The 57671-nt window shown below is 44.4% G+C and carries 57 protein-coding genes and 2 pseudogenes (2 of these 59 running past the window's edge); 35 read left to right on the top strand and 24 right to left on the bottom strand.

Annotated features, from left to right (window positions below):
* Both FTU55_RS00860 and FTU55_RS00855 read left to right on the top strand, forming a co-directional pair.
* On the top strand, positions 1-70 hold the 3' portion of the coding sequence (locus FTU55_RS00860) for an insulinase family protein (protein WP_180045868.1). Its footprint begins 2870 nt before the window's first position; only the last 70 of its 2940 coding nucleotides appear in the window; its start codon lies off the left edge, out of view; the stop codon is at positions 68-70.
* A 21-nt stretch (positions 71-91) separates the two neighbouring features.
* Positions 92-1237 carry a phospholipase A gene (locus tag FTU55_RS00855; protein ID WP_005177679.1) on the top strand — a complete coding sequence of 382 codons (1146 nt, stop codon included), beginning with the start codon at positions 92-94 and terminating at the stop codon, positions 1235-1237.
* A gap of 71 nt (positions 1238-1308) precedes the next feature.
* Here FTU55_RS00855 and FTU55_RS00850 read toward each other — a convergent pair whose 3' ends face one another.
* From FTU55_RS00850 to ilvA, 3 genes are all read right to left on the bottom strand, one after another.
* A complete protein-coding gene (locus FTU55_RS00850; protein ID WP_104489433.1) occupies positions 1309-2673 on the bottom strand; it encodes a TrkH family potassium uptake protein in 1365 nt (454 codons plus the stop codon).
* 11 nt (positions 2674-2684) lie between these two features.
* On the bottom strand, positions 2685-3335 hold the full coding sequence (locus tag FTU55_RS00845) for a TrkA family potassium uptake protein (RefSeq protein ID WP_005177682.1): 651 nt from the start codon (positions 3333-3335) through the stop codon (positions 2685-2687).
* A gap of 144 nt (positions 3336-3479) precedes the next feature.
* A complete protein-coding gene (ilvA, locus tag FTU55_RS00840) occupies positions 3480-5018 on the bottom strand; it encodes a threonine ammonia-lyase, biosynthetic (protein ID WP_005177685.1) in 1539 nt (512 codons plus the stop codon).
* A gap of 107 nt (positions 5019-5125) precedes the next feature.
* Here ilvA and rpiA point away from each other — a divergent pair, with 107 nt between their 5' ends.
* From rpiA to FTU55_RS00805, 7 genes are all read left to right on the top strand, one after another.
* The gene (gene rpiA, locus FTU55_RS00835; protein WP_168405381.1) at positions 5126-5797 is read left to right on the top strand and encodes a ribose-5-phosphate isomerase RpiA; all 672 of its coding nucleotides are present in this window, start codon (positions 5126-5128) and stop codon (positions 5795-5797) included.
* A 110-nt stretch (positions 5798-5907) separates the two neighbouring features.
* Positions 5908-6588 (top strand): M48 family metallopeptidase, encoded by a 681-nt coding sequence (locus FTU55_RS00830; RefSeq protein ID WP_104513283.1) that lies wholly within the window; start codon positions 5908-5910, stop codon positions 6586-6588.
* A 183-nt stretch (positions 6589-6771) separates the two neighbouring features.
* Positions 6772-7827, top strand: coding sequence for an N-acetyl-gamma-glutamyl-phosphate reductase (gene argC / locus FTU55_RS00825; protein WP_180045866.1), 1056 nt, complete (start codon positions 6772-6774; stop codon positions 7825-7827).
* A gap of 79 nt (positions 7828-7906) precedes the next feature.
* Positions 7907-8653 carry a DUF6776 family protein gene (locus tag FTU55_RS00820; RefSeq protein ID WP_005177701.1) on the top strand — a complete coding sequence of 249 codons (747 nt, stop codon included), beginning with the start codon at positions 7907-7909 and terminating at the stop codon, positions 8651-8653.
* Between the two features lie 18 nt (positions 8654-8671).
* Positions 8672-9088, top strand: coding sequence for an ATP-dependent Clp protease adapter ClpS (gene clpS, locus FTU55_RS00815; protein WP_035363010.1), 417 nt, complete (start codon positions 8672-8674; stop codon positions 9086-9088).
* A 9-nt stretch (positions 9089-9097) separates the two neighbouring features.
* Entirely contained in the window at positions 9098-11374 is a 2277-nt protein-coding gene (gene clpA, locus FTU55_RS00810) for an ATP-dependent Clp protease ATP-binding subunit ClpA (protein ID WP_005177712.1), read from the top strand.
* Positions 11375-11484: 110 nt separating this feature from the next.
* A complete protein-coding gene (locus tag FTU55_RS00805; protein ID WP_005177718.1) occupies positions 11485-11838 on the top strand; it encodes a YnfA family protein in 354 nt (117 codons plus the stop codon).
* An 83-nt stretch (positions 11839-11921) separates the two neighbouring features.
* Here the strand turns inward: FTU55_RS00805 and FTU55_RS00800 are convergent, their stop codons facing one another.
* Positions 11922-12395, bottom strand: a complete 474-nt coding sequence (locus tag FTU55_RS00800) for a hypothetical protein (protein WP_016658171.1) — start codon at positions 12393-12395, stop codon at positions 11922-11924.
* A gap of 358 nt (positions 12396-12753) precedes the next feature.
* On the opposite strand from FTU55_RS00800, the pseudogene FTU55_RS00795 reads away from it, so the two are divergent.
* Positions 12754-14007, top strand: a pseudogene (locus FTU55_RS00795) (MFS transporter).
* 78 nt (positions 14008-14085) lie between these two features.
* On the opposite strand, the gene argF reads toward FTU55_RS00795, so the two are convergent.
* A complete protein-coding gene (argF, locus tag FTU55_RS00790) occupies positions 14086-15000 on the bottom strand; it encodes an ornithine carbamoyltransferase (RefSeq protein WP_045795694.1) in 915 nt (304 codons plus the stop codon).
* 114 nt (positions 15001-15114) lie between these two features.
* Positions 15115-15765 (bottom strand): TetR/AcrR family transcriptional regulator, encoded by a 651-nt coding sequence (locus FTU55_RS00785; RefSeq protein ID WP_075167741.1) that lies wholly within the window; start codon positions 15763-15765, stop codon positions 15115-15117.
* A gap of 226 nt (positions 15766-15991) precedes the next feature.
* Between FTU55_RS00785 and prpB the strand changes: the two genes are divergently transcribed.
* On the top strand, positions 15992-16876 hold the full coding sequence (prpB, locus tag FTU55_RS00780) for a methylisocitrate lyase (RefSeq protein WP_180045864.1): 885 nt from the start codon (positions 15992-15994) through the stop codon (positions 16874-16876).
* 4 nt (positions 16877-16880) lie between these two features.
* The gene (prpC, locus tag FTU55_RS00775; RefSeq protein WP_045795691.1) at positions 16881-18020 is read left to right on the top strand and encodes a 2-methylcitrate synthase; all 1140 of its coding nucleotides are present in this window, start codon (positions 16881-16883) and stop codon (positions 18018-18020) included.
* Between the two features lie 77 nt (positions 18021-18097).
* On the opposite strand, the gene FTU55_RS00770 is transcribed toward prpC, so the two are convergent.
* Positions 18098-18718, bottom strand: a complete 621-nt coding sequence (locus tag FTU55_RS00770) for an aminotransferase (protein ID WP_127799537.1) — start codon at positions 18716-18718, stop codon at positions 18098-18100.
* Positions 18719-18792: 74 nt separating this feature from the next.
* Positions 18793-19275, bottom strand: a complete 483-nt coding sequence (locus FTU55_RS00765; RefSeq protein ID WP_180045862.1) for a CinA family protein — start codon at positions 19273-19275, stop codon at positions 18793-18795.
* Between the two features lie 209 nt (positions 19276-19484).
* Here FTU55_RS00765 and FTU55_RS00760 point away from each other — a divergent pair, with 209 nt between their 5' ends.
* The 4 genes from FTU55_RS00760 to FTU55_RS00745 all read left to right on the top strand — a co-directional run bounded on the left by FTU55_RS00760 (position 19485) and on the right by FTU55_RS00745 (position 21125).
* Positions 19485-19718 carry a hypothetical protein gene (locus tag FTU55_RS00760; protein WP_127799541.1) on the top strand — a complete coding sequence of 78 codons (234 nt, stop codon included), beginning with the start codon at positions 19485-19487 and terminating at the stop codon, positions 19716-19718.
* 176 nt (positions 19719-19894) lie between these two features.
* A complete protein-coding gene (locus FTU55_RS00755; protein WP_005177747.1) occupies positions 19895-20038 on the top strand; it encodes a hypothetical protein in 144 nt (47 codons plus the stop codon).
* 118 nt (positions 20039-20156) lie between these two features.
* Positions 20157-20489 carry a hypothetical protein gene (locus tag FTU55_RS00750; protein WP_160241333.1) on the top strand — a complete coding sequence of 111 codons (333 nt, stop codon included), beginning with the start codon at positions 20157-20159 and terminating at the stop codon, positions 20487-20489.
* A 402-nt stretch (positions 20490-20891) separates the two neighbouring features.
* Positions 20892-21125, top strand: a complete 234-nt coding sequence (locus FTU55_RS00745; protein WP_180045861.1) for a hypothetical protein — start codon at positions 20892-20894, stop codon at positions 21123-21125.
* 379 nt (positions 21126-21504) lie between these two features.
* On the opposite strand, the gene FTU55_RS00740 is transcribed toward FTU55_RS00745, so the two are convergent.
* The 3 genes and pseudogenes from FTU55_RS00740 to FTU55_RS00730 form a co-directional block, all read right to left on the bottom strand.
* Entirely contained in the window at positions 21505-21852 is a 348-nt protein-coding gene (locus FTU55_RS00740) for a four-helix bundle copper-binding protein (protein WP_104471465.1), read from the bottom strand.
* 38 nt (positions 21853-21890) lie between these two features.
* Positions 21891-22127, bottom strand: a complete 237-nt coding sequence (locus tag FTU55_RS00735) for a DUF2171 domain-containing protein (RefSeq protein WP_180045859.1) — start codon at positions 22125-22127, stop codon at positions 21891-21893.
* Between the two features lie 255 nt (positions 22128-22382).
* Positions 22383-22937, bottom strand: a pseudogene (locus FTU55_RS00730) (cytochrome b).
* A 491-nt stretch (positions 22938-23428) separates the two neighbouring features.
* Between FTU55_RS00730 and FTU55_RS00725 the strand changes: the two are divergent.
* Complete coding sequence (locus FTU55_RS00725; RefSeq protein WP_005177761.1) at positions 23429-24589, top strand: MFS transporter; 1161 nt, start codon at positions 23429-23431, stop codon at positions 24587-24589.
* A 48-nt stretch (positions 24590-24637) separates the two neighbouring features.
* Here the strand turns inward: FTU55_RS00725 and FTU55_RS00720 are convergent, their stop codons facing one another.
* Positions 24638-26125: an amidase gene (locus FTU55_RS00720; protein WP_168398099.1), complete on the bottom strand. Its 1488-nt coding sequence runs from the start codon at positions 26123-26125 to the stop codon at positions 24638-24640.
* Positions 26126-26323: 198 nt separating this feature from the next.
* On the opposite strand from FTU55_RS00720, the gene FTU55_RS00715 reads away from it, so the two are divergent.
* Positions 26324-26815 carry a hypothetical protein gene (locus FTU55_RS00715; protein WP_034597534.1) on the top strand — a complete coding sequence of 164 codons (492 nt, stop codon included), beginning with the start codon at positions 26324-26326 and terminating at the stop codon, positions 26813-26815.
* Between the two features lie 65 nt (positions 26816-26880).
* Here FTU55_RS00715 and accC read toward each other — a convergent pair whose 3' ends face one another.
* The 3 genes from accC to aroQ are packed head-to-tail and all read right to left on the bottom strand — an operon-like array spanning position 26881 to position 29157.
* Positions 26881-28245: an acetyl-CoA carboxylase biotin carboxylase subunit gene (accC, locus tag FTU55_RS00710; protein ID WP_005177767.1), complete on the bottom strand. Its 1365-nt coding sequence runs from the start codon at positions 28243-28245 to the stop codon at positions 26881-26883.
* 17 nt (positions 28246-28262) lie between these two features.
* Positions 28263-28685, bottom strand: a complete 423-nt coding sequence (gene accB, locus FTU55_RS00705; protein WP_005177770.1) for an acetyl-CoA carboxylase biotin carboxyl carrier protein — start codon at positions 28683-28685, stop codon at positions 28263-28265.
* A gap of 16 nt (positions 28686-28701) precedes the next feature.
* Entirely contained in the window at positions 28702-29157 is a 456-nt protein-coding gene (gene aroQ, locus FTU55_RS00700; protein ID WP_180045857.1) for a type II 3-dehydroquinate dehydratase, read from the bottom strand.
* 1061 nt (positions 29158-30218) lie between these two features.
* Between aroQ and FTU55_RS00695 the strand changes: the two genes are divergently transcribed.
* The 6 genes from FTU55_RS00695 (at position 30219) to FTU55_RS00670 (ending at position 34343) form a co-directional block, all read left to right on the top strand.
* On the top strand, positions 30219-30476 hold the full coding sequence (locus tag FTU55_RS00695) for a hypothetical protein (protein ID WP_005177774.1): 258 nt from the start codon (positions 30219-30221) through the stop codon (positions 30474-30476).
* A gap of 3 nt (positions 30477-30479) precedes the next feature.
* Positions 30480-31226 carry a zeta toxin gene (locus FTU55_RS00690; RefSeq protein ID WP_180045855.1) on the top strand — a complete coding sequence of 249 codons (747 nt, stop codon included), beginning with the start codon at positions 30480-30482 and terminating at the stop codon, positions 31224-31226.
* A 498-nt stretch (positions 31227-31724) separates the two neighbouring features.
* Positions 31725-32141, top strand: coding sequence for a YeeE/YedE family protein (locus tag FTU55_RS00685; RefSeq protein ID WP_016658158.1), 417 nt, complete (start codon positions 31725-31727; stop codon positions 32139-32141).
* 1 nt (position 32142) lies between these two features.
* Positions 32143-32565 (top strand): DUF6691 family protein, encoded by a 423-nt coding sequence (locus FTU55_RS00680; RefSeq protein ID WP_005177782.1) that lies wholly within the window; start codon positions 32143-32145, stop codon positions 32563-32565.
* Positions 32562-33437, top strand: coding sequence for an MBL fold metallo-hydrolase (locus FTU55_RS00675; protein ID WP_180045853.1), 876 nt, complete (start codon positions 32562-32564; stop codon positions 33435-33437). Before FTU55_RS00680 ends, FTU55_RS00675 begins: the two co-directional genes overlap by 4 nt.
* Before the next feature lie 141 nt (positions 33438-33578).
* Positions 33579-34343, top strand: coding sequence for an alpha/beta fold hydrolase (locus FTU55_RS00670; protein WP_180045851.1), 765 nt, complete (start codon positions 33579-33581; stop codon positions 34341-34343).
* A 13-nt stretch (positions 34344-34356) separates the two neighbouring features.
* Here the strand turns inward: FTU55_RS00670 and FTU55_RS00665 are convergent, their stop codons facing one another.
* The 6 genes from FTU55_RS00665 to tssH are packed head-to-tail and all read right to left on the bottom strand — an operon-like array spanning position 34357 to position 41977.
* Positions 34357-35319 carry a M15 family metallopeptidase gene (locus FTU55_RS00665; protein WP_168384110.1) on the bottom strand — a complete coding sequence of 321 codons (963 nt, stop codon included), beginning with the start codon at positions 35317-35319 and terminating at the stop codon, positions 34357-34359.
* On the bottom strand, positions 35316-35960 hold the full coding sequence (locus tag FTU55_RS00660) for a hypothetical protein (protein WP_180045849.1): 645 nt from the start codon (positions 35958-35960) through the stop codon (positions 35316-35318). The genes FTU55_RS00665 and FTU55_RS00660 overlap by 4 nt, the downstream gene beginning before the upstream one ends.
* 14 nt (positions 35961-35974) lie before the next feature.
* Positions 35975-36781 carry a type IVB secretion system protein IcmH/DotU gene (gene icmH / locus FTU55_RS00655; protein ID WP_180045847.1) on the bottom strand — a complete coding sequence of 269 codons (807 nt, stop codon included), beginning with the start codon at positions 36779-36781 and terminating at the stop codon, positions 35975-35977.
* Positions 36782-36793: 12 nt separating this feature from the next.
* A complete protein-coding gene (gene tssK, locus FTU55_RS00650) occupies positions 36794-38158 on the bottom strand; it encodes a type VI secretion system baseplate subunit TssK (protein ID WP_180045845.1) in 1365 nt (454 codons plus the stop codon).
* Positions 38159-38163: 5 nt separating this feature from the next.
* Complete coding sequence (gene tssA / locus FTU55_RS00645; protein WP_104484624.1) at positions 38164-39279, bottom strand: type VI secretion system protein TssA; 1116 nt, start codon at positions 39277-39279, stop codon at positions 38164-38166.
* Between the two features lie 19 nt (positions 39280-39298).
* Complete coding sequence (tssH, locus tag FTU55_RS00640; RefSeq protein ID WP_180045843.1) at positions 39299-41977, bottom strand: type VI secretion system ATPase TssH; 2679 nt, start codon at positions 41975-41977, stop codon at positions 39299-39301.
* A 389-nt stretch (positions 41978-42366) separates the two neighbouring features.
* On the opposite strand from tssH, the gene FTU55_RS00635 reads away from it, so the two are divergent.
* The 11 genes from FTU55_RS00635 to FTU55_RS00585 all read left to right on the top strand — a co-directional run bounded on the left by FTU55_RS00635 (position 42367) and on the right by FTU55_RS00585 (position 55902).
* Positions 42367-43005 (top strand): hypothetical protein, encoded by a 639-nt coding sequence (locus tag FTU55_RS00635; RefSeq protein WP_104483770.1) that lies wholly within the window; start codon positions 42367-42369, stop codon positions 43003-43005.
* 20 nt (positions 43006-43025) lie between these two features.
* Positions 43026-43529: a type VI secretion system contractile sheath small subunit gene (gene tssB / locus FTU55_RS00630; RefSeq protein WP_045795670.1), complete on the top strand. Its 504-nt coding sequence runs from the start codon at positions 43026-43028 to the stop codon at positions 43527-43529.
* On the top strand, positions 43522-45003 hold the full coding sequence (gene tssC, locus FTU55_RS00625; RefSeq protein ID WP_005177804.1) for a type VI secretion system contractile sheath large subunit: 1482 nt from the start codon (positions 43522-43524) through the stop codon (positions 45001-45003). Before tssB ends, tssC begins: the two co-directional genes overlap by 8 nt.
* 44 nt (positions 45004-45047) lie before the next feature.
* Positions 45048-45551, top strand: a complete 504-nt coding sequence (locus tag FTU55_RS00620) for a type VI secretion system tube protein Hcp (RefSeq protein ID WP_005177807.1) — start codon at positions 45048-45050, stop codon at positions 45549-45551.
* Positions 45552-45618: 67 nt separating this feature from the next.
* Entirely contained in the window at positions 45619-46095 is a 477-nt protein-coding gene (tssE, locus tag FTU55_RS00615) for a type VI secretion system baseplate subunit TssE (protein WP_045795669.1), read from the top strand.
* Between the two features lie 11 nt (positions 46096-46106).
* Positions 46107-47912, top strand: coding sequence for a type VI secretion system baseplate subunit TssF (tssF, locus tag FTU55_RS00610; RefSeq protein WP_075175233.1), 1806 nt, complete (start codon positions 46107-46109; stop codon positions 47910-47912).
* Positions 47876-48871, top strand: coding sequence for a type VI secretion system baseplate subunit TssG (gene tssG / locus FTU55_RS00605; protein ID WP_168383077.1), 996 nt, complete (start codon positions 47876-47878; stop codon positions 48869-48871). Before tssF ends, tssG begins: the two co-directional genes overlap by 37 nt.
* Positions 48868-50286: a hypothetical protein gene (locus FTU55_RS00600; RefSeq protein ID WP_180045841.1), complete on the top strand. Its 1419-nt coding sequence runs from the start codon at positions 48868-48870 to the stop codon at positions 50284-50286. Before tssG ends, FTU55_RS00600 begins: the two co-directional genes overlap by 4 nt.
* A 40-nt stretch (positions 50287-50326) precedes the next feature.
* A complete protein-coding gene (gene tssM, locus FTU55_RS00595) occupies positions 50327-54142 on the top strand; it encodes a type VI secretion system membrane subunit TssM (protein ID WP_180045839.1) in 3816 nt (1271 codons plus the stop codon).
* Between the two features lie 31 nt (positions 54143-54173).
* Positions 54174-55133: a type VI secretion system-associated protein TagF gene (gene tagF, locus FTU55_RS00590; protein ID WP_168381391.1), complete on the top strand. Its 960-nt coding sequence runs from the start codon at positions 54174-54176 to the stop codon at positions 55131-55133.
* A 1-nt stretch (position 55134) separates the two neighbouring features.
* Positions 55135-55902: an OmpA family protein gene (locus FTU55_RS00585; RefSeq protein WP_180045837.1), complete on the top strand. Its 768-nt coding sequence runs from the start codon at positions 55135-55137 to the stop codon at positions 55900-55902.
* Positions 55903-56194: 292 nt separating this feature from the next.
* Here FTU55_RS00585 and FTU55_RS00580 read toward each other — a convergent pair whose 3' ends face one another.
* From FTU55_RS00580 to FTU55_RS00570, 3 genes are all read right to left on the bottom strand, one after another.
* Positions 56195-56470 (bottom strand): hypothetical protein, encoded by a 276-nt coding sequence (locus FTU55_RS00580; protein WP_180045835.1) that lies wholly within the window; start codon positions 56468-56470, stop codon positions 56195-56197.
* Positions 56471-56640: 170 nt separating this feature from the next.
* Positions 56641-57051, bottom strand: a complete 411-nt coding sequence (locus FTU55_RS00575; protein ID WP_180045833.1) for a hypothetical protein — start codon at positions 57049-57051, stop codon at positions 56641-56643.
* A 15-nt stretch (positions 57052-57066) separates the two neighbouring features.
* Positions 57067-57671 carry the 3' portion of a zonular occludens toxin domain-containing protein gene (locus FTU55_RS00570; protein ID WP_180045831.1) on the bottom strand. The gene runs 409 nt beyond the window's last position, so only the last 605 of its 1014 coding nucleotides appear in the window; its start codon lies beyond the right edge, outside the window; its stop codon occupies positions 57067-57069.

Below are 57671 nucleotides of genomic sequence, written 5' to 3'. Positions count from 1 at the left end.
GGTGGTGGCACCGGTGGCGAAACGTGAAGCGCTGCAGGAGCTGGGTTTCCAGATCAAACAAGTCAATTAAAAAAACAATAGAGGAAGTTCTATGGCGTTCAATCCTGTTGAGCGCACAAGCTGGTCGCTGAGTGTTACTGCACTCAGCGCTTTGTTTGTGACACATGTACAGGCGCTGGAAGCAACGGTGGTCACCATTCCGCCGACACCGGAGGCCTGTGTGGCGCTGGAGTCCAATGCCGAGCGTTTAGCCTGTTATGATGCTTTATTCAAGTTGCCGGAAGCGGAAAAGGCAGATCTGGTTTCCGAGCGTCAGGCAGCGCAGCAATTGGCCCCTCCACCAGAAACCGTTAAAGAAAAAATTGTAGCCGGGGTGAACAACCTGTTTTCACTGGAAGGCTCACATATTGATCCGAACGTGTCGTTGCTGGATAAGCGCTGGGAACTGGCACCTGAAAGCAAGCTGGGCACCTGGAATATTCGGGCCTATCAACCGGTGTATCTGATGCCGGGCTTCTGGACCTCCGATAAAAACGAACGTCCATCCAGTCCCAATGAAAACAATACCGTTACTGAAGCGCAGCAGCAGAACCTGACATCAACCGAGGCCAAATTCCAGTTGTCACTAAAAACCAAAGCGGTTGAAAACCTGCTGGGCGATAATGGCGATCTCTGGCTCGGTTATACCCAGTCCTCACGCTGGCAGGTTTATAATGGTGAAGAATCACGCCCATTTCGTGAAACCAATTATGAACCTGAAGCCAGTTTAATGTTCAGAACCAATTATGAGATTCTGGGCTTGAATGGGCGCTTGTTAGGCCTGACCTTGAACCATCAGTCCAATGGCCGTTCCGATCCGCTGTCACGTAGCTGGAACCGGGTCATTTTGAATCTGGGCTTTGAAAAGAACAATTTCGCGCTGATGTTGCGTCCGTGGTATCGCATTGAAGAAGACCGCAGTGATGACAACAACCCGGACATTAAAAACTATATTGGCCGTGGCGATATGCTGGCATTCTACCGCTGGAAAGATCATGATTTCTCGCTGATGTTACGGCATAGCCTAAAAGGCGGTGATGATGCGCATGGCGCCGCCCAGTTTGACTGGGTATTCCCGATTAGCGGCAAATTAAGAGGGCATTTCCAGCTGTTTGATGGCTATGGAGAAAGCCTGATTGATTATAACCACCGCGCGACCTATGTCGGGCTAGGTGTATCGTTAATGAACTGGTTCTAAATTCATGCACCAGCAAAAAGCCACTGTGAACAGTGGCTTTTTTATTTTCAGTTGATAACGGAACTCGCGCATCAACCAATCTGAATATCGGTGGTGGGATGTTGCAGGCGGCTGCGTTTTGGGGTAGCAATTAAATAGGCCAGGGTCAGTGGGCCTAAACGGCCGGCAAACATCAGCAGCATTAAGGCCACCAGACTTAATGGTTGTAATTCCCCGGTAATCCCGCGAGATAAACCTACGGTACAGGCCGCAGAAACCGCCTCAAACAGCAAGTCCATAAACTCATGTTCAGGTTCCAGCAGCAACAGGCTGAAAATCCCGGCAAAGACTAAAAATGCAGTAATTGACACCACAGCCAAGGCTTTAAAGGTGGTTTTTTCTGGCACTGAATAATGAAACACCCGCACTTCATCGGCGCGTCTTAAAAAGCTGATCACGCTTAATACCACAATAATAAAGGTGCCGACTTTAATGCCACCGGCGGTACTTAAAGAGCCTCCGCCAATAAACATTAGGAACATGGTCAGTAAATTGGAAGCATCACTCATGCTGGCAATATCCAGACTGTTAAAGCCGGAAGAACGGGGTACGGTAGCATGGAACCAGGCATTCCAGGCCTGATCGGTCAGGCTCATGGCGGCCAGCGTCGCAGGGTTACTGGCTTCGAGTAACCAGATGGTGATAAAGGCAAACAGGTTTAAACCCAGAATGGTGGAGAGGATCAGCTTGCTGTTGGCGCTGAGTTTATGCCAGCGCCGGGTTTTTTTAATGTCCATCAGCACCACAAAGCCCACACCGCCAATAATGTAAAGCATGCTGATGGTAAAGGTAATCAGGTACTGGTCGGCAAAGCTCATTAAACTGTTGGGAAATAATGAAAATCCGCCATTATTGAAAGCCGAGACACTGTAAAAGGCGGCATAGAAAAAGGCTTCCAGAAAATCATAATCCTGCAGCCAGGCCAAGGTCAGAATAAAGGTGCCGATGCCTTCAAAAAACAGCGAATAGAGTAATACGCCTTTGATGGTAAAGCCTACCGTCGCCAGACTGGTCTGACCGATGGTTTCCTGGGCCATCATCTGCTGTTTTAAGCCAATTTTCGGTGACAGGCTCATGGCGGCCAGAATTGCGAAAGTCATAAAGCCCAGCCCGCCACATTGCAGCAACAGCATAATCACAATCTGGCCAAATACGGTATAGGCCTCGCCGACATTGACCACCGACAAGCCGGTAATGGTCACCGCAGAGGTGGCAGTAAATAAAGCCTGTAACCAGCTCAGGTCCCCCTCATGGGCAAAGGGCAGTTTAAGCAATAGAGTGCCGATCACAATAAAGCTTAAAAATCCCAGTGCGAGCAGACTCGGCGGGCTTAAATTGACCGTGGTTGCTGTGCTGGGCTTCGCCGTATTTTTATAGGCAGTCTTATTCTTCGTCATGTGGTTCATGGCTATTTAAAATGCTTGGATAAGCGTTTCAGCTGTTCAACCTGGCCTTCAAGCACCAGAATATCGCCTTGCTGCATAATTAACTGCGGATCGAGGCTGAACTGAATCTCGCTGCCGCGTTTATGCAGCAGGGTTTTCACTTCTGGCGCATGACCGATAAACTCATGATAGCGCGTACCGTTTAAGGCTTCAGTGACTTCCACTTTGACAATAAAGTGGTCATCTTCCAGCGCCATATAGCGGCTGACCATCGGATAACTCAGTGACTGGGCAATGCGGACACCCATATCTTCTTCCGGATGAATAATTTTGCTGACCTGCAGATGGGTCAGAATCATGTGGTGGGCTTTGGACTTGGCTTTGACATAAATTTTTTCCAGCCCCATATTTTTCAGATGCAGCACACATAAAATACTGGCTTCAATATCTTCACCAATGGCCACCACCACCGCATCACAGTTCTGGATATTCAGCTCTTGTAGCACGTGTTCGTCGGTGGCATCGGCAATCACGGCATGGGTAATTTCCTCGGCAATATTTTCCACATACTTTTTATTAATATCGATGCCAATCACATCATGTTTCAGGCTGACCAGTTGCGTGGCAACGGTGGCACCAAAACTGCCTAAGCCAATGACTGCAAATTGCGCCATAGTGTGTTCCTAATTACATTTTTATGGTTAGCGTGAATATAAATTTATTTTAAAGATCAGGTGGATATTTACATCATTTTTCTTAGGGTGTTTGTGTAAACCAATAAAAAACCGCCAGCAAATGGCGGTTTTTTAAACTGGATTTTATTTCAGGAAGCGCTGATAACCTAAGTTATTGCTAATTTCCGCATATGGATAGCTAATGCTTTCCAGGGTTTCAATCAGCCCGTCCGGGTTCTGTTTGGCATCGCTGGCTTCCAGACCAACCAGCACACGGCCTTCGGCGGCGCCGTGGTTACGGTAATGGAACAGGGTGATGTTATGGGTCGGGCCTAAACGCTCCAGGAAGGTCAGCAGGGCGCCTGGACGCTCCGGAAATTCCACCCGGAACAGACGTTCATTTTCAATATCGGCATGACCGCCAATTAAATAGCGGATGTGCAGCTTAGCCACTTCATCATCAGACAGATCATCAACATCATATTGCACTTTCAAGGCCTCAAAGATGTCATGACGTTCTTTTTCACCGCCTTTTAAGCTAATGCCGACAAAGACCTGTGCGGCCGATGCATCACTGGCACGATAGTTAAACTCGGTAATATTACGGCCTTGCAGGGCGCGGCAGAAGTTCAGGAAGGAACCTTTCTGCTCTGGAATGGTGACTGCAAAAATCGCTTCTTTGCGTTCGCCCAGTTCAGTACGCTCGGCGATATAACGCAGGCGGTCAAAGTTCATGTTCGCGCCGCAAACAATCGACACGATATTTTTACCAATCAGCTCATGCTGCTCGACATATTTTTTGATGCCGGCCAGCGCCATAGCACCTGATGGTTCTACAATGCTGCGGTTTTCATCAAAAGTATCTTTAATTGCAGCGCAGATTTCATCGGTATTCACCAGCACCACATCCGGTTCGACAATCGGGCCAGAGTTATCTGATTTTTGCAGACGAATCACATCAAAGGGTTTTTCACCAATCTGTGCCACGGCGGTCCCATCGGCAAATAGACCGACCGAAGGCAGAACAATACGTTCACCAGCTTCTAAGGCTGCTTTCAGACAGGCCGATTCATCATATTCCACTGGAATGACTTTGACGTGCGGAGCGACATCACCCAAGTACGCTGCTACACCGGCAATCAGGCCACCGCCACCTACGGCAACAAAGACATAATCGACATCGCGCCATTGGCGTAAAATTTCATTGGCGATGGTGCCTTGGCCGGCCATGACCAGTTCATCATCATAAGGTGGAATGAAGGTCATGCCATCATCCTGGGCACGCTGAATGGCATATTTGTTGGCTACATCAAACGAATCGCCGTGTAGTACTACTTCGCCACCTAAACGTTTTACCGCCTGTACTTTAATATCTGGCGTGGTTTTAGGCATCACGATAATGGCACGAATCCCCAGTTTTTTTCCTGAAAGAGCCACGCCTTGAGCATGGTTGCCGGCTGAAGCTGTGATCACGCCACGTTCTAACTGCGCTTTAGGTAGTTGGCTAATACGGTTATAGGCACCGCGTAGTTTGAAAGAAAAGACCGGTTGTAAATCTTCCCGCTTGAAGCGGATGTTGTTATTCAGTCGTTCACTAATTCGTGGCGCTGCTTCGAGTGGGGTTTCGATTGCAACATCGTAGACTGTTGCTTGTAAAATTTGTCGAACCAAACGAGACAGCATGTTAATCTTCCATCTAACAGTTTAAAATAGGGGTTTATTGTAACAAACCCCTGTACATTTGGGCTGTAAAATCAGCATCAAATGTCAAAAAATAGTTGAGCGAAGTCATGAGTCTGTATGCAACCCAAGATGAGAAGAAACAAGCTGCGGCAAAAGCAGCCTTAAAACATTTGCCTAAAGGCGGGATTCTGGGTGTAGGCACAGGCAGTACCGTCAATTTCCTCATCGATTTATTGCCAGAATTGCAACTGGAAGCGGCTGTGGCCAGTTCTGAAGCAACGGCAGAGCGCCTGAAAAAGCTGGGCATTGAGGTCGTGGATATGAACAGCGTGAGCGGTTTAGATGCCTATGTCGATGGTGCAGATGAAATTGACCGTCATATGCACATGATTAAAGGTGGCGGTGCGGCGTTAACCCGTGAAAAAATTGTCGCGTCGATTGCGAAAAAATTTGTTTGTATCGTTGATGATTCAAAATGGGTTGAACAGTTGGGCCGTGAATTCCCGCTACCGGTTGAAGTAATTCCAATGGCGCGTTCTGCTGTGGCACGCAAGCTGGTCGCACTTGGGGGTGATCCGGCGTACCGTGAAGGTGTGGTAACCGATAACGGCAATGTGATTTTAGATGTTTATAACCTGAATATCTTAAATGCACTGGAACTGGAAAAAACCATCAATGATATTCCAGGTGTGGTGTGTAATGGTATTTTTGCTTTAAACAAAGCTGATATTGCCATTGTTGCAACCAATAACGGTATTGAAGAGCGTACTGCAATTTAAACTTAACACCTTTAAGAGTTAATCTCCCCAAACCCCTCTTTAAAAAAGAGGGGGCTTTTCTCCTCTTTTATTAAGGGAGGCTCGGGGAGGACTCTCTAAAAAGAACAATAATGACATTATCTGACCTTCCTGAAATTCAAATCACCCGCAACGTCCGTGCGACACGACTGCGTTTACGTGTCGCTGGTCAGCAGATTAAAGTTACGGCGCCTGTTTTTTGTAGCAATCGCCAAATCCAGAAATTTATTGCCGATGCCGAAGGCTGGCTGTTAAAAACCTGGCAAGCGCAACAGGCCCAGTTGCAACAGATTGATCAGAGCCTGCCTGCTGAATTACAACTGTTTAATCTCAATACGCCTATTCAGATTGGTTATCAGAGCCAGAAACAGAATTTTATCTGGGATGAATCTGCTTTACAGCTGTGGATTAGTGATCGGCATCCTGAAGCTTATTTAAAAACTTTTATGATTGCTTATGCTAAGCAGCATTTGCCGCTGTATTTAAAACAGTTGAGTCTGGATACTGGGCTGAACTTTAACGGCTGTAATATCCGCCAGCCGAAAACCCGTTGGGGCAGTTGCTCGGCCCGCCACGATATTATGCTGAATAGTGCGCTGGTATTAATGCCAGAAGCGATTTGTCGTTATGTCTGTGTGCATGAGTTGGCGCATACCCGCCATTTTGATCATAGCCCGCGCTTTTGGGCAGAGGTGGCGCGGCATGATCCTGAGTTTCAGCAGCATCGACAATTTTTAAAACGCTTTCAGTTGCCGTATTGGTGGTTGGGGTGAGGGTGCCGGGTCATCCTTGTTGAACTCACCCATTCCTCGTTCATTTTTCTGAAAAATCAGTACTCTGATCGATCCAATAGGCACATAAGACAAAAAACCATCAATACCGAGTAAAAAGGTTTAGAAAGCACAAACTTCCTGTCATACTACTGCTTTATTGAACATAGCACACTTGATTGAGGTATGAACGTGATTTCAGTAGGTATTGTCGGCGGTACAGGTTATACAGGCGTTGAACTTTTACGTCTTTTACTACGACATCCAGAGGTACAGGTCACTGTATTAACCTCACGTACTGAAGCTGGTCGCCGTGTCGATGATATGTTCCCAAGTCTGCGTGGTCATACCGATTTATGCTATTCAGATTTAAATATTGAAGATTTAAAACAGTGTGATGTGGTGTTCTTTGCCACGCCGCACGGTGTTGCCATGAAACACGCGGCCGATCTGGTTGCGGCCAATACCAAAGTCATTGATCTGGCGGCAGATTTCCGTTTACAGGATTTGGCCCAATTCGAAAAATGGTACGGCATGGAACATGCCTGCCCAGAGATTCTTAAAGATTCAGTCTATGGTTTATCTGAACTGAACCGTGAGCAGATCAAAACTGCACAGGTGATTGGCAACCCGGGCTGTTATCCAACTACCGTGCAATTAGGTTTGGCACCATTATTAAAATCTGCTGAAACCTTGATTAAACCTGAAAGTATTATTATTGATGCCAAATCGGGCGTATCCGGCGCCGGCCGTAAAGCCAGCCTGGGCATGATTTACTCTGAAAATGCCGATAACTTCAAGGCTTATGGGGTGGCAGGTCACCGTCATCATCCGGAAATTGTGGAAGCATTGGAAAACATTTCTGGTCAAAAAGATGTGTTTAACCACATTGTGTTTGTGCCGCATTTAGTACCGATGATTCGTGGCATGCTCAGCACCATGTATATTGACCTGACCGATGCAGGGGATGCGGCAGATGTACAGGCGCTGTATGAACAGTTTTATGCGCAAGAGCAGTTTGTAGATGTAATGCCAGTAGGTAGCTCACCGGAAACGCGTTCAGTACGCGGCGCGAACCAGCTGCGTATTGCCCTGTACAAGCCGCAACCGAAGAAACTGGTGATGCTGGTGGCGCAGGACAATTTGGTGAAAGGTGCAGCCGGTCAGGCGGTACAAAACATGAACCTGATGTTTGGCTTTGCAGAGCAGGCTGGCCTAGAGGTGATTGGTCTATTACCATAAGAAACGCTTTTCGACTTCACACACATTTAGATTTCGATTTAAATGTGTGGTTTGAATGCAATCAAAACAAGAGATGACGATGCAGAATACGGATACCAATACCACGTCACAACCGACGCCACCGAAAAAACCTTTTATGCAAAGCAATTTACCTCTCGTACTCGGTGCAGCTGTATTAATGTTAGGCAGCGGCTTTTTGGGCTATTCGGTGGGGCATCGTCAGGGTTTGACTGTGGTCGGTTATGATGCCGATGCAGAGCAGCTGGTTGAAGTCGTACAGGAACAGAAAGTTCGTCTGGAAAGCCTGAATAAAACCCTGAATGCAGCGGTTCAGGAGCGTGATGTAGCGGTCAGCAATGCCAATGACCTGTATGCGGCCCTGAATCAGGCACGTAATGATAAAATCCAGGCCGATGGCATGGGCAATTTATACCGTGAAGTGCTGCGTAATCGGGGTGGTTTAAGTCTGACCATCCAGAATATTGGGATTAAACCTTTACCCGATAATGCCTATGAATATCAGCTCGATCTGGTGCAAATCAGCCCGAATAAGCGCCGTGCTTCAGGCAATGTTGAACTGCGTCTGATTCAGGGCACCGAGGTGCTGGTGGTGCCCATGGAAGACAATAATTTCAATTTTGATAATTATGAGCGCCTGACCGGCCGCTGGACCATGCCAAAAGGCTTTAGTCCGCAATTTATTGAAGTGCGTTTAACTGGTAGTACCCCTGTGACCAAACGATTCAGCTGGGCACGTGGAAAAGCCACGGAAGCGCCTTCTGCCTTTATCTCTGAAATACCGCAAGCAGAAGCCACTGCGCAATAACTGTGAAATAAATCTCTTATGCGAAGTAACAAACGACCAATTTGTTTAAACGAAATCAAACAGTCTTTTCAGCAGTCTGGCATGGTGGACTGGCATTTTAATCCGCGTTTAAGTACGGATGAGCCGAATGAGCATGAGGACGGAGACATTGCCGTACAGACGGCGCCGCCTGAATTAAAGCGTCCACCACTATACGCTGTCGTTTTATTGAACGATGACTATACCCCAATGGACTTTGTAATTGAAATTTTACAACAATACTTTGCAATGAATCTTGACCAAGCGACTCAAGTAATGCTAACTGTACATTACGAAGGAAAAGGTATTGCAGGGGTTTATCCGCGAGACATCGCAGAGACCAAAGCAAACCAAGTCAATAATTACGCTCGATCTCAAGGTCATCCATTACTTTGTCAGATTGAGCCTAAAAACTAAGGGGGTTACATGCTCAGTCGTCAATTAGAAGTATCATTACGTTTGGCTGTTAGCATGGCTCGTCAAAAGAGACATGAGTTTCTGACGGTAGAACATTTATTATTGGCTTTGCTCGACAATGATTCTGCAGTAAATGCGCTAAAAGCATGCGGGGCAGATATTATTGTGCTGCGCAAAGAACTTGAAGAATATGTAGAACAACATACCCCTAAACTCGGTGAAAACAGCGATCAGGCACCGCATCCAACGGAAAGCTTTGACCGTATTTTGCAACGAGCAATTTTCCATGTGCAATCCAGTGGTGGTGATCGCACAGTCGAAGGCGCAGATATTCTGGTTGCGATGTATTCGGAACGGGATTCTTTTGCCGTATATCTATTAAAACGCCATCAAATTAACCGTTTAACCTTAACTCAGTATCTTTCTCATGGTACGCGTAAAGAAGAATCGCAAGCCGAAGAAGAAATTGAAGAACTCGATGGGGAAAGCTCAACTTCGGCCAATAGCGGTCCGCTGGAGCTGTATACCACCAACCTCAACAATGAAGCGGTGAAGGGCAAAACTGACCCACTGATTGGCCGTGAAAAAGAAATTGAACGCGCCGCGCAAATCTTATGTCGCCGTCGCAAAAACAACCCGCTGCTGGTCGGTGATCCGGGGGTGGGTAAAACCTCAATTGCCGAAGGTCTGGCCTGGTTAATCGTGAATGGTAAAGCGCCAAAACCACTGCTCAATTCAGAAATTTACAGTCTGGATATTGGTGCCTTGGTGGCCGGAACCAAATACCGCGGTGATTTTGAAAAACGCCTGAAACAGCTGTTAAATGCGTTAAAGAAAAAGCCGGAAGCGATTTTATTTATTGATGAAATCCACATGATTATTGGTGCCGGTTCCAGCATGGGCAGCACCATGGATGCCTCGAACCTGATTAAACCGGCGCTAGCCAATGGCACTTTGCGTTGTATCGGTTCGACCACGTTCCAGGAATATCGTCAGGTCTTTGAGAAAGATCATGCCTTGTCGCGTCGTTTCCAGAAAATTGATGTCAATGAGCCATCAATTCCTGAAACCATTGATATTTTACGTGGCCTGAAATCAAAATTTGAAGATTTCCACCATGTCCAATATGATGATAAAGCACTGGTTTCTGCGGTTGAGTTGTCATCTAAATACATTAATGACCGTTTCTTGCCAGACAAGGCTATTGACGTGATTGATGAAGCCGGTGCACAGCGCCGTCTGAAAGATGAGCAGGAAGATCGTCTGATTACCGTGGAAAATATCGAAGATATTGTGGCGAAAATTGCCCGTATTCCACCGAAAACGGTGTCTAAAGATGACAAGACTGTGCTTGAGCATCTGGAACGTGATCTGAAACGTGTGGTGTTCGGTCAGGATGAAGCGATTGAAGCGTTAGCATCTGCCATCAAACTGTCACGCGCCGGTTTGAAATCGCCTGATAAACCAGTGGGTAGTTTTGTATTTGCCGGCCCGACCGGGGTGGGTAAAACTGAAGTCACCAAGCAGCTGGCCAAATTGCTGGGTGTCGAGCTGGTCCGCTTCGATATGTCGGAGTACATGGAACGCCACGCGGTGTCCCGTTTAATTGGTGCGCCGCCGGGCTATGTCGGTTTTGATCAGGGTGGTTTGCTCACCGATGCGATTCATAAAAATCCGCATTGTGTGCTGCTACTCGATGAAATTGAAAAAGCCCATCCGGATGTGTTTAACCTGTTGCTGCAAATTATGGATCATGGCTCATTGACCGATAATAACGGGCGTAAGTCAGACTTCCGTAATGTGGTGCTGGTACTGACCACCAATATTGGTGCAGAAAGTATTTCTCGTGTCAGCATTGGCTTTATGGAACAGGACAACAGCAATGACAACCAGGAAGCAATGAAAAAAGCCTTCTCGCCTGAATTCCGTAACCGTCTGGACAGCGTGATTCAGTTTAAAGCCTTGCCGACCAGCGTGATTGAAAGCGTGGTCGACAAGTTCCTGACTGAACTGCAAGCTCAGCTGGATGAGAAAAAAGTCATTCTTGAAGTAGATCAGGATGCACGTGAGTGGATGGCTGAACATGGCTATGACCGTTTAATGGGTGCACGCCCAATGCAGCGTTTAATTCAGGAACACCTGAAGAAACCACTGGCAGAGATGATCCTATTTGGTGAGCTGGCTGAACACGGCGGCAATGTAGCCGTATCTGTCAAGAAAGAAAACGGTAAAGCCACCGGTTTGAAACTTGAAGTATTTGAAGATCAAACCGCTGAACCGGCTTAATCCTGTACTTGAATATGAAAGCCCGTGTATGCACGGGCTTTTGTTTGTTTAAGGTTTATCTTTTTACCTTTCTATTGGAAAGCTGCGCGTCACTTGTATTGTGAGTTTTTATGGATTTTTCTATCACTAAAATTCTGACCACGGTTTGTCTGTTCTTGGTGACGGCGGTGGCGGAAATTTTGGGCTGTTACTTTCCTTATTTAATTTTGAATCAGGGGAAATCACATTGGCTCTGGTTGCCTACGGTATTGGCTCTAGCGGTATTTGTCTGGCTGTTAACCTTGCATCCGGCAGCATCAGGGCGAATTTACGCCGCTTATGGTGGAATTTACATTTTTACCGCGCTGATGTGGCTGAAATTTGTCGATCAAGTCAGTTTAAGTCGTTGGGATCTGCTGGGTGGTCTGGTGGTGATGTGCGGCGCGCTGATTATTATTTTGCAGCCACAAGGACTGGTGCGTTAATTTTTCTATTGTCATTGTGGGCTGAAAATGGGAATTTACTGCGGCAGGATTTACTACCGCAGTTAGTGATTAATCGGGTTGGTTTAGAATTGACATTCCGAATTTTTTAGCTGTAACTGATACTGCTGCTGCGCCGAGCTTAACTGCAGCTCAATCCGGTAGGGATTGACGCGTTGGAACTGATGCTCAAAAATCATCTCGCAATTCTGCAGTAAATTCTTTTTCATGATTTTTTTCACTTCGCTATGGCCAACATCCTGAGCAAACTGCTCGAAATCCGGGCTGCTAATCAAACCTTTCACTTCAACTCGGTCTGCAAATAGCTGCATCTGTTCAATAATCGTATTCTGATCGACCTGATACGGCAGGGTGCGTGAATCTTCCACACTAATAATATTCAGAATTTCATTAAGTCCGGTCGTATTCTTGATTTTGTACTCGGCATCAATGATCTGTTTTTGTTGCAGATACTGGTCCAGTTCACTGGCATGGCTGGTGAATGAAAGGGCACTGAGTCCGAGGGCTAAAACTGTCGACAAATAGATTTTATTGTTCATTCGAGTCACACATTATGAGCTGTATTCTAGACATTTATATCAACATGAATAGGGCGGATAAGCAACCATCCGATCTGGCTTTATCTCTATAAATTTAAGAAATATATAATCTATTTATCTATAAATTATTGTGTTTAAAGACTTTTTAACTAAAAAATTGATCAAAAATTACATTTTATTTTTTGTGTGAAGTTTCCATTAAAAGTTATATTGGCAACGTGCTTATGCTGTATCTAAGCAAAAATATCTCCTTATGTGGCAAGAGCTTATCGCCTATACATGAGAAATTTCAATAAATTAAAAATGAGGAAGATAAACCTTGAGCCAAGCTTAAACCAAACAGGAAAAAGCCAGTCGAATTAAGGGAATTATCGGGGCGGCCTCGGGCAACCTCGTCGAATGGTTCGATTTCTATATCTATGCTGTATTTGCGGTTTACTTTACCCAAGCGCTGACTGCACCGAACATGGATAGTTCTACCCAGGCCATTTATGTCTGGGGGGTATTTGCGGCAAGCTTCTTTATGCGTCCGATTGGCAGCTGGCTGTTTGGACGTATTGCCGATAAACATGGCCGTAAAAAGTCCATGGTGATTTCCATCTGCCTAATGGCCTTCAGTTCCTTTCTGTTTGCTGCATTGCCGACTTATGAGCAAGTCGGGATGGCGGCACCGTTCCTGCTGTTGCTGGTGCGTTTGTTACAAGGCTTGTCGGTTGGCGGGGAATATGGTGCGGTTGCCACCTATATGAGTGAGCTGGGTTTAAAAGGTCAGCGCGGCTTTTTTGCCTCGTTCTAATATGTGACTTTAACCGGCGGACAGTTACTGGCCAGCTTGCTGGGTGTAATTTTCCTGAGTTTTATGACCGAGCAGCAGTTACAGGATGGCGGCTGGCGTATTCCGTTTGTGATTGGTGGTCTGGCTGCCATTGCCTCACTGCTGGCACGAAGCCGTCTGGAAGAAACGTTGTCACATGAAGACAGCGATAAAGAAGAGTCGGGCAGCTTAAAAGAGCTGTTTAAAAATCACTGGAAAACTTTCTTGCTGGTGGTGGGCTATACCTCGGCGGGTTCACTTAGTTTCTATGTGATTACGGTTTATTCCAAAACCTATCTGACCAATATCGGCATTGATTCGCAGACGGTCGGGCTAATCATGACGGGCTGTATTTTTATTCTGATGGTGGCGCAGCCATTCTTCGGGATTTTATCAGACAGGATTGGTCGCAGAAATTCGATGCTGCTGTTTAGTGGTCTGATGGCGATTGCCATTTATCCTGTTATGGCAATCGGGATGCGTGCCTTTAGTGATTCACCCATGATGGTGGCCTTGCTGTTGATTTTCCTGATGATGCTGTTAAGTCTGTATACCTCGATCAGTGGAATTGTAAAAGCGGAAATGTTCCCGCCGCATGTGCGTGCACTCGGTGTTGGTTTCTCTTATGCGGTTGGTAATGCAGTATTTGGCGGCTCAGCCCCTTCAGTGGCTTTACAGTTTAAATCAGCCGGTATTGAAAACAGTTTCTTTATCTATGTGATTGTGATGCTGGTGATCTGTTTCTTCTATAGTCTGCAAATTCCTCGTGAAGCGCGCTATTTAAAAGATGATCATTAATCCGGATTTCATGACTTGATCAAAACGAAAAAAGCACCGGGAATGAACGATGCTTTTTTATCTTGATGCGGTTAGCAATTATTTTAAATGCTCGTTGATCAGGAATTCCATTAGGGCTTTTTGTGCGTGCAGACGGTTTTCCGCTTCATCCCAAACCACAGAATTTTTATGATCCAGCATGTTTTCTGAAATTTCTTCACCGCGGTGTGCAGGTAGGCAGTGCATGAACAGACAATCTGGATGCGCTAGATCCATGAGGCGTTCATTGACCTGATAGTTGGCAAATGCCTGTTCACGGATTTTCTGTTCTTCTTCCTGCCCCATGCTGGCCCACACGTCAGTCACAATTAAATCGGCATTGACTGCGGCATCTTCAGCAGAATCGACCAGTTCAACACAGTGAGCAAATTCAGACAGGAATTTTTCTTGTGGCTCATAACCTTTAGGTGCAGCCACTTTTAGCTTGAAGCCCCACATGTGTGCCGCTTCAATATACGAGTTACACATGTTGTTGCCATCACCAATCCAGGCTACGGTTTTACCTTCGATTGGACCGCGATGTTCAAGGAAGGTTTGCATATCAGCCAGTAATTGACATGGATGATGATCATCAGTTAAGGCATTAATCACCGGCACTTTAGAATAAGAAGCAAAACGCTCCACAATGTCATGCCCAAAGGTACGAATCATAACAATATCCAGCATGCTTGAAATCACGCGTGCTGAATCTTCAATAGGCTCACCACGACCTAACTGGGTGTCGCGTGGAGATAAGAAAATTGCGCTACCACCAAACTGATTCATACCAGCTTCAAACGATACACGGGTACGGGTACTCGACTTCTCAAAAATCATGCCCAAAACTTTACCAACAAAAGGTTGGAAAACTTCATGCTGATGCTGCTTGCGTTTAAGTTCAATTGCGCGTTGCAAAATCTGGTTAAGTTCTAAAGTCGACAGGTCGCGTAAAGTGAGAAAGTGACGTAGAGCCATTCGTTACTCCACAATAATTGCTGAAATTGAAATCAAAACAACAATTAGTTGTTGGTTGGTTAAATAAAACAGGGAATCGGCTAATATACTATATTGAATCGAAATTGCAAAAAACTAGACGATTTGATGACCTTGTAGAAAGTGATCGACACAGTAATGAATATAGTCATCTGTGGTTTGCGGGTCATCCTGAACAGGCAAGCCCATTAAAATCCGCCATTCCAGATTACGCAGAATGCCAAAGAACAGCTGGGCCGAATAAAGTGAATTCTCACAGCGAATCAGACCTTGGGCGGCGGCATGATCCAGCGCATGTGCAATGGAAGTTTGCAAATGCTTGGGGCCTTGTTCATAGATATAACGCGCCAGTTCCACATTGTGCTGGGTGCGCTCCAAAATTAACCTTAAAAAGGCAGAATTGGCCGGCACACTTAAATGGCTTTTAAAATTATCTAGTGTATGAATTAAATAAGCCCGTAAATCACCCTCAAAAGATTCAAAGGGTAAACAGATGTCTTTAAAGAACTTTTCCGCCCGATAATCACAAATGGCGGTAAACAGACCTTCTTTATTGCCAAAATATTTATAGATAAAGGCCTTGGAGCCACCGGCATGATGCACGATATCATCCAGCGAGACGGCATCGTAGCCATGTTCCAGAAACAGGTCATTGGCGCTCAATAATAAAGCCAGACAGCGTTCATGCCCACGCTTGGTCGGAGGGACATCTTTGCTAAAGGGTTCTAACTGAGCCAAATCATGCATAATCAGGGAGCAGGCCGCCAATTGGTGAGGAATAAATACAATTGTAGCAAATATATGACCGCTTGGCATGGAATAGCGTAGACGGAAATGTATTGACTTTTTTCTTACAGATTTACTTGAATATTTGACTAAAGTTTTAGGGACTTTATTCTAATTGGTCATGGTTTAGGCAAAGATTCTGAGTATACTCAAGCCTCAATAATTAGAAACTACTGTGGAAAGGACGATGACAGAACAAACATCTGCGGGCTTAAGATTCAGACAGGCGCTGGACACGGAAAAGCCCTTACAAATTATCGGTACAGTCAATGCCTATGCAGCCATGATGGCAAAACAGGTCGGCTATAAAGCCATTTATGTATCGGGTGCAGGTGTCGCCAATTATTCCTACGGTTTGCCGGATTTGGGCATGACCAGCCTCGATAATGTCCTGGAAGATGTACGCCGTATTACAGAACGTGTCGATACACCTGTGCTCGTGGATATTGATACCGGCTGGGGCGGTGCATTTAATATTGGCCGTACCATCAAGCAAATGATTGCAGCAGGTGCTGCTGCGGTGCATATTGAAGATCAGGTGGCGCAAAAACGCTGTGGCCATCGCCCGAACAAGGAAATTGTGACCCAGCAGGAAATGGTCGATCGTATTAAAGCGGCAGTCGATGCCAAGACCGATTCCAACTTTGTGGTGATGGCGCGTACCGATGCCTTGCAAAAAGAAGGTTTGCAGGCGGTGATTGACCGGGCCTGTGCCTGTGTCGAGGCGGGTGCAGATGCAATTTTTGCAGAAGCCATGACTGACATTACCATGTACAAAACTGTTTGTGATGCAGTCGGTGTACCGGTACTGGCGAATATTACCGAATTTGGTGATACACCGTATTACACCACTGATGAACTGGCTGAGCAGGGCGTGCGTATGGTGTTATATCCATTGTCGGCAACACGTGCAATGCAAAAAGCAGCACTGGAAGTGATGCAGTCGATTCGTAAGCATGGCACACAAACCCATGTGCTGGATAAAATGCAGCAACGCAAAGAATTATATGAATTTTTAGATTACCACACCTTTGAAAACACATTAGATAAACTGTTCAAGCAGGAGAATTAAAACAATGGCTGAAGGAAAAGTACTGACTGGCGCTGGATTGCGCGGACAAGTCGCAGGGAAAACCGCATTATCGACGGTTGGAAAAAGCGGTGCGGGTCTGACCTATCGTGGTTATGACGTGCAGGATCTGGCGGAAAACTGCCAGTTTGAAGAAGTCGCTTATCTGATCTTCTTTGGTGAATTACCTACCACCGAACAGCTAACCAGCTATAAAGCCAAGCTGAAATCTTTACGTCAGTTACCAGATGCACTAAAAGAAGTACTGGAGCGTATTCCGGCCGATTCACATCCAATGGATGTGATGCGTACTGGCGTGTCGATGCTTGGCAATCTGGAAACCGAACAGTCGTTTGATGTGCAGCAAGATGTTGCCGACCGTATTCTGGCCGCTTTACCGGGCATTATCTGTTACTGGTACCGTTTTAGCCATGACGGCGTACGTGTTGATGAAAACACCGATGATGATTCAATTGGCGCGCAATTCCTGCATCTGTTACGTGGTGAAAAACCCAATGAGCTGCATGAGCAGGTGATGAACGTGTCGTTAATTCTGTATGCAGAGCATGAGTTTAACGCATCCACCTTTACTGCGCGCGTATGTGCATCAACCTTGTCTGATATGCATTCATGTATTACCGGCGCGATTGGTTCACTGCGTGGTCCACTGCACGGTGGCGCCAATGAAGCGGCCATGGAAATGATTGAAAACTGGACCTCTCCAGAAGAAGCTGAGCGTGAAATGCTGGGCATGCTAGAGCGTAAAGAAAAGATCATGGGCTTTGGTCATGCTATTTACAAGGACAATGACCCGCGTAATGGCATTATTAAAGTCTGGTCAGAGCGTTTGGCCAAAGATGTGGGTGATACTGTGCTTTATCCGGTATCGGTCCGCTGTGAAGAAGTGATGTGGCGCGAGAAAAAACTGTTCTGTAACGCAGACTTCTTCCATGCTTCGGCTTATCACTTTATGGGTATTCCGACCAAGCTGTTCACGCCAATCTTTGTGATGTCGCGTGTGACCGGCTGGGCGGCGCATGTGATGGAGCAGCGTGCAGATAACCGTATTATTCGTCCAAGCGCGGATTATACCGGTCCAGAACTGCGTAAAGTGGTGCCAATTGCAGAGCGTACCTCGGCGGCTTAATCTGCCGTGTCATTGAATAAAGCCTCATTTGAGGCTTTATTTTTTGTTGCTATATTTTTTCCGCTATATTTTTGCTGTTATTGAGAATTGCTGAGCAGAACCGGATCTTCAATCGGATAGCCCATTTCAAACGGAATGCCTAAATATTTCACAGTCACCAGCATTTTGGACTGCTGCGGGATGTTATAGGCCTGGTGAATGTTCAAGCCTTGCTTGTAACTGGTGGATTGCTGGACGGTACTGCGGAAGTTCCCTGCATCAACGCGATAGCAATATTGCCACTGTGGTACCGGTTCCGTACCATTAATCCAGTCGGCACTACGTTTGCTACTGTGCAAAACCTTAATTTGCGCCTGTTGCGTTCTAACCTTGGTCAAGGGTTTTAGGCGGTTTTTAATTTTGGCCAACTCGGCATTAAAACGGGTAGGCGGCTGGTCATAGTCAATCTTTTTGGTCTTGGGATTAATATACAGCGAATTGACCTGAACCAGCTGATTCGGCTGTTTCGATTTAAAGTTGTAATAATACAGCTGCGGTAAACGGCCACGACCATCTTCATAATGGCGCAGCAGATAGACTTTTTGATCTTTCTGGTCATAGCCCAGCACTTCAATCCTTTGCTGGCCGCCGACGGTGGCAAAACTGATGATGGGCAGACAGGCTAAAGCAGAAAATAATAATGGTTGAACCAGTTTCATACTTCGACTCCACATTACAGGATATGGTTTTACTTTAAGCCAAAATCATGGAGAAAAGATGAGAAACAGTGTATCTAGGCGGGTGAAGATAAAATAAGCGCCAATACTTCCTGTGCCACCAATTGGGTCAGCTGATCCAGGCGTTCAATCGGGCTACCATCGAGCAGATAATGAAAATTATGCAATTGCTGCTGATAGTGAATGGCAATATAAAAAGTGCCTTCAGGTTTCTCTGCGCAGGCGCTGCCACCGGGTTTTAGCAAACCGGTACAGGCCACCACAATATTGGCCTGTTTAAACAGAGCCTGGCCATGCAAGGCCATCTGCGCGGTAATTTCCGCAGATTCCGCCGTGTAATGCGCAATCAGTGCCGGATCAATCTGTAACAGGTTGGCTTTAATGCTCGGGTCATAGCTGACCAGCGCCCCGAGTAAAATATCTGCGCCGCTATTCTTATAAATTGAAAACTGGCTGCATAAATAGCCTGAACTGGCACTTTCAATAAAAGCAATGGTCAGTTGCCGTTGTTCTAGCGCATCACAGCAGCGTTTCAGCATGATGAATCTCCATTTTTTCTTCTTTTCCAAGCGATTTTAAGCGAGATCAGCCTCAATCTTGTTGCGGATTCAGGCATTTAGCACTAAAGATCGCGCGTTCCGGTTTCAATTGTATAGCAGTTAGGCGAAACTCGAAATTATCGGTTTATTCTGCTGCAAAAGAATGGTAAAACTAAAAATAAAGTGCTTAGTGAAAGTAGGTTAATACAATGAAAACGATTGTGAAATATATGGTCTTAAAAGACCTCGACTATCAGTTAGGAACCTTACTTTTCCAGGAGGAATTACAGGCCGATGCTTTATATTTTGACCAGATTCCTGCAGTAATTTCTTATCAGAACCATCAGTTTAAAGTGATTAGTAAAGAACTGAAACGCGTCCAGAACGCAGCAGAGCCAGAAAACCTGCAACGTATTATTGTCAAAGTCGTGACTGTGGCATAATACGGAAAGTCGCCTGCGGGCGGCTTTTTTATCTACCTTATTTTTAAAAACTGTTGCAATAACAAAGCCTGAATTAACAAGAAAGCTGAAATATTGACCAAAGCCATACAGCGCGGCTGTCTTAAATCATGAACAATAAAAACAGTTCAACACAACAATAAAGACAGGAGTCGATGATGGCTAAACCAGAAAAAACCTCGAATGAAAAGACCCAGCAACAGCAACCTCAACCCAAGACCGATTCACAAGTGATTCCAAATAAAAAGAATCCGCATCCACAACATCCAAGAGATAAACAGGATACCGCCGTACAGCGCTAAGTCTGGGGGATGTTTATCCATCAGCTCCTAATTTCTCATAGTTCAATCAAACGTGTTGCAGGGCAGGAAGCATCAGTATAGCGCAGAGCTCGCAGCAGTTTGATCAAGGAGATGCAAGATGAAGATCGGTTTATTATTTGGCATGTTTGCCAGTTGTACGCTGATGGCATGTCAAAGCGTACCTTCTACACCAGCACAACAGGTAGATGTGACCAAGTCCTTAGGTTTAAAGCAGTGTGAGGGGGATGATCCCAAAGTGCGTTTACAGCAGCTGAAAGAGCAACTGCAGCAGGCCGGGATAGAAGTTTATAATGAAGCACTCGGGCATGATGGTCTGGTACATATTACCGTGTGTGGTGCCAGTACCGGCCAGACTGCCATCTTTACCATTTCGGCAACACAACTGGGTGCGGCGCAAGGCTTGGGTTATCAGCTAACGCCAGCACCTTAGTCAATAAAATGTGATAAGTAACGTTTTGAAATTACTTTGAAAAATATGACTTATCGTTTAAAAAAAATAAAAAATGGAAGCTTTTGCCAATGCTGGAAATCTAGGAAAATAGGACAATTTTAATCAGGAAATATGCGCTGTAAATTCTTATTTTCTCTTGACTTTTCTCTTTATGAGTTTGAGTCCATACATCCCTCGTATGGACTCTTTTTTTGCCTGGATTTTAATAGAAATGTAATTTATTAAAATATTTTAAACAATGGTAAAAATCGAGCAAAGCTAAATAACTGATATTTTTTATATTATATATCTATATATTATTTTTTCTATATTCTTAAAAATGAAACTTTTGCTGCTTATATTTAAAACTAATGAATAAAGGTTAAAGTGAGGTTAAAGCAGATGAACGATGTCAGCTTGGAGTTTTTAAATCAGGCCATTGATAAGTGCCTAAAAGAGGGCAAGAAACCGAAAAAACTACGTTTGGGCTATAAATTGTATGCGCATTTTATGCATGATATGCGTTTTTCTAAGGAAGTCCGAGATTCTGCACTCGATCCGGACAAGCGCCGTTATCGTGGAATCAAGCTAAAAGTGACCCAAGATGAGTATGAATTAAGTTTTGTGGAAAAATAATAATCTGTATTTTTAAATAGATAAAAAAGTAAATGTTATTTTTTGCTAATTTTGGTGATAAAAATTTAATATAAATTACCAAGTATTCTAGATTTATATACATGTGGGGGATGTATATTATAAATGGGTGAGCTTTTGTAATATAATGCAATTGGTCATATCACTATTTCTTGGTATAAGAACAGAACAATAATAAGAAAGGAGTATGGATATGAAAGTGAATACACGACGGTCTTTAGATATTACGGTTCTGGTGAGTGCTTCATGTATTATCACCTGTATGATTTACTTATTAGGGCAAACCAGAGTCGTACTCTTTTAAAAATAAAAACCACCTTTGGGTGGTTTTTATTTGCCAGTTGAGATTCGTTAAACCATATTAACCTTCAATCTGACAGGCTTCTGCGCAGGCACGACAGGCGCGGGCACAGTTTTGACAATGTTCATCTTCATGCTGGCCACATTCTTCGGCACACAGTTCACAGGCTTTGGCACACAGGTCCATGGCTAAATGATGTAGCTCCGAGTTGCGAACTTCAAAGGTAACACAGAGTTTGCAGGTTTCAACACAGTCCAGACAGCGCTGGATGCAGGTTCGCATCATCTGCACATGTTCTTCGTGTAAACAGGCATCTGCGCAGCGTTGACAAGCAACAATGCATTCCAGACAGGCCTGTATTGAAAGCGAAGATTGTTGAACGGATGAAAGATGCGGCAGCTGATTCATAAGCAGATCCTCGAATAAAGTCCGGTTGATATCAAAATTTATTGCGGTATTTCAATCCAGGTTTCTTGTACTTCTTGCAGGTTTTTAATCAGGATTATACGCTGCTCACAAATATCACCCACCCAGGATAGCGGGATCAGATGTGCTTTGCCTTCGGCATCCTGACTGAATTGGATTCGATCTAAATCCAGAAACTGTTCAATTTGGCCCAGATGAACGCCGTTAGCGGTAAAGACCTCCGCATGTTGTTGCACATGATGACGAAACTTGGCCATACTGCTGCCTCAAGAACAGGATTTTTTCACTCTAATGCAAGCTATCGTACAAAAGATGAAAAGCAATAAAAGCGATACAAATCAGCGGCAGATATTCACGTCGTATTAAACGGTTACATGCTTTTAAATAGAATAAAGAGAGGCGTGGGTTTTATTTATATACAAAAGTATTTTATTTATGACAGGATTATCCTATTTATATCAGACAGTTTAAGTGGATAAACTGCCTGATTTATTCTAATTTAAAACAGTTATTTATTTATCGCTCGAAATCATACTTTTGAGTACATGATCGTGGTCAATAAAATGATGTTTTAATGCAGCCAGTACATGACCTATCAATAATAGGCCTGCTGCCCAGGATAAATAGATATGTAAGGGTTTGACGATGGCTAACAGCTCCGGATTGGCCTGTACCATCTGTGAAATTTCAAACAGATAAAGTACTGGTGCCGGATGGCCGGCGCTCCAGCTGAATAGACAGCCGGTAATTGGCAAGGTCAGTAGCATAAAGTACAGGGCTAAATGACCCAGATGAGCCAGTTTTTGCATAAGTGGCGACATGGTGTCGGGGAGTTTTGGTACAGGATGGGTATAGCGCCAGAAGATTCGGATTACAATTAGAAAGATGAGCGTGGTGGAATATTTTTATGCAGTTTAATGACATCGCCTTTAAAGCTGCCATCTGCTTCATAGCTCAAAAAGTTACCGCTATAAAAACCCAATAATCCAGGCCGCAATAGAAATAATCGCTATAAGCCAATGCAAGACTTGGGCGGTGCGGGTGTAGTAGAGTGAGGTGTTATTCATATTCTAGAAGAGGATAAAAAGATCCGTTTTATCCTAATCTGTTCTTGTTTACTCGAAAATCGGACAAATGCAACGTAGCGTTCTAGATTTGGGGGGATCACACATTCATTCGATTAGGGATGATAAAAAAATGAGAAAATTTGACTTGTATAAACAATCTTAATAGCGCCCATTGGTCAATTCTAGGCTTCGATAAGAAGCTTGTAATAGATTGCGCTACTAGACGATTTATTGAGTTAAATCGCCCAGATGATCAGTGATCACGAAAGATAAGGGGCTTCTGGCTGCATATTAAATGATCTGCATCTGATCTCATCTTAAGGATTTCTTTTTTCAATCTGTTGAGTTGCGTCACAAAGCAAGTGCTAAAATACTGAAATTCGGCAGAGTTTCTCAGCAGTATCCTCAACTGCAAGCAAAGGAAAATACATGCAACCCAATGCACTCATAAAGTTCCATCACAGATTTAACATGCAAGGATTGGGCGGCTAATGCGATCACTTGCAATCAGTACACGGCTCGGCGGTTTCTACTTCTTTTACTACGCCATTGTTGGAACCTTCATGCCGTTTTGGAGCCTGTATCTGGAAGATCAGGGCTTCAATTATCAGGAAATCGGGATTCTGTCTTCCATTGCAATTATCACCCGGTTTTTTGCCCCTTTTATTTGGGGCTGGATTGCCGATAAATCCGGGAAACGCATGTTGCTGGTGCGTATTGCCACCTGGATGGAAGCCTGTATCTGGTTCATGCTGTTTATCATTCCGAATAGTTTTCAGTCAGTGGCATTGTTGATGCTGATTTTCAGCTTTTTCCAGAATGCCATTTTGGCCCAGTTTGAAGGAGTGACCTTATTCTGGCTGGGCGATCAACGTGAACAGCTGTATGGCAAGGTGCGTAAATGGGGATCGGTCGGTTTTATTGTTGCGGTATTTGGTATCGGCGCGTTGCTGGAAATTATTCCAATCTCCATGCTGCCAGTATTGTTGCTATGTATCGCGTTTCTGGCATTTATCTGGTCTTTTAGCATTAAAGAACCCAGCGCTGCACCTAGTTCCCAAAAACAGCTGGAACCTTTGTGGCCGGTGTTAAAACGACCTGTGGTGGCCTGTTTTTTCCTCATTGAGTTTATTCTGCTATTTTCGCATGCGCCGTTTTACAGTTTTTATAGCAATTATCTGAGTCAGGCTGGTTTTAGTACTTCAATAATTGGTTTGTTGTGGTCAGTAGGCGTGATTGCAGAAATTATCATGTTTGCTTATGCAACCTTTTTCTTGTCGCGCTGGTCATGGCGAACGCTGGTGATGGCCTGTTTGCTGCTGACCGGTTTACGCTGGATTGTTGTTGGTTTGGTACCTGACAGTTTTATCGCCCAGTTTTTTGCCCAGACCATCCATGCCTTTAGTTTTGGCTTATTCCATGTGATTGCGATGCGGGTGATTTTTCAGAATTTCAGCTTGGGTCAGCAAGGACGAGGGCAAGCTATTTATAGCACTATGTGGGGTATGGGTGTGGCGTTGGGAAGTATTTTGGCTGGTTATTATTGGGATATTTTTTCAGGGCAAACGGTCTTTATCTGGGCTGGCTTATCTACATTACTGGGTTTGTTACTGGTCTTTGGTTTACCGAAACAGCTACAAAAACAGGCGTAGAAAAAGCCGGTCATATCGACCGGCTGTTGAATCAGGCTATTCAAGTCTTTAAATTTTGATGTGCTGATATTGCGGGAACCACGGCTGAGCCTGTTCCAGTTGTGCAGCCAGTTGTAGTAATACATCTTCACGAGCAAAAGGTGCAATAAACTGAGAACCTAAAGGCAAGTGCTGTTTATTCCAGTACAGTGGCACAGACATCGCCGGTAAGCCGGTAATATTGGCCAGCTGGGTAAAAGGCACCCATTTCAGGTTTTCCCGTACAATCTGATCGACCAGTTTGCCTTGGGTTAACAGATGCGCCTGTCCGACTTTCAACAAGGCTTTTAACACCGGTTTTTGCCAGGCTGGGGTTTTAACTTCGCCATTCTGGGGAGCTACCGAGGCTGTGGCTGGGGTCAGATATAAATCATAACGGTCAAAGAACTGGTTCATTTGCGTGGTATAAACGCCCCAGTTATTCAGGTTATGAATATAATCCAGCGCAGAGGTTTTGGCGCCAAATGCGGCCAGCGCCAGTGAATCCAGTTCAAAATCATCATTGCGTGAAGGATACTGCGCGCGAATCTGACTCAGCATATAAGAGAACTGGCTAAACCAGGTGGTAATAAAATCTTTGGCTAGTTGCATGCCATCAATAGCTGGCTGATCTTCAATTACTTCATGCCCAAGGCTGGTTAAGAGTTTTACAGTGTGCTCAATGGCCTGAATAGCATCTTTAGATACAGCGGTACCAATAGGAGAGTGGGTGCTAAACGCAATTTTCAGTTTTTTCGGTGCTTGTTGCATCAGCTGCAGATATTGACCTTCCGGGCGCTGAATCTTAAATAAAGAGCTGTGTTCTTCGCCGTGGGTTGCATCAAGCATGGCAGCGCTATCCCGGACACTGCGCGTCAACACATGCTGAATGGCAGCGCCGTGCATGGCTTCACTCATGGACGGTCCCCATGGGGTACGGCCACGACTCGGCTTTAAACCGAACAAGCCGCAATAAGAGGCAGGAATACGAATCGAGCCACCGCCATCGCCGGCACCGGCCAGTGGCACAATACCGGCGGCCACAGCAGCCGCAGAACCACCCGATGAGCCTCCACTATTATGTTTTAAATGCCACGGGTTTTTACAGCTGCCCCAAGCATCCGGTTCGGTAATGCCTTTGATTCCGAATTCAGGAGTGTTGGTACGGCCAAAAGTCACAATTCCGGCCTGTTCCCAACGATTGACAATTTCAGCGTTTGTTTCGGGAATATAGCCCATTCTTTTTAAGCCTTGACAGCCATAAGAAGTTGGGTAGCCCGCATATTCCTGAAACAGGTCTTTGACCAGAAAGGGTACCCCAGCAAATGGACCAGACAATGGTCCTTGTACGCGTTGCTGGGCATGTTCATGCATCGGAATAATAATTGCATTCAGGCTTTTGCTTTGTTCGGCGCGTTGTACAGCCAGTTCCAGCAGTTCCGATGCCTGAATTTCTTTTTTTGCCACTAATTCGGCCAGCCCCAGACCATCATATTTTAAATATTCTTGTAACTTCATTTTCAATCCTGAAAATATAAATTGTCAGAAACTGTTGTAAGAGATTTTACGCAAAGTTGCAAGGCGAGATTAAAATTTAAACAGTAAAAAATTAGCGATTTTGGGGCTTAAAAAAATTGTTGAGTTATGTTTATGCACTAAGTTTATTGCAAAAAATATGCTAACGTTAGCGGGTACTTTATATCATTGAATCAATGTATGAAAAAACTTTATCTCACCAGTTTAATGTTAGTATGTTGCACTGCCGTGATGGCCAATGAAACAAAAACGACAACAACAAATAGTGCTGCCGCAACCGCTGCAAAAGCGCCTGTCAATGCCAATACCGTTCGTGTCATTACCCGTCCTGAAATTGTGGGATTGTGGGGCATGGAAATTCCAAATAACCGCAAATGTATTGAATATTATAATTTTCGGGGTGATAACGATGTCATTATCAAAAGCGGTCAGGAATGGTCGTCTGGCATCTATGACTATCAGCCGGCAGAAGATCCGGCCAGCAGTTTACCTGCCTTAATCATGCAAATTAAATATGACAATAATGAGGTCGATTGTTCCGGTTATCAGGAAGATCAGACCGGGGAGATTTCACAATATTTTGTGCAATGGAAAAACCCGCATACTATTCATTTCTGTAGTAATGAAAAAGCCGAACAGTGCTTTGCCACTTTGCGCCGTGTTTTGCCTTAAAGCTGAAATTCAGCCATAAAAAAACCGCTGAAATCAGCGGTTTTTTTATTTTCACAAGGAAACGCTTAGGCTTCCTTGTTGGCACCTTCAAGCTGCTTTAACAAATGCTTTTCCAGGTAGTGAATATCCATTGCCTGTTTGCAGAAGTTTTCATCTTGCAAGATCAGATCTTTATGTAATGGAATATTGGTTTTCACACCGGTCAAAATCATTTCATCCAGCGCCTGACGCATGCGCGCAATACTGGTGCTACGGTCTTTACCATGCGCAATCAGTTTAGCGATCATCGAGTCGTAATAAGGCGGAATGCTATAGCCCGGATAGATATGTGAATCTAAGCGGATACCGGCACCACCAGACGCGTAGAAGTTTTCAATCTTGCCTGGTGATGGCAGGAAGGTCGATGGATCTTCCGCATTGATACGGCATTCAATGGCATGACCTTTCACCTGAACATCTTCCTGCTGAATGTCGAGGCCTAAACCACCGGCAACGCGCAGTTGTTGTTCAATAATATCAATACCTGTGACCATTTCAGTTACCGGGTGTTCTACCTGAACACGGGTGTTCATCTCGATAAAGAAAAACTCGCCATCTTCAAACAGGAACTCGAAAGTACCGGCACCGCGATACTGCATCATCTTACAGGCGTTGACACAGGCTTCTAAAATATCTGCACGTGCTTGCTCTGGCAGGTTTGGTGCTGGCGCTTCTTCCAGAACTTTTTGATGGCGACGCTGTAAAGAGCAGTCACGATCATACAGATGGATGGCGTGGCCGTTACCATCGCCCAGTACTTGCACTTCAACGTGACGAGGCTTTTGCAGGAAACGTTCCATATAGACCGTATCATCACCAAACCACATTTCAGCATCACGCTGCGCCGCTTGTACCGATTCCAGCAGGGTATCGACACGTTCAACAATACGCATACCACGACCACCACCACCGGCAGCTGCTTTGACAATCAGCGGAAAGCCGATTTCTTTGGCTTCAGCCAGGGCATTTTGTGGTGTTACTGCATGGGCAGAACCTGGTACCGTCGGTACGCCGGCTTTACGCATGGCGGTAATGGCAGAAACCTTGTTCCCCATTAAGCGGATGTGTTCTGGACGCGGACCAATAAAGATAAAGCCTGAGCTTTCTACAATTTCGGCAAATTCCGCATTTTCAGACAGGAAACCATAACCCGGGTGAATGGCATCAGCACCGGTAATTTCTGCTGCGGTAATAATCGCAGGAATATTCAGATAACTGTCGCTGCTCGCGCCCGGACCGATACACACGGCTTCATCACAGAAACGTAAATGCATCAGGTCTTTATCGGCATCGGAATAGATACCGACAGTTTTGATTCCTAAAGTTTTGCAGGCCCGGGTGATGCGAAGCGCAATCTCACCACGGTTTGCAATTAAAACTTTTTGCAACATTGTGAGTCCCCGTGGTCTTAAGCGCGGTAGCGGAAGAGTGGTTGACCAAACTGAATCACTTCACCATTTTTAACTAGAATTTCTTCAATCACGCCGCTTTGAGTCGCTTCAATCGGGTTCATGATTTTCATGGCTTCGATAATACCTAAGGTTTCACCTGCAGAAACGGTTTGACCGATTTTCACAAAAGGTGCTTCACCTGGGCTTGGTGCTGCATAGAACACGCCAACCATTGGAGAAGTTTCAACTGCGCCACGTGGAGAAGATTTCGGTGCTGATGGCAGATCTGCTGCTGGAGCAGGCATTGCTGGAACCGCTGCCGCTACTACTGGACTGCGACGAGTAAGCGCAATCGCCTGATCGCCTTCTTTAACTTCAATCGCTTGTAAGTCAGATTCAATCATCAGGTCGATGAGTTTCTTGATTTTACGGATATCCATGAGACAGTATTCCTAATTAAGATTGCGAAGTGAGTTGAATTTTTTCGATAACGTAGTCAAGTGCAGCAGCATAGCCTTTTGCACCCAATCCGCAGATCACGCCTACAGCTTTATCGGACAAATATGAATGATGTCTAAATGTTTCACGTGCATGCACGTTAGACAGATGAACTTCAATAAACGGGATGGCAACGCCAAGAAGCGCATCACGTACTGCGACTGAGGTATGAGTCAGGGCCGCAGGATTAATAATGATGAACTGAACGCCTTCTTGACCTGCCTGATGAATTCGGTCGACAATGGCACCTTCCCAGTTACTCTGGAAAGTTTCTAGCGAAAATGATGCATTTTGCGCTTGTGTCATGAGCTGCTGATTTATATCCTCAAGGGTAAGGTGTCCATAAACCTCAGGTTCTCGCTTTCCTAGCAAATTTAAATTCGGTCCATGAATAACCAAAATGGTTGAACTCATCCAGCCTGCTCCAATTAATAAGTTGCAAATAGTCTTTGCAAGATGTCTGCAAAGTTTGCTTATTATGGCATGAAATTCCACATTTTTTTTATAATTTCTTTAAATTTACGTGAAAAGCATGTCGCAAAATATGGCTATATCATGCAAACTTTGCATACAATTCACAATGTTAAAAGATTCCAAATTTGCACGAAATTACGGTTTTTTACATTGTAATGAGAGTTGACCAAAACCATTCACAGGTTTGCTGCAAAATAGTTTGATGAGTTTAAGCCCAAGTAGATGGCCTACATGTGCATCCAGTTTTATCTCTGGATTTCCCCCGGAATGCTATCCCTGAATTTGGGGAGTTTTTATCCTCCTCCTGATTTCTATATTGAATTGGCCGCGTTTTAAAATTTATACCATTCAATATATCTGCTGAGAGGTTGCCGCTATAGATTCTGTTTTATCTGGCTTTAAACTACCGTGTTGATATCTTTATTTATTATTTAATTACAAATATTTATCTTTATTTTGTGCTTGGGCTATAGTAATTCGATCAGTCATTAGCGTGCTGTTTAGATCAGTTTAGCATGTGCTTAATAGTTGGGCTGATCTTTCAGATAGAGGGTGTATGGGAATAAGTTAAGACGCTAACAAGAGATGAGCAATCCTGATTATGAACAGTCATTGTGAAGAGAATTAGAGTAGAGTGGATTCAAAAGTGTTGGATTTATTTTCAGGAAGTCATTGACCAATTCTTTCATTGAAAAAGACAGTTTCGTGTCTTTCTGTACGAAAGGTATTCAGGCAAGGTTGGCAAAATTTGATAGTTCACGTATTGCCTGAATGTGTTCAGTCAGTAGAGCTTTGATTTTAGAATTAAAAAATAACAGGATTGCTTTATTAAGGGGAAATCTTCTTGAAAGCGACAAATATCTTAATTTAGCCTAAGTAAGACAGATCTATCTAATTCAGCCTCTGACAACCTTGTATCGGCGAAATGCTGTATAAATAGACAAATAGCCCTGATGTGCTAAGATAAAGACATTACACACAGTGTGAACAGGAGTTGTCCAATGACAGCTTATACGATTATGAAAGCAGGCAAGGTGGAGGATGATATGATTCCAAAACTGGCGATTCACGCATTCCGTGATGCTTTTAAGCAGGCATGTGCGTCTTCAACTGTGGTGTATGTGAAAGATCAGCAACTGGTACAGCGCCAGCCGAATGGTCAGGAAAGCGTAATGAAGGATGTATCTGCGGCTTATCGTAGTGCGCAGCATCTTCCAAAAACCTTGACACGTAAAAAGAAATTACAGACCGTTCACTAATTTATGCCACAACCCCGCATCAGGATGTTTGCAGGTCCGAATGGTTCAGGAAAAAGTACCATTAAGGAATATTTGTTGCCCCATCATATTGGGGCATATTTAAATGCAGATGAACTCGAATATCAGCTTAAACACTCTGCAGTTTTGCATTTGGACCATTATCATCGGGCATTGAATGCAGCTGCTTTAATTTCCTTTCTAGAACAAAAACAACGACCGCAGGCAAATACATGGGTGCTTTTATTACGTCAGCCACCGGTGTTAATCAGTGCAAGCTGCGTACAGTTTGATCCTGCAGAAATCGATTCCTATTTATGCGCGCGTATTATTGATTATATTCGCCTGGAATTTTTACGTTTAAAGGTGAGTTTTACCTTTGAAACAGTGATGTCGCATATTTCCAAAGTGGAATTTTTACATGAGGCAAAACGCCACGGATTTAAAACCTATCTGTACTATGTTTCCACGGTTGATCCGCTGATTAATATTGCGCGGGTGCAGTATCGCGTAGAGAAGGGCGGGCATGGCGTGCCTGAACAAAAGATTAAACAGCGTTACTACCGCAGTATGGATTTATTAATGCAGGCGGTGGATGCCACAGATCGAATCTACTTTTTTGATAACTCGACGGATGGTCAAGCCGCATCTTTTCTGGCCGAGATTGAAAATGCCGAGCTGTTAAAAATAAATCCCGAGGCGCAGGTGTTGCCAGAGTGGTTTGTAGAGAAAGTTTTAAATGCTTTTGAGTAAGTCAGTTCACTTGGATGGGTACTCATCTCTATTTCTGATCAGCAGCTTTAAAACGCCAAGAAATTAAAGCCAAACTACATAATATTCTGCCGAAGTACAAAATTCCCCGAGGATATATTCGGGGGATTTGCCCAACTATCAAGATCAGCTAATTAATTCACATGATTTTTCTAGCAAACTGTTTTCCATTTACAACATGTTATTCGGATTGATGAGCGAAAACAGGCTTTATCCAAGTCCTGTTTTTAGAGATGTGCTGGCCGCGCTAAGCCTCTAGTCGCTGGAAGCTTTTTTTTTACTTCCTTTATTTTTAAGCCCTTCATTCTTATTCTTATAATCTAGAAATAGCCTAAGCAATACTCTCCTTAATCCTCAAATGACAGCGCAAAAGCCAGAATAAAGGAAAGGGGGGAGATGATTAGCTCTTTGTAAGAAAGGATAGATATTTATTGATATTTTATATATTATAAAAACATATAATGTTTTGGGTGTATGGCGATGCATGATTTCCTGATTGCGTTTTTAGGTGGTCTTTTATTAGGGGCCGCCGTGGTCGGCTATTTATATGTGAACGGACGAATCGCAGGGATTAGTGGTTTGCTGGCTCAGGTGATGCAGCCAAGCACCATCTTTAAAACACCGGCGCTGTGGTTTTTATTGGGACTGTTTGTTACGCCGTTTATTTATGGAATCTGGCAGCAGCCACAGATTGAACTTGACGCCAGACCACTCATGATGGTGGTGGCCGGTATTTTGGTTGGTTTTGGGACCCGTTTAGGTTCGGGTTGTACCAGTGGTCATGGTATTTGTGGAATCAGCCGTTTATCCAAACGTTCGATGGTAGCGACCTTGACCTTTATGCTGACGGGCGTATTGACAGTGTATGTCATCCGCCATATCACAGGAGCATTCTAAAATGAAAAATATCTGGGCGTTTCTATTTGGCGGATTATTTTCATTGGGCCTGATGATTTCGGGTATGTCCAATCCGGAAAAAGTACTAGGTTTTCTGGATATTTTTGGGGATTGGGATGCCAGTCTGGCTTTTGTGATGATGGGTGCCATCGCCGTGGCTTTTATTCCTTTTCAAAAGGCAGTACGTCAGGCCGAACCTAAGACGGTGTATCATGAGGCCATTGAGTTACCGCGGCAAAATCAGCTAGATTCTAAACTGATTATCGGCAGCGCTTTGTTTGGGATTGGCTGGGGAATTGCCGGCATTTGTCCTGCACCTAGCTTTACGTTAATTGGTTTGGGCTATTATCAGGCGCTGTACTTTATTGCTGCGATGATGTATGGCATGTATCTCCATCATCGACTTTTAGGGAAAAAATCATGACCGCTACGCCAGTTGTACAACATTTTTTTGACAAAGAGACCAATACATTCAGCTATGTAGTGACCGATCCAGCCACGCAGCAATGTGCAATTATTGATAGCGTCTTGAATTATGATGCGGCTTCAGCATCTACCTCGACTGAAGGTGCCGATGCAATTATTAGCTATATTCAGCAAAATAGCCTAAGCGTTGAATGGATTTTAGAAACCCATGTGCATGCAGATCATCTGACCGCAGCCCAGTATTTAAAAGAAAAGCTCGGTGGGAAAATTGCCATCAGCAATAAGATTATTGTAGTGCAGGATACTTTTGGCCGTATTTATAATCTGGATTTAAAGTATCTCAATGCGCATCAAGCCTTTGATTATCTGTTTGATGATCATGAGCAATTCAGTATTGGTGAATTAACGGCCTACAATATTCCAACACCAGGGCATACACCGGCCTGTTTAAGCTATGTGATTGGTGATGCAGTCTTTGTCGGCGATACCTTGTTTATGCCGGATTATGGTACTGCACGCTGCGATTTCCCGAAGGGTAGTGCAGAGCAACTGTTTGATTCTGTGCAAAAACTGTATAAGTTGCCAGCACAGACACGGGTATTTTTATGCCATGACTATCTACCTGAAGGGCGTGAGGTCTTTATACACGAAACCAGTATCCAGCAGCAAAAAGCCGAGAATATCCATATTCACGATGGTACGCAAAAAGCAGATTTTGTGGCAATGCGTAATCGCCGTGATGCCGGTTTGTCGATGCCAAAACTGATTTTGCCTGCTATTCAGATCAATATGGTGGCCGGACATTTCCCTGAACCGGAAGCCAATGGCACGCGCTATCTGAAACTGCCATTCAATTATTTCAACAAATAAAGCGGATCGGCCAATGCCTTCATGCAACTGGCCGATATTTATGAACCGATACAAAATAGCCTAAGCAAAAATACAATTTTAATAAAACACTTATCCTATAATATCGAGAAAGCCAAAACCGATGCATTCAAGGAATCAAAAATGCTGCTCAATTTCCAGACTTCACAACAACATCTATCAAGCACCGACATTCCGGTTGTTCTTATTCATGGTTTATTTGGCAGCTTGAGTAATTTAGGTATGCTGGCACGTGCGTTACAGGAACGTTATCCGGTCATTCAGATTGATGTGCGTAACCACGGAAAATCGGAACATTGCCAGAGCATGAGCTATACCGAGATGGCGCAAGATGTACTGGAAACCCTGGATGCGATTCAGGTACAGAAATTTGTGGTGATTGGCCATTCCATGGGTGGAAAAATTGCCATGCAACTGGCTGACCTTGCACCAGAGCGAGTGGAAAAACTGGTGGTGCTGGACATGACACCATTTGCCTATCAGGAAAATCATCATGATCAGGTGTTTGATGCGCTATTTGCTGTCAAAAAAGCACAAGTGGAATCACGCCAGGATGCCACCCAGATTATGCAGCAGCATTTGCGTGAAGATGCGGTGATTCAGTTTCTGATGAAATCGTTTAGTAAAGGGCAGTGGTTATTTAATGTCGATGCGCTTTATGCATCTTATTCGAAAATTTTATCTTGGCAGCCAGTTCAGGTGGATGCACCAAGTTTATTTATTCGTGGCGGTGCATCTCCGTATCTGTCTAAACCGGAACACTATGCGGCCATTGAACAGCAGTTTAGTCAGGCTAGCATTGAAACTGTTGAAAATGCGGGGCATTGGCTGCATGCAGAGAAAACTGCTGAAGTGGTCGATAAAATCCAGCAGTTTTTATCTGCATAAGCCCGGTATTGTTTTAATCAAGTGCATTGGCCATCAACTGACCTTCCGAGGTCAGCTTTTCTGCCATTTCCCGGGTTTTCTTTAAGCCTGGCATCCGGTATTCGGTATGACCATAATCTTTAATGGATTTCCAGCGGCCACCCCAGGTCAGACCAACCGACTCCGCCACTTCGCCATACAGTTCATAACCGCGCATTGCCCACGGGTCACGCTCGGAAATCACCACTTTGCCATTACGTTTAAAGGCCACATCGGCGGCTAAACCAAATTGATGGTAGCTTTGATAGCCACGGGCACGGGTGGTGTTTTTATTTTTGGACAGCGAGTTTTGTCGCTCCGGACTGCGATAACCTTCCAATAGCACCAGTTCATAGCCATGGCGTTCTTTCATGATTTTAAACACCATCAGCAGGCGTTGTTTATAACGCGGATTCATCTTATGCCACTTGCGGTCAGCGCTGACAATTGATGGATTGACATGAGAATGAGCATGTAAATCTTCTACTGCTGGATCATAACTGTGCTGATCTGCCGGCACAGCCGCCCACTGATTTTCCAGTTGCATGGCCTCAACCACGGCGGCTTCAACCAGTGCTTCTTCTACTTCAGGTGGTGGCGACAGCATTTCACCTTCAAGCAGGGCATAAACTTGAGGATCGACTTCTCTTAAGTAGTCGGCTTCAATTTTGGTGGCGCTAATCGGGCGGGTAAAGGCAAACAGAAGGATACTGGAAAACAGAAAAAATCCGGCAATCAGAATCCACCATTGCTGAATATGCCAATGGGTTTGAGTCTGTTCTGCTGCAGCCGCATGATTAAACTGTTGAGCCAGACTTTTCACCGAGCTCAACTGTTTTTTGCTGTTGGGAATAAGTGCCTGAAAACCGGATAATACCTTGGCCCGCAGTTCATAAGACAATAGCAGTGCCAAACTGCAGGCAACAAGTACAAAGGCAATAAAAATAACCGCAATCATGGATGAACAGCGGTGTCCTGCACGCTTACAGTTTCAACTTTTTCTACCGGTTTACGGGTGACCGAAATTTGGACACTGGCCTGTGGTGTTTCTTCTGGTTCTACGGCGGCCATTGGTACCACGACCGGTGCAGCCGGTTTAGCAGGAACAGCTTTGGCTGGTGCTGGAGCTGGTTTTGGTGCAGGCGGCTGTTTTGCTGTCGCCGCAGGAGCACTGGCCATGTCTTGCGGAAAGTTCGGAGCTACACGCGCTTGATTTGGCGCAGGCTGGGCAGCAACTTTTGCTGGTTGATGGGCAAAGATTTTACTTAGTTCACCATCATTGGGTTGCTGAAACTCAACCGGATGTTCAGCCTGCACATCTTCGAGCTCGTCAAAACTGCCAGAGTGATCGGTCATCTGGTTTTTTAATTCTTCCAGTTCTGCCGGCAGTTCCGATGGAGTAACCGCTGGCGCGGCCATTGCCTGAGTGGACTCTGCTAGTGTTGTCGATGGCTGGCCTGCATAAAAATAGGCATAACCGGCTAAACCGGTGACCACGACCCCCGCCACAAAACCGCCCAGACTATATAAAAGTGGCGACGGCGATTTTGGCTTGTTACTTTGTAAAATCCGTAATGAAGTTTGTTTTTCGTTTGCCATGTTTTATCTAAATTTTATGGTAAATGAATGGTGATATGCGCCTGTTCCGTGGGTGCAGTAATCACATTTTGATATTGGCTCATTGCGCTATTATTCTGGTTGGACAGCATGTAACGCAGGCCGGCAAAGGACAATAAGGCAAAAAGGGCTAAGAACAGCAAAATCCAGAAAAAAGGTAATTCACGGTGAATAATATGTTTGATCTGATCCGGTAAGGCGGCAAAAGGCGAAAACGCGGTTTTCTTGCCTTTCAGATAATCAATTTCATCGCCAACACGCGCCACAATATGGTTCAGCGCTTCCATCGACTCAATACGATATTTGCCCTGAAAGCCCAGCAGCATGCAGTAATGATAAACCTCTAAAGCCGCCAGACGTTCTTTGCCACGACTTCTGAGCTGTTCCAGCATTTCAAAAAAGCGATAGCCGGCCAGCTGCGAACCGAACAGATTGAGTTGTAGGGGATTAATCAGCCAGTGATTCTGCAAATCAAAAAATTTCGGGTCTTGCTGGGTCACGATGGTTTCATCCAGCAAGGCACAATACGCATATTTAGCATCGTGAATATCATCGGCTAAAAACTGCAGTTTTTTTGCCTGGGTTTCAAAACGGTTCAGCATATCCATGATTTTTTCACGGAATGCTTCAACATTGCCTGGCACATACTGGTTCTTGATCAGGAACACAATATAGAAACCGTCATGAAGTAAATCGACCAGATTAGAACTATTGCTGATTTTCGGGTTGACCTGTGGCGGGGTCAGACCGGTACCAATCTGACCATCATCAAATAAGGAAGGTGCATGATGTGGAGTATTCATGAAAAAATGTCCTTAACCGTTCATGACAGCAATAAGTTCAATGGAAAGATCCTGGAAGCCGGCCGGCACATAAATACAGATCGATTCCGAGTCGAGCATGCGTTGATACAGGTCATTATTCGACTCAATTTCAAAATAGCTGACCCCGGAACGTACTGGAATGGCGGTCGGCACCTGCATCAGGTGATGAATTGGGATGGCTGGTAAGGCAGCCATCACGCGCTGTTCAACATCAACCGTATTACCGACTTTAAAACGCAGTGGCACAATCTGGATCAGTTCATGCGCCTGCATCATCGAGCTGGACACGGCAATATACAGACGGGTATCGCGAGTAATCTTGTCGGATTCCAGACTGCCGACCCAATAAGACGGACGAATTTCTTTCAGGGCGATGCTGATATAACGGCTAGAAATAATGGTATCCAGCAATTCTCTGAGGATGACATCCAGCTGTTCAAAACTATCCTGTAGCTGATGATGCTTATAATGCGGCAACTGATCGACTTCATAGGCAGTCGAGAAGGTCAGCAAAGAACCGGTTAAACGCAATAATTCAAAAAATAGACGTTCCGGATGAATCTGAGGATATTGCAGAACATGACTTAAAGTCGCATGTGCAGTATTTAAGGCATTCACCAGCCAGAACGAAACAATATCGCCAGAACGGAACTCAATCAGTTTCTGTTCATTTTCCCGGTTATTGGTTTGAATGGTTTTGATTTTGGCTTTAATCACATTCAAGGTGCGGCGCAGGCTTTGCAGCAGGCTGTCACTCGATTTAATATGCAGAATTGGTGGAATAAATTTGCGTTCAAACTCGAAATGACCAGAACTGTGACGTTTGATTTTCGCCACCGGCAAATAGATAAAGCCATCCATTTCATGATTTGGTTCAAACTGGGCATCCAGCAGTTTAAATTCGGCACGGCGTTTCAGCAGGGTAATATCTGCCGGGGTAGCGTCGGTGAATAAATCATGAGTTTGAGTGAGATGTGAATGGTAACGGCCGGGTTGTGCGCCAGATTCAAACACCACATTATTTTTATTTGGCTGTACAATCGGTAGCGCTAGATAAACCAGCATTTCACCACGCAGATTCAGGTCATCCAGCTGTACCGGTTCAGGTAGTAAATCACGTGCTGGCGCCTGATAGATTTCTCCATCTTGCCACAGCATTTCAATACTTTCTAAAGCCAGCACATGGGTATTTAGCTGAGCTTCATCAAACTTTATAGATTGCACACCATAAGCAAATGGAATGGTGGAACGAACAGTATGGTTCAGGCGCTGTTCATGATAGCTGTCTTGCAACTGAAAATGTTGCGGGCGTAAAAATAAGCCTTCGCCCCAAAGAATTTTATCTGCTTTAAACATGGCACTTACCAATCACTATTTGTTTCATTAGAGCTTTGCACACCCAGTAATTCCTGAATATTTTCAAGCGGGTTGTCATTTTTAATTACCTGAGTCAGCCATTCATGCAGCGGCATCTGACTCCATTTAATGGTTTTTTGCAGCATGTAGCTGACCGGGCTATGGGGTTCATTGGCCTGAAAGTAATCGGCAATTTCCTGTAAAACCTGCATGGCCTGTTCACGGTTGGCCAGATGGTTTTGAGGTTGCGGTTGAAAACCGGTCGGTGAATTCATGATGGGCATCGCTATGGCAGGGGCTGCTGTAGTATTAATGGCATCAGCAGTCACAATGTTATTCTGTTCAGGTGCTTCAACCAGAGTCTGCGCGGCAAAGGCATCTGTTTTATATAATTTTTTAAGCGTGGAATGAATCGAATCAAGCTGTGAGTCAATGGCGGCAAAACTTGGCGCATCCAGGCCCATTAATTGATCCAGTACTTCTTTTAAACTTGACCACTGCTGCAAAATGTCCAGAAAGTGCTGGTAATTCTGGTATTGCAGCGACTTCGAGGTATTCAACAGCGCCTGATCAAACTGCTCCAGCTGTGGCGTGGCTGCTTGATCAGATGAATCTTCACTTTGCTTGCGACGCAAATTGTCCTGATACAGAAAATTGTCATAATCACGCAGGCTCAAGTGAGGTGCAGTCACAATCGGCACGGTTTTAATCAGCACCGGAATCTGGTTAATCAAACCTTGCAATAAACCAATACGCTGATCCAGATCATCATCTTCAATTTCCGGATGCAGCTGCAACCAGTATTCATTCAAGCTTCGATGGCTGAGTTGAATAGCCTGAGCAATGCCCTCAAAGCCATACAAATTGCTCCATGCTTCCAGCAGCCAGCCATATAAACGGATATCCTTGGTTTTACTTTCCAGTAATTCAGTCGATTTGCTATGTACAAAACCCCAGTCGGCCTGTTTGGGTTCGGAGACCCAATCGCCCTGATCGAGAAGCGGATCATCCTGAGTTTTGGCCTTTTTAATGGCATGAAACTCATTGGAAAAAGAATAGTCTTCTCCACAAGGCTGTTCGGCAGAAATGGGGTGTAACAATACATCGAGGTTGAGGTTCATTGCTGTTCTGAATCCTTGATTACGCTTCAGTCATCTTTGCTTTTTTACTGCTTCGTTTTTTGGCCGTTTTTTGTTCCGGATCGAGCTGATAGATGATTTCATCGTCTTTGACATCAATATGAATCAGTTGCGGAATTTTTTGCTCAGCCAGTGCCATCAGGATTTCTGTCGCCAAAGCCGGAAGCACCGAAGAATTCAGAATGTTGTCGACATTACGTGCACCACTATCGACTTCGGTACAGCGGCTCAGCAGTAATTCAATTAAATCGTCGGAATAGCTGACTTTGGTCTGGTACTGCTGTTCCAGACGCGCGGTAATTTTACCGAGTTTGTGCTGGATAATTTGCACCAGTAAATCATCATGCAATGGGTAATACGGCACAATCCGCATACGTCCTAAAAAGGCCGGTTTGAACTGCTTGTACAAACTTGGTTTCAGTTTTTCAATCAGCTGTTCTGCGCTTGGCCATTCATCTACCGGCAGCGGCAGGCAACTTTGCATGATGGCGCTGGAACCGGCGTTAGAGGTCAGCAGGATGGTAGTATTTTTAAAGTCAATCAGGCGACCTTCACCATCTTCGAGCATGCCTTTATCAAACACCTGATAGAACAGCTCCTGCACATCACTATGCGCTTTTTCAATTTCATCGAGCAGAACCACGCTATATGGATTGCGGCGCACGGCTTCCGTCAGCACACCGCCTTGACCATAACCGACATAACCTGGCGGCGCACCTTTTAAAGATGAAACCGTATGCGCTTCCTGATATTCCGACATGTTGATGGTAATCAGATGCGATTCGCCACCGTATAACTCATTGGCCAAGGCCAGGGCAGTTTCAGTTTTACCGACCCCACTTGGGCCGACCAGCAGGAACACGCCTTGCGGTTTGTTTGGGTCTTCCAGCTTGGCTTTTGAAGTTTTAATGCCTTGCACCAGTTGATGCAGGGCATAGTCTTGCCCCATAACACGCTCAGAAAGTTTATCTTCTAAGGTCAGAACCTGCTTGATTTCATCATTAATCATTTTTCCGACAGGAATACCGGTCCAGTCCGAGATAATTTCATTAATAATCTGGGCATTGACGCGTTCAAATACCAGCGGATGTTGACCTTGCAGTTGCTGCAACTGGCTGCGTAACTGCTGCATCTGGGTCTGGCTGTTTTCATCGGCTTCGGTCTGCTGTTCTAGCGTCTGAATCTGCTGAACCAGTTCCAGTTCTTGTTGCCATTGCTGTTGTGTATCGGCAATTTCCTGCTCAAGAGCAGTAATTTTCTGATTTAAACCGTCTAAACGTTCATGATGAATCGGGAAGTGTGCATGTTCTTTTTCAACAATTTCGCGTTCAAGTGTTAAATTGTGCAGCTGCGCCTGTAACTGATCGAGTTTCACCGGCTGGGCATTTTGAGTCAGCGCCACACGTGCAGCGGCGGTATCTAATACACTAATCGCTTTATCCGGGAGCTGGCGACCACTGATATAACGATGTGAGGCATGCACAGCCGTGACAATTGCTTCATCATCAATATTCAGCTTAAAGTGATTGGCCATCACCGGAATCATGGCGCGCAGCATATCAATTGCGACTTCTTCAGTTGGCTCTTCAACTTTGACCACCTGGAAACGGCGGCTGAGCGCGGCATCTTTTTCAAAATACTGTTTATATTCGGCCCAAGTGGTGGCCGCGATAGTACGTAACTCACCACGAGCCAGTGCTGGTTTCAGCAGGTTGGCGGCATCATTTTGACCGGCCTGACCACCAGCACCAATTAAGGTATGCGCTTCATCAATAAACAGGATAATCGGATGAGTCGAAGCCTGAACTTCCTGAATCACCTGTTTTAAGCGGTTTTCAAATTCACCTTTAACACTGGCACCAGCCTGTAACAGGCCCATATCCAGCACATGCAAATGCACGTTTTTCAGCGCATCCGGTACCTGGTTATTGGCAATTTTAAGTGCCAAACCTTCTACCACCGCAGTTTTTCCGACACCCGGTTCGCCCGTTAAAATCGGGTTGTTCTGACGGCGACGCATTAAAATGTCCAGCATCAGACGGATTTCAAATTCACGGCCAATCACCGGATCAATCGCGCCTGTTCTGGCTTTTTCAGTCAGGTTAATGGTGTATTGATCCAGCGCAGGCGTTTTTTTGCTGTTTGGTGCAGGCTCGATAGCTGTGACGCTTTCAGTTTCAGCCATTTCCGGAGCGTGAGCGGTTTCATTTTCGACACTTTTAACACACACATCTAAAAATTTGTGCTTCATGGTGTCAATTGGGAACAGGTCAAACAGGCTCGAAGCACGCACCGCAATCTGATAAAGATCAGGTGCGGTTAGCAAAGCAACCAGTAAATGACTGCTACGAATTTGCGGATTTTGCTCGGCCGAGGCCAATAACCAGGCTTGCTCTAACAGACGAATGATAGATTTTGCAAAGATAGGTGTACGAGAATTACCCTTTGGCAGGTGACTGACACTTTCTTTTAAATCATGAATGAGGTCATCTTTTAAAATTTTATATTTATCGAGAAGGAGACTCAGGTCATTTTTATGGTCTTGGGTTAATAATTCTAGGAAAAAGTGTTCTATTTCAATTTCGTAGTTCTGCTGATTAATACAGGCATTGGCAGACTTTTCTAAGGCTGTTCTGGCATGACTTGATAGTTTATTAATCAAAATTTTTAAATTATTCATAACACGCTCTAGTTATAATTCCAGTCCAAATGGGTTAAAGTAGCGACCATGGGCTGAACATCGTTTTCAGTAAATAAAATAAATTTTACTTACATATCAATAATTTGTATTGATATAAATATTAGGGTTGTAGTATTCTACCTAAAATTTTTTCAAAAATGAAAACAAATAAGACAAAAATAATTTTACCGGAAACAAAAATATGACAATTATTGTCGATAGTTGGCAGAATTTGTCTTGACGCCAGAAGTTTATTTTTTGTTAAATTTGCGCGATGTTTTTTTTGATAAAAATTGTTCGTGTTCAGTTTTCAAATACACCCATTCACTATAAATGAATTTAGAAATTAGAGGCTCGTTTTGAAAAAAAGTATTCTTCTTTTTCCCCTAATGGCGACACTTTGTGCCACCCCAATTGCTTATGCAGATGAGCAGATTGAGCTAAAACGAGGCTGTATCAAGGATTATCCGCTGGTTAAGGGAGAAACTGATCAGGCATTGTTGGGGATTTATCAGCAAGTGTGTGCCAAAGAAAATAAAAAAAATCAAGAGGTGAAACAAGAACTGCAAGTTCAAGCCGCAAAACGTTTTCAGGAACTTGGTAAAAATATGAAGACCCTGCAGCTGGTAGAACAGCTGGAAAACCAGGGCGTACGCCATCCAGACCTGACTGATGCGCACTTTTTAGCAGGCGTTTCGATTGCCAAAAATGCCTTAAACTATATGCGTACCGAGCAAATGCGCTTTTTATCTGACGAAGTGACCTATCCAGCGGCCAAGGAATTATCGGATACTATCCGCGCTTCAGTGCCTGCTCCGGATACCAGTTCTGCCAAGGCCATTACCAATGCATCACTTGCCAAAAAAGCTGCAGCCCAACGTGCTGCAGCACGTAAAGCAAGCAGTAATGCAAGTCGTGCTAAAACCACACGTACCGCATCGACCAAGGCAGCAACTGCAACAAGAACAACTGCTCCGGCAGCAAAACCAGCGGCTTCAAATAATCCATTTGAATCGCTACGAAAATAATAAAACAGGATCACTGTATTATGGCTAAACGTGAAAGTGTACAAAAGAAACTTCAGCGCATTCGTCCTCCACGTGTTCAACTGACTTATGATGTTGAAGTGGGTGATGGCAAAGAAGTGAAAGAATTGCCTTTTGTGGTGGGGGTGTTGGGGGATTTCTCTGCTGCTTCTGAACTGGAAAAGACCAAATTAAAAGATAAAAAATTCATTAATGTTGACCTGGATAACATTGATGAGGTGATGGAATCTTTGGCGCCACGCGCAGCATTCGATGTGGAAAATACCTTAACTGAAGAGGGCGGTCGCATGTCGGTGGATCTGACCTTCACTTCCATGGAAGATTTCCGTCCGGAAAGCGTGGTGCAACAGGTTGATCCGCTGCGTAAACTGGTCGAAGCACGTGAGCGTTTAACCGATTTGCGTAACAAGATTTCCAATAGCGAACGTCTGGAAGATCTGCTGGATGAAGTATTAAAAAATACCGACCAGATTCGTAAATTAAGCGCGGAGGCCGATCATGACTAATGCTCAGGCCGTTCAGGCGCAAACCCAGACTGCAGAAGAACTGACTTTGCTGGACTCGATTGTCGAGCAAAGCCGGATTGCCCGCAATGAAGAAGAACATGACCGTGCCAAAAGCCTGATTGGTGAACTGGCCAAAGAAGTCATGGCCGGGACAATTACTGTTTCTGAAAACATGACTTTGTCGATTGACAAACGTATCGCTGAAATTGATGCGCTGATTTCTGCCCAGCTCAGCAAAATCATGCATCATGAGCAGTTCCAGAAAATTGAATCGACCTGGCGCGGTTTATATTATTTCTGTCAGGAAACACCGTCGAATCCGCTGATTAAAATCCGCATGCTGAATACGACCAAAAAAGAACTGGTCAAAGATTTCCAGGGCGCGACTGATTTTGATCAGAGTACCTTGTTCAAGAAAATCTATGAAGAAGAGTATGGTTCATTTGGTGGTGCACCGTATGCGACTTTAATTGGTGACTTCGAGTTTGACCGTACGCCTTCAGATATGTATCTGCTGGAGCAGATTTCGCACGTGGCTGCGGCATCGCATGCACCATTTATTTCTGCGGCAAGTCCGAGCATTCTGGGGCTGGAATCGTTTACCGATATTGACCGTCCACGTGATGTATCCAAGATTTTCGAAACTGCAGAATATGTACAGTGGCGTTCATTTCGTGACAGCGAAGATTCACGTTATGTCGCATTGACCATGCCGCGTGTATTGGGCCGTTTACCGTTCCATCCGAAAGATGGTGCAGCCACTGAAGGCTTTAACTTTATTGAAGAAGTGTCGGGCCAAAACCATGATGAATATTTATGGATGAATGCGGCGTATGCCTTTGGTACCCGTTTAACCAATGCCTTTGATATGCATGGCTGGTGTGCGGCAATTCGTGGCGTTGAAGGTGGCGGTCTGGTCGAAGGCCTGCCGGTCCATACCTTTAAAACCAGCGATGGCGAAGTGGTCTTCAAGTGTCCAACTGAAATTGCCATTACTGACCGTCGTGAAAAAGAATTAAGCGATTTAGGCTTCATTCCACTGGTACATTGTAAAAATACTGACTACGCGGCGTTCTTTGGTGCGCAATCTGCACAAAAACCGAAGAAATACGACAGCGATAGCGCCAATGCCAACTCGGCCTTATCTAGCCAGATTCAATATATTATGGCGGTTTCGCGTATTGCCCATTATTTAAAAGCCATGATGCGCGACAAGGTCGGCAGCTTTGCCTCTGCTGGCAATGTTGAAGCCTTTTTAAATGACTGGTTATCGCAATACGTCTTGCTTGACGACGGTGCCTCTCAGGAAGCGAAAGCACAATATCCGCTTCGTGAAGCATCGGTAAAGGTTGTAGAAAATCCTGCTCAGCCGGGACACTACAAGTCTGTGGTTTTCTTAAGACCGCATTTCCAGTTGGACGAGTTGTCGGTTTCTTTGCGACTTGTTACTGAGTTACCTCAGTCCTCAAATTGAGGCAACTTATAATAACTTTTAACTAAAACAGGAAAATTTATAAAATGAAAGATATCTACGTACAGTTTCGAGGGAAGTATAAAGTTGATGGCGAATCGCGTGACGCAGAGCACAAAGATTGGCTAGAAGTAAATTCTTGGGCGCACAATATCCGTCAGCCTAAATCAGCGACTTCTTCAAGTGTAGGTGGTCATACTGCTGAGCGTGTAGAACACTCAGACATGGTTTTTGTTAAAGATTTGGATGCAACCAGTCCAAAACTTTGGGAAGCATGTTCTGCGGGTTATACTTTCGATGAAGTACAGATCGATTTCTATCGTGCTAACGGTGACAAGCGTATCAAGTACCTGCAAATCAAACTGAAACATGTACTGGTTTCAAGCGTAACGCCAACTGTGAATGAAGAAGGTGTTCCAACTGAATCATTCGGTTTGAAATATGCCGCAGTCGAGTGGACTTATAACCAGCAAGACATTAACGGTACCCAAAAAGGTGCAGTTACTAAAAAATGGTCACTTTCAAATAACACAGCATCTTACGCTGCTTAATTTGTATGACCACGGGAGGCTGGCGCTATGCCAGCCTCTACCTGATTTTATGCTTAATTAGTAATACATGAATTTAGACCAGCTTTATCCGTACGGTTTTAGAACTACATTATTTGACCGGCTTTTAACTACAGAAGATTATCATTTAAAGGGGTTGTCATTACAGGAACTTCGCGAATCTGTCGCTGCAGATCTGGAAGACCTGCTCAATAGCCGCATGGCATCTTTGCATGAACAGATTGATGATTTTCCACTGGTTAAAAAGTCCATTATGCAGTTTGGGATTATTGATTTTGTCGGCTTATCGACCGCTAATCCAAGTGACCGCGATAAAATCTGCCAGTCTATTGCACAATCCATCGCGGCACATGAACCGCGTTTAAGACAGATTAAAGTTGAAATGTTATTAGATGAACAGGATATGGGGGCTTTGTGCTTGAGTATTCAGGCCTATATCAATATTCATCCTTTATATGAACCTGTGATTTTTGATGCTTTATTAAAACCAACAACACAACAATATGTTATTTCGGCACGTGCATAAGTGGGATTCCTGTGATTGAAGACTTGTTACCTTATTACGAAAAACAGCTGCAAGAATTCGGCCAGCAATCTCGTGAATTTTCCCAAAAATATCCTAAAATTGCCCAGCGTCTGTCTTTAAATCAGGAACAGATTGATGACCCGCATATCGAGCGTTTAATTCAGGCATTTTCACTAATAGCCGCACGTATTGATAAAAAACTGGCAGACAGCTACGACATTTTTACCCGTGCCTTGTTTGAGGTCATGTTTCCACAGTACCTAAAGCCTTTTCCGGCCTGTTCTGTGGTCAGCTTTGAAGATCTCAATAAAATTAAACAGCTGACCGAAGCACATACAATTCCCAAAGGCACGGCGTTAAAATCCAGGAGTTTCAAAGGCGTTCAGTGCGAGTTTTCAAGCACACACAGCGTGAATTTATTGCCAATTCAGCTCAACAAGCTGGAATTCAAGAGCAATCCGAGTGCGCATATGCACTTGAACCAGAACGCAACCTTAAGTCTGAGTTTTGAAATTTTTAATCAGGCACACACATTGCTGCAACAACAGCAGTTGCCAATTTATCTTGATGCGATTTCCAATTTTCCACTCCAGGTACTCGATGGTATTTTCAGTCCCAGTACCGGATTTTCGCTAAAAATTGGCCAGCGCCAAATTCAGATTGCTAATCCATTTCAGCTGATGGGTATGCATGAGCAGGAGAGTGTACTGCCGCTAGATGAGCATACCCATCATGCCTACCGGTTATTGCTGGAATATTTCTGCTTTCCGGAAAAGTTTAATTTCCTGAGTCTGAATCTGGATTTTCTGCATTATTTCGAAGATCAGAGCCAGTTTGAATTGCTGATTCATCTGAAACTGAATCTGAATGATCAGATGGTGATTCGCAATTATTCCGAACTGAACGTGGCTAACTTTAAATTATTTGCCACACCGGTGGTGAACCTGTTTGAGAAGCAGGCCGAACCGCAAAAAATTGATCACAAGCAGCTGGAATATCCACTGGTGACCGATGCGCATCATCCTGAGTTTTATCAGATGTATAGCATTCAGGAAATGAACATGATCCGGGAAAAAACCAATCAGGATCAGGTGGTTTTTCCGGTTTATCCATTTTTTGCCATGAGTCATTATCGGCATGAAGATATTCAGTTTTATTACGCCCTAAATGCCAAGCAGCTGCATAACCGTTTTGTGGAAACGGGCTACAGTGTATTGTCAAAGCAATTACAACCGCAGCACACTAAGTCGGATTTCATCAGCGCCAAACTGCTTTGCTCTAACCGTGACTTGCCACATGAGGCTTTAAGCCAAGCCAATAATATTTTAAATCTGAATGACAGCAGTCTGGCACGGCGCGCTCTGGTACTGAAGCGTCCGAATAAGCCGTATTATTTTGAGCAGAATAAAATGGAACAATGGCGGGTGATCTCGCATTTATCCTTAAACACCTTGTCTTTGATGAAAGGCGATGCGATCAGTCATATCAAAGAGCTGCTTGAACTTTATAACCTACCAAAATCTAAAGAAAATCATTTAATTATTGACTCAATTAAAGCGGTCGAGTTTTCGTTAACCCAGAAAATGGTCGAAGCTAAACCCTTTCCTTTATTTGTCCGTGGTCTGAAAGTGCATCTGGATATTGATCCACAGGTATTTCGTGGCCATAGCCTTTATATTTTCAGTACCTTGCTCAGTCATATCTTTAACTTAAAAGTTCAGATGAACAGCTTTGTGGATGTGGTGGTGCGTGATGCCAACAGCTTACAGGAGTTATACCAATGCGTGCAGAACGTTGGTGGCAAGAAACTTCTGTAATTGCAGATCTGGTTGAACAGCCGACGGCGTATGAGTTTATTCAGGCCACGCGGCTGCTGCGTCATGCACCTGAACAGGCCGTACAGGCCGACTGGAAAAAGGGCTTTCAGTTTCAGACCTCGCTCAATCTGAATTTTCCGGCGGCAGAAATTGAAACGTTGGCGGTTGAAGATGATCAGATTCAGCTGACCAATTTAATGGTGGGACTTACCGGCATTCAGGGGGCCTTACCGTATACCTATACCCAGCGCGTCCGCCAGAGTCCACGTATCCAGCGTGAAGAAACCGTGCAGTTCCTCAGTTTGTTTAATAACAAACTGACCGGACAATATATTGAAGCCAGCTTGGCTTATAATTTGCCGGTACGTTATGAGGTCGAACACGACAATCATTATCTGGATATTCTGCATGCGCTCAATGGTTACATCCGTTCACAACATGAACAGGATGAAATGGACCATTATTTTGCAGAATTTTCAGGCCTGATGCAGGGCCAGAACAACACTGCACATGCCTTAAAAACCGTGCTGAACTGTATTTTTAAAACCGATTTTACTGTGCATGAATTTATTGAAGAAAAATTCAAACTGAATGATGCGCATAAAACCTGTTTAGGTGGCAGCAATCCGGCCTTGCTTGGAGTAAATACCTTTTGTGGGGAAACCATCCGCCAGATTGATGGCAAGATTGAAATTGAAGTTGGGCCTTTAAACCGGCAGCAATATCAGGAATTTTTACCGGGACAGCCAGCCAGTACAAAACTGAAAAAACTCTTACAGACCTGGTGCAGTCCGACCTTAATGGTCGACTTGCGTTTGGTGCTGAGCAAAGAAGACATCCAGCCTTTATGTCTGAACTCCAGTCATCGCGCAGGGCTCGGGCAAGGGGCTTTTTTAATGCCACAGGCATGGGCAGATAATCGTGATAGCTGTTATCCGCTGTTGGGGGATCAAAGATGATCAAGTGGATCATTGGCACTTTTGTCAGTATTTTTATTCTGGTCAGCACCGCCATTATCTTTTACTGGCGCGATATTCAGCATGATCCCGATACGGCAGATATGCTGGCATTTTTTGTATTTTTACCTTTGGCGATTACGCTGCTGCTGACGTCACCTTTCATCATTTATAGCGCAGTCCAGCGTTATAAAAAACGTCAGGAAGAACAAAAACAGCAGCAGGAGCAGGCAGCACTTGCCCAGCAGCAGACTCCTGAAGAAAAAGCGGAGCCGGTCAGAACGGTGGCGCTGAACCTGTACAGTGGTTATAGCCAGCATGCTTTTGGTGAAAATGAACAGATTGTCGAGGAATTAAAAAATTTCACTAGTCCGGAGCTGGATCATCAGCTGTTAAATGCCTACGGCTTGCCAATTTTGTCTTATCGCATTAAAGACCTGGATGATGAAATTGAGCTGGATGACGATGCAGATGAATATAGCGTCGACAGCCAGCGCAGTTTACGCATACGCCGGCTGGTCCAGCAGCAGCTGGTTCAGCACAGCGATGTACTGATGCAAATTGCCGAACATTTAAAACAGTCGGCACTGTTTTATGACAGCGAGCTGGCCTATCAGTACCGTATGCATCCGGGCTGGATTGATCCCAACCATCAGGAAGATGAAAGCCTTGAACCTGAGCCGGTGCAACCTGTTATGCGTTTAAACCGGATTAATATTCATGTGGTGCTGGCAGAAGATTTGCTGCATTTATGGAATGAAATAGACAGCCAGCAGATGATCATGGAATTTATCCAAGATTTTCAGGTAATTCCGGAGCAGATTCATATCGAGCATCATTATTGGGGCAGTAAAAATGCCTATCAGGACTGGTTTGAATTGCTGGAACAGACCGCAGCACAAACCGAAGAAGTATCGCTAATAGTGCTGGTCGATTCTGAAATTGATCAGGACGTGATTGATGAAAAAACCTGGCTGACCGACCATTATTTACCGGCCGAATTTGTCTCTAGCTGTATTGTGGCTTCCACCGCGGTGCAGATTAACCAGCTGGAACCATTCAAAATGCTGCAGCTGGTGTTGAATGAAAAAAATATTGCCCATTACCTGCAGCAGCATCAGATGACAGAACTGGCGCAATTCGATCAGGAACAGCCTTTTGTGCTGATGCCGGATGATCCGACCCAGATTAAAGTCGTGAAGCAGATTGAACAGAGTTTTGCTGAGTCTCAAATCGAAACTCATCATTTTTTATATACAAAACAAAGTATTGGTCATACCCAACACTTGTCGAAAGTGTTTTCTTTCATGTTGGGCATGCATCTTCCAGAGGGAATTATTTCCATGATTTACAGTACCGAACATCCGGCCACCCACGTACTTTTTATGCCGGTTTCCCATGAAACCCCACAGGGCTGATGTTGCAGTATCGCGCGAATTTTAGAACAACGAGAACAGTATGTTTTATACCATTTTAGGCTATGTCTGGCAGTATGTGACTAATCCGAAAGCGATTATTGCACTGTCTATTTTTGTGGCACTCATAGCATCTTATAACACCATTCCGCGCAATCTATTCTGGGCGCTGATGGCAGTGTATATTCTGGGTGTGGTCGGATACGGGATTTATGCCTCGATCCAGCGTTATCGTCATGAAAAGCAGGGCGAAGAGCTGGCCGAAGCCATCAGTAAAGACACCGAAGCTGAATACGGCAAGCAGAAAGATAAAGAAGAATTACAGCTGATTCAACAACAAATGAAAGAATCGATTCAGCTGATCCGCAAGTCTAAACTGGGCGATAAAAAGGGCAATGCGGCCTTATATGAATTGCCGTGGTATATGGTGATTGGTAACCCGGCCGCCGGAAAAAGTTCGGCGATTTATAACTCCGGTCTGAAATTTCCCTTTGAAGAAAGTCATCAGAAAATGGTGTCTGCCGGTTTAAGCGGTACCCGTAACTGTGACTGGTTCTTTTCCACCGAAGGGGTATTGCTGGATACAGCCGGGCGTTATTCGGTCTATTCCGAAGATCATTCTGAATGGCTCGGTTTTTTAGGTTTATTAAAGAAAAACCGTTCTCAGGCGCCAATTAATGGCCTGATTGTAATTGTCAGTATTGCCGAGCTGGTCAGCCAGAGTCCGGAAAAATCAATTAAATTGGCCAAGAATTTACGTGCCCGGATTCAGGATTTAACCGAGCGTCTGGAAATTTATCCTCCGGTGTATCTGGTGTTTTCTAAAATGGACCTGATTGCCGGCTTTACCGAATTCTTTGAATGTTATGAAGTGAATGAGTTTGATCAGGTCTGGGGTGCAACCTTGCCCTATGATGCGGAATCTTCTCAAAATGCGGTCGAGCTGTTTGAAAAGCATTACGGCATTTTATATGATGGTTTAAAAGGCGTAAGTACTACCCATTTAAGCCGCCGCCATTCACAGAATATTTCTCCAAGTGTCATGACTTTCCCGCTGGAGTTCAAGAGCTTAAAGCCAGCGCTGAAAACCTTTATTGGTACCTTGTTTGAAGATAATCCGTACCAGTTTAAACCGGTATTCCGTGGCTTCTATTTCACCAGTGCCTTACAGGAAGGCACCATTGAAAGCCCGATGACCGAGCAGATTGCACAGGACTTTTTACTGACCAAGATTCCCAACAGTGAACATGGTGTGCCGACCCGTTCGGTTTCACAAAACCATGGTTACTTCCTGAAAGGGCTGTTTTCCGATGTGATTCTGAAAGACAAGAATCTGGTCAAACAGCATATTAATCCACTGCGTAAACGCCAGCGTTATGTTGGCTTTATTGCCGCATTGTTTGGTGTGTCGATTATTCTGGGACTGTGGGTCTGGTCGTATCGCAATAACCAGCAGTTAATTGCCGAGGTGCAGCAAGACCTGAATAAAGTGGTGCAGATTGAGCAGCGCTCTGGCACCGAACTGGCCGGACAGCTTGAAGCCTTGCTGATTCTGCAAAACCGTATGTCACAGCTGGACAGTTTTGCTGAAGATCGTCCATTAAAATTTGGCTTTGGTTTATACCAGGGCAATGAGCTGCGTGAAAAGCTGAAGACTGAATATTTGCAAGGCGTGCAGCAGATTGTGCTGCAGCCGGCACAGCAAAACATGGCACAGTATCTGCAACGGGTAAAAGCCAATGAAGAAACCCTGAAGGCCAATCATGCCAATGTGGAAATCAAGCAGGTGGCCAATCAGCAGAAATATCTGGAGCCATCGGACAGTAATCCGCAAGATGCGTACAATGCACTGAAAGCCTACTTGATGATGAGCAATCCGGAATATCGTGAAGCTGGTCATTTAAGTGATCAGGTCACGCGTTTCTGGCGTCCGTGGTTAGATGCCAACCGGGGGAATTTGGCGCGCGGCCAAATGCTGAAAGATGCCGAGCAGATTTTATCTTATGCCATGACCCTGGCCAATGATGCCAAATTCCCGAATCTGGAAGCGGATACCTTGGTGGTTGATCAGTCACGTCAGGTGTTATTGTCTGTGGTGCGTGGTATGCCGGCACGTGATCGGGTCTATAACGAAATTAAAATGCGTGCAGCGGTACGTTTCCCGGCCTTAACCGTCAAACAGATGATCGGTGAGAATAATCAGGCGGTGGTGCTGGGCAGTTATGCCTTACCGGGTGTATTTACCCAGAAAGCCTGGGCAGAATATGTCGAAACCGCCATTGATGAAGTCTCCAACCGGCCAACAGATTCTAAAGACTGGGTGTTAAACAGTACCCAGTCCGATGACCTGACCTTTAGTGGCAGCCCCGATCAGATCCGTAAACAGCTGACCGATCTGTACAAGCAGGAATATATTGCAGAATGGCGTAAATTCCTGGCTGGTGTGCACTATGCCAAAGGCAAGGAATTTAAACAGTCTGCGCAGAATATTGAAAAACTGGGTGAACCGGAAAATTCACCAATCCGTCAGATGATTACCCGGATTGCACAGGAAACCTCGTGGGATAATCCGGTGGTTCAGGCAGAACTAGCCGCACCGCAAAAAGGTTTTATTGCCTGGTTTAAACGTAAAGTGTTGAACCGCGATGAAGCGAAAATGGCGGAACAGGCTGTAGCCAGAGCACAAGGACCAATTTCCAAAGAATTCCAGATGTTCTATCAGCTGGTACGTAAGCGTGATGACCAGCAGAACAAGTCTTTACTGGATGAGTATATGCAAGCGATTGCTCAGGTGCGCAGCAAGTTCAATGACCTGAAAAGTGCGGGCGATATTGGTCCATCGGCCATGACCTTGGTGAAACAGACCATCAATGATCAAAGTTCGGTGTTTAACAGTACCCAGAAACTGGTCGATGAGAAGATGACGGTGGGCTTAAATGAACGTGACCAGCAGCTGTTACAAAAACTGTTGATCAGTCCATTAACGCATTCATTTGAAAGCCTGTTAATTCCGGCACAGGATGAAATCAATAAACTGTGGACCATGCAGGCTTATCAGCCATTTAGCGCCAACTTAAGCAAAAAATATCCGTTTAATTCATCTGCGACCTTACAGGCGACCAGCAATGAAATTAGCCAGATTTTTGGTGAAAATGGCAGTATCGCCCGTTTTGTGAAAGAGCATTTAGATCCGCTGGTAATCCGTCGTGGCTATACCTTAACCTCAAAAACCTGGAAAGATTTAGGTATCAGCCTGAACCCGCAATTTGTGATGAATTTCCAGAGCTATGTCGCGCCTAGCAATGGCATGGCGACAGGTGAATTGTCTCAAACCGCGGCGCAAGCACCGGTGAATCAGTCCAACTTCCAGTTCTATCCATTACAGAATCCGCAATTACTGGCCTATACCATTGATATTGATGGGCAGCGTATGGTTTATGAAAATGGCATTCAGCAATGGGTGAATTTCGTCTGGCCAAATCCGGGTGCGATTCCGGGTGCGCGTATTACAGCGGTGGATTTAGAAGGTAAAACCCATACCGTCTTTGATGAACCGGGTGAGTACGGCATTAACCGTCTGATTGACACGGCTCAGCGTACCCAGCAAGGCGGCAGCTTTGAAATGGTCTGGAAAAGCAAGCAGGACCCGAATATTGCGGTGAAACTGAACTTCCGACTGATTAGCGGCAACTCGGGTAATATTGGCTCAAGCCGTGGCTATGCGGGTTTACAGCTGGTTGATCAGGTGGTTACCAATAAATCGGTACGTGTCGTGGCTGCGCAAACAGCACCGACACCTGCCACTGCACGCACCAATAGCACATCGCCTTTAAAAGGAATTGAAGGAGTACAGCCATGATCAGCCAGAACAGGCGAGTGGGAGAGCAGGGATGAATGAGCTGAAAACCCTGCCATTTTATTATGGTAAATGTCCGGCCCGAGGCGATTTTTTGAAAACCAAAGGCCAATCTTCACTGATTCAGGTACTGGATCAGTGGATTACTGAGGCGCTGGAAAAAGCGATGCAATCTCCAGAGTTTCAAAGGCGCTATACGCAGTTGCCATCACTGGATTTTTTCATTGCCAATCCGCAGGAATATAAATTTCTGGTGGCCAACTTAATTGCCAGCGAAGACAGTTCGGGACGACAGTTTCCGATGGTACTGAGCCATCTGCTAGATGTAGATGTCCCCCTGGAGCATTTGCTGTACGCACCGTATCGCTATAAACAGACCCTGATTGATCTGTTTCAGAAAAACCGGGTGCTCAAGTCGATTCGTGATCCTGAGATTTTGCTGGACAAGCTGGCCAAACTGAATAACCAGATTCAGGTGTTTGATGTGCATGAAAGTGCAGCATTTTATGAACATCATACGACACATTCTTTTGCCCAGTTGATGAAAATCAGCACCTATGAGCTGGCACAAAGCATGATTGGACTGGGATTATTGCTGCAACCGGTGATCCATCAAGGCACCAGTAAATTAAATAAAGTCCTGATTTTACCGATTAATAATCATGCCTATTGCTATGAAATTGCAGCATTTTGGGTCAGTCTGATTAGCCGTTTTGTCGCCAATCAGAACACAGAATTGCTGGTCGGTTTACTGCATTATGACAAACCCTTGCTGATTTTTGGCTTTCATGGCGCAGATATTCAGGCTTTAAGCGAAATTTTCACCCAAAACCTGGACAGTTCACATTGGGTCTCATTGGTCAATGCCAGCTGGATTGATCCGTATCTGGAGCAAAATGCAGGTTTGGCGGCGTTGGAACAGGCTTTATGTGAACGCCAGCTTAGCTTAAGCCAGGGAATCAAACTCTTTAGACAGACTTTTATAGATGGATAAAATGATTAAAAATCAATTAAATACATATAAAAAACAATGGCTGTCTGTACTCTTGTTCAGTGTTAGTAGCTGGGTATGTGCACAGCCGATTGTAGTTGAAGGCGTGGTCCCGAATGAAGCCAGCAAACAGGCCATCCTGACTAAAATGCACAGTGTGTATGGTGCGGACCAAGTCATTGATAAAATTCAGGTTAAATCGGTTGCTGCACCCAATGGCTGGAGCGAATCGGTCACACGAATGATCACGCCAGACCTAAAAAAAGTGAAGCAGGGTCAATTGTTGGTACGCGGTACGCAAATTGATTTAAATGGAAAAATGTCCAACCAAAATGATATCCAGCCAACCACAAATGCTTTTCAGGGCTTGGTACAGGCGCCATATCGTTTTAATGCACAGTTATCTGTAAATCAGGCCGAACAGAAAATTATTGATGATGCCTTGAAAAACCGGATTATTGAATTTGAATCTGGCAGTGCGGTTTTAGCCGCATCTGGGACAAAAATTCTTGATGAGATGGCGATTGCCTTAAATAAGGTTGGTGGCAAGCAGGTGAAAATTATTGGCCATACTGATAGCTCTGGTGATGCCAATAAAAACCTGATCTTAAGTAAAGAGCGTGCACAGGCGGTAAAAGATTATTTGATTGGCAAAAATATTCCTGCAGATAGTTTGAGTGTGGAAGGTTTAGGCGCCAACAAACCTGTGGCAGACAACTCAACAGCTGAGGGTCGTAAAAAGAACCGTCGTATTGAGTTTGAAGTGATTTAAGTGGTCATTAAAGGAATAAGAGCCATCTACAGGATGGCTTTTATTTAATATGCTATATTTCGTATAATGTATATTATGTTAAATAACATCTCTACGACAGCACCCTAACTTAGTTGCGTTGCCGCAACCCATTTCAATTGTTGGTGCTGTGCTTGACAGCTTATGTAACCAGTGACATCGCTGTCAAGCATCTGTTAATGAACATAATATAAGTTATGCAGAAATCAGATCGCTACTCGATTTGCGTCCAAGCAAGCTTACGCAAATCTGCGTGGCTATGACATCAAGATAGTTATTGATAAGACCTGATCTCAGACATGATTTTTTGAATAGAAGTTCTATCGTGGATTTGTAAATGATCTCTTATGTAGATGAGTTTACTTATATTTTTTTGAAGTATTTCTTGTTGTTCAGAATCGGCTAATTTCGCCTGTCTACTTAATTTAAATATCAAGCTACAAATACTTTCCCTGACTATCTCATAGTCAATAATTTGATTATATTCAATATCTTGTTGATTTATTAGAGTCTTATCTAAATGATCTAAATTAAACTGAATGAGTTGCATGACATGATCTCAAGTTGAGGATCGAAACACTGGCGCGTCTGTACTTATGGTAACGATAGCAAATATTCCCCGTCCTTGCCTGCTCCTTAAGCCACTATAATTGTTAAAACCCTATCAATCACAGATTGATGGGTTTTATACAATTACATGCGTTTAAGCAGCTCAAATTACTATTGACCGAAGGTTAGAATGCGAAGTTGACGAACTTGTTTGGAAAGCTCCCGAAGAACAGGATCATTTTCAATATTTAGCTTTCGCTGCTCATGGATTTTGTCATAAAGCTGTTTAATAATATCTTGATTATCAATAGCAAGCTGCATCTTTAATGCTGTATCACTGCCTTTCAATTTGCTAAATTCAGAGTAAATAAAGCGGTAAACAGCATTGATTTTTAAATCCGTAATACCAAGCCAGTCTATCTCGCCATCAGTTATAGGGTTATCAATATCCATTAATCTTTTAGTTAAATATTGATAATCCTCAATTAAACTCTTAAATTCTGTTTCAATTGAACCAAGATCAGAGCCTAAAATATTGTACTCATTATTATCATATACAGGTTCAAAGCGTTTTTCAGTCATATTCACTCCTAGTGATTAAAGATTCGGATACGTTGGCGGTTTATAATCTATATTTTCATTACTATTTACAGAGACATTTTCTTGTAAATACTGTTCTTTTTTCACTTTAGAGAAAGACATCCTATTATTTTTCGTTGATAAAGCTCGGCATTCATTAATCGTAATATCAACAATGTCACCATAAGAGTTTTTGGCGTAACAATCAGTAGATGAATCTATAATCATGGCGATTCTTGATAATTCTTGTTGCTCCAAATCTACAGCTTTAACCTCTTTTTCCGTAGTTGATTTTACTGGGGATGTGTCAATTGGTGCTTGCGCTTTAACAGGCTGCTTTGAATCTTCTATGACCGTATTTTGACTATTTAATATTTTATCATCCTTCCACTTTGAATAAACATAACTGGGTATCCCTATAAATACAGCTATAAGAATAGCTATATATTTCAAAGGTATTTTGGTCTTGTGAGTATGCTGAGTAGCTGATTTATAGAACTTAAATAAGTGCTTGGGGAATTTAAATGTTTCTTTATTAATTGCTTCATCACGAACACTTCTTGTATTTGGATTTAGCTTATGTTCAGGGAAATGGAAGATTGTAGCCTGTTTTAAGCCAAAGA

Source organism: Acinetobacter sp. YH12117 (assembly GCF_013418865.1).
Taxonomy (GTDB): Bacteria; Pseudomonadota; Gammaproteobacteria; order Pseudomonadales; family Moraxellaceae; genus Acinetobacter; species Acinetobacter indicus.
Note: the sequence above shows the minus strand (reverse complement) of the source record. Positions and strands in the feature narration are given on the sequence as shown.

Coding starts and splice junctions, on each gene's coding strand:
- FTU55_RS00855 (WP_005177679.1), top strand. CDS start 92: ATGGCGTTCAATCCTGTTGAGCGCACAAGCTGGTCGCTGAGTGTTACT.
- FTU55_RS00850 (WP_104489433.1), bottom strand. CDS start 2,673: ATGACGAAGAATAAGACTGCCTATAAAAATACGGCGAAGCCCAGCACA.
- FTU55_RS00845 (WP_005177682.1), bottom strand. CDS start 3,335: ATGGCGCAATTTGCAGTCATTGGCTTAGGCAGTTTTGGTGCCACCGTT.
- ilvA (WP_005177685.1), bottom strand. CDS start 5,018: ATGCTGTCTCGTTTGGTTCGACAAATTTTACAAGCAACAGTCTACGAT.
- rpiA (WP_168405381.1), top strand. CDS start 5,126: ATGAGTCTGTATGCAACCCAAGATGAGAAGAAACAAGCTGCGGCAAAA.
- FTU55_RS00830 (WP_104513283.1), top strand. CDS start 5,908: ATGACATTATCTGACCTTCCTGAAATTCAAATCACCCGCAACGTCCGT.
- argC (WP_180045866.1), top strand. CDS start 6,772: ATGAACGTGATTTCAGTAGGTATTGTCGGCGGTACAGGTTATACAGGC.
- FTU55_RS00820 (WP_005177701.1), top strand. CDS start 7,907: ATGCAGAATACGGATACCAATACCACGTCACAACCGACGCCACCGAAA.
- clpS (WP_035363010.1), top strand. CDS start 8,672: ATGCGAAGTAACAAACGACCAATTTGTTTAAACGAAATCAAACAGTCT.
- clpA (WP_005177712.1), top strand. CDS start 9,098: ATGCTCAGTCGTCAATTAGAAGTATCATTACGTTTGGCTGTTAGCATG.
- FTU55_RS00805 (WP_005177718.1), top strand. CDS start 11,485: ATGGATTTTTCTATCACTAAAATTCTGACCACGGTTTGTCTGTTCTTG.
- FTU55_RS00800 (WP_016658171.1), bottom strand. CDS start 12,395: ATGAACAATAAAATCTATTTGTCGACAGTTTTAGCCCTCGGACTCAGT.
- argF (WP_045795694.1), bottom strand. CDS start 15,000: ATGGCTCTACGTCACTTTCTCACTTTACGCGACCTGTCGACTTTAGAA.
- FTU55_RS00785 (WP_075167741.1), bottom strand. CDS start 15,765: ATGCATGATTTGGCTCAGTTAGAACCCTTTAGCAAAGATGTCCCTCCG.
- prpB (WP_180045864.1), top strand. CDS start 15,992: ATGACAGAACAAACATCTGCGGGCTTAAGATTCAGACAGGCGCTGGAC.
- prpC (WP_045795691.1), top strand. CDS start 16,881: ATGGCTGAAGGAAAAGTACTGACTGGCGCTGGATTGCGCGGACAAGTC.
- FTU55_RS00770 (WP_127799537.1), bottom strand. CDS start 18,718: ATGAAACTGGTTCAACCATTATTATTTTCTGCTTTAGCCTGTCTGCCC.
- FTU55_RS00765 (WP_180045862.1), bottom strand. CDS start 19,275: ATGCTGAAACGCTGCTGTGATGCGCTAGAACAACGGCAACTGACCATT.
- FTU55_RS00760 (WP_127799541.1), top strand. CDS start 19,485: ATGAAAACGATTGTGAAATATATGGTCTTAAAAGACCTCGACTATCAG.
- FTU55_RS00755 (WP_005177747.1), top strand. CDS start 19,895: ATGGCTAAACCAGAAAAAACCTCGAATGAAAAGACCCAGCAACAGCAA.
- FTU55_RS00750 (WP_160241333.1), top strand. CDS start 20,157: ATGAAGATCGGTTTATTATTTGGCATGTTTGCCAGTTGTACGCTGATG.
- FTU55_RS00745 (WP_180045861.1), top strand. CDS start 20,892: ATGAACGATGTCAGCTTGGAGTTTTTAAATCAGGCCATTGATAAGTGC.
- FTU55_RS00740 (WP_104471465.1), bottom strand. CDS start 21,852: ATGAATCAGCTGCCGCATCTTTCATCCGTTCAACAATCTTCGCTTTCA.
- FTU55_RS00735 (WP_180045859.1), bottom strand. CDS start 22,127: ATGGCCAAGTTTCGTCATCATGTGCAACAACATGCGGAGGTCTTTACC.
- FTU55_RS00725 (WP_005177761.1), top strand. CDS start 23,429: ATGCGATCACTTGCAATCAGTACACGGCTCGGCGGTTTCTACTTCTTT.
- FTU55_RS00720 (WP_168398099.1), bottom strand. CDS start 26,125: ATGAAGTTACAAGAATATTTAAAATATGATGGTCTGGGGCTGGCCGAA.
- FTU55_RS00715 (WP_034597534.1), top strand. CDS start 26,324: ATGAAAAAACTTTATCTCACCAGTTTAATGTTAGTATGTTGCACTGCC.
- accC (WP_005177767.1), bottom strand. CDS start 28,245: ATGTTGCAAAAAGTTTTAATTGCAAACCGTGGTGAGATTGCGCTTCGC.
- accB (WP_005177770.1), bottom strand. CDS start 28,685: ATGGATATCCGTAAAATCAAGAAACTCATCGACCTGATGATTGAATCT.
- aroQ (WP_180045857.1), bottom strand. CDS start 29,157: ATGAGTTCAACCATTTTGGTTATTCATGGACCGAATTTAAATTTGCTA.
- FTU55_RS00695 (WP_005177774.1), top strand. CDS start 30,219: ATGACAGCTTATACGATTATGAAAGCAGGCAAGGTGGAGGATGATATG.
- FTU55_RS00690 (WP_180045855.1), top strand. CDS start 30,480: ATGCCACAACCCCGCATCAGGATGTTTGCAGGTCCGAATGGTTCAGGA.
- FTU55_RS00685 (WP_016658158.1), top strand. CDS start 31,725: ATGCATGATTTCCTGATTGCGTTTTTAGGTGGTCTTTTATTAGGGGCC.
- FTU55_RS00680 (WP_005177782.1), top strand. CDS start 32,143: ATGAAAAATATCTGGGCGTTTCTATTTGGCGGATTATTTTCATTGGGC.
- FTU55_RS00675 (WP_180045853.1), top strand. CDS start 32,562: ATGACCGCTACGCCAGTTGTACAACATTTTTTTGACAAAGAGACCAAT.
- FTU55_RS00670 (WP_180045851.1), top strand. CDS start 33,579: ATGCTGCTCAATTTCCAGACTTCACAACAACATCTATCAAGCACCGAC.
- FTU55_RS00665 (WP_168384110.1), bottom strand. CDS start 35,319: ATGATTGCGGTTATTTTTATTGCCTTTGTACTTGTTGCCTGCAGTTTG.
- FTU55_RS00660 (WP_180045849.1), bottom strand. CDS start 35,960: ATGGCAAACGAAAAACAAACTTCATTACGGATTTTACAAAGTAACAAG.
- icmH (WP_180045847.1), bottom strand. CDS start 36,781: ATGAATACTCCACATCATGCACCTTCCTTATTTGATGATGGTCAGATT.
- tssK (WP_180045845.1), bottom strand. CDS start 38,158: ATGTTTAAAGCAGATAAAATTCTTTGGGGCGAAGGCTTATTTTTACGC.
- tssA (WP_104484624.1), bottom strand. CDS start 39,279: ATGAACCTCAACCTCGATGTATTGTTACACCCCATTTCTGCCGAACAG.
- tssH (WP_180045843.1), bottom strand. CDS start 41,977: ATGAATAATTTAAAAATTTTGATTAATAAACTATCAAGTCATGCCAGA.
- FTU55_RS00635 (WP_104483770.1), top strand. CDS start 42,367: ATGGCGACACTTTGTGCCACCCCAATTGCTTATGCAGATGAGCAGATT.
- tssB (WP_045795670.1), top strand. CDS start 43,026: ATGGCTAAACGTGAAAGTGTACAAAAGAAACTTCAGCGCATTCGTCCT.
- tssC (WP_005177804.1), top strand. CDS start 43,522: ATGACTAATGCTCAGGCCGTTCAGGCGCAAACCCAGACTGCAGAAGAA.
- FTU55_RS00620 (WP_005177807.1), top strand. CDS start 45,048: ATGAAAGATATCTACGTACAGTTTCGAGGGAAGTATAAAGTTGATGGC.
- tssE (WP_045795669.1), top strand. CDS start 45,619: ATGAATTTAGACCAGCTTTATCCGTACGGTTTTAGAACTACATTATTT.
- tssG (WP_168383077.1), top strand. CDS start 47,876: ATGCGTGCAGAACGTTGGTGGCAAGAAACTTCTGTAATTGCAGATCTG.
- FTU55_RS00600 (WP_180045841.1), top strand. CDS start 48,868: ATGATCAAGTGGATCATTGGCACTTTTGTCAGTATTTTTATTCTGGTC.
- tssM (WP_180045839.1), top strand. CDS start 50,327: ATGTTTTATACCATTTTAGGCTATGTCTGGCAGTATGTGACTAATCCG.
- tagF (WP_168381391.1), top strand. CDS start 54,174: ATGAATGAGCTGAAAACCCTGCCATTTTATTATGGTAAATGTCCGGCC.
- FTU55_RS00585 (WP_180045837.1), top strand. CDS start 55,135: ATGATTAAAAATCAATTAAATACATATAAAAAACAATGGCTGTCTGTA.
- FTU55_RS00580 (WP_180045835.1), bottom strand. CDS start 56,470: ATGCAACTCATTCAGTTTAATTTAGATCATTTAGATAAGACTCTAATA.
- FTU55_RS00575 (WP_180045833.1), bottom strand. CDS start 57,051: ATGACTGAAAAACGCTTTGAACCTGTATATGATAATAATGAGTACAAT.